Origin of the sequence: Mycobacterium asiaticum (assembly GCF_001673315.1) — a bacterium.
Taxonomy (GTDB): Bacteria; Actinomycetota; Actinomycetes; order Mycobacteriales; family Mycobacteriaceae; genus Mycobacterium; species Mycobacterium asiaticum_B.
The window spans coordinates 1-52,722 of the sequence record NZ_LZLQ01000031.1 but is presented as its reverse complement, the minus strand read 5'-3'; the positions used below and the strand labels follow the sequence as shown (position 1 = coordinate 52,722).

At 65.8% G+C, this 52,722-nt stretch carries 60 protein-coding genes and 4 tRNA genes; 30 read left to right on the top strand and 34 right to left on the bottom strand.

Translation table 11 applies throughout. From position 1 onward, the window contains the following. Positions 1-163 precede the first annotated feature (163 nt). From A5636_RS05765 to A5636_RS05730, 8 genes are all read right to left on the bottom strand, one after another. On the bottom strand, positions 164-1,198 hold the full coding sequence (locus A5636_RS05765; protein ID WP_065157740.1) for an NUDIX hydrolase: 1,035 nt from the start codon (positions 1,196-1,198) through the stop codon (positions 164-166). Then, positions 1,198-2,322, bottom strand: a complete 1,125-nt coding sequence (locus A5636_RS05760; RefSeq protein WP_065157739.1) for a glycosyltransferase family 4 protein — start codon at positions 2,320-2,322, stop codon at positions 1,198-1,200. Before A5636_RS05760 ends, A5636_RS05765 begins: the two co-directional genes overlap by 1 nt. Further along, positions 2,322-3,275 (bottom strand): phosphatidylinositol mannoside acyltransferase, encoded by a 954-nt coding sequence (locus A5636_RS05755; RefSeq protein WP_065157738.1) that lies wholly within the window; start codon positions 3,273-3,275, stop codon positions 2,322-2,324. Before A5636_RS05755 ends, A5636_RS05760 begins: the two co-directional genes overlap by 1 nt. Further along, on the bottom strand, positions 3,272-3,925 hold the full coding sequence (gene pgsA, locus A5636_RS05750) for a phosphatidylinositol phosphate synthase (RefSeq protein WP_065157737.1): 654 nt from the start codon (positions 3,923-3,925) through the stop codon (positions 3,272-3,274). The genes A5636_RS05755 and pgsA overlap by 4 nt, the downstream gene beginning before the upstream one ends. Then, a complete protein-coding gene (locus tag A5636_RS05745) occupies positions 3,922-4,476 on the bottom strand; it encodes an HIT family protein (protein ID WP_065157736.1) in 555 nt (184 codons plus the stop codon). The genes pgsA and A5636_RS05745 overlap by 4 nt, the downstream gene beginning before the upstream one ends. Next, positions 4,469-6,523, bottom strand: coding sequence for a threonine--tRNA ligase (gene thrS / locus A5636_RS05740; RefSeq protein WP_065157735.1), 2,055 nt, complete (start codon positions 6,521-6,523; stop codon positions 4,469-4,471). The genes A5636_RS05745 and thrS overlap by 8 nt, the downstream gene beginning before the upstream one ends. Positions 6,524-6,584: 61 nt before the next feature. Continuing rightward, positions 6,585-7,211, bottom strand: a complete 627-nt coding sequence (locus A5636_RS05735; protein WP_065157734.1) for a PaaI family thioesterase — start codon at positions 7,209-7,211, stop codon at positions 6,585-6,587. Positions 7,212-7,223: 12 nt separating this feature from the next. Continuing rightward, positions 7,224-8,087, bottom strand: coding sequence for an aldo/keto reductase (locus A5636_RS05730; RefSeq protein ID WP_065157733.1), 864 nt, complete (start codon positions 8,085-8,087; stop codon positions 7,224-7,226). Between the two features lie 33 nt (positions 8,088-8,120). Between A5636_RS05730 and A5636_RS05725 the strand changes: the two genes are divergently transcribed. Beyond that, positions 8,121-8,624: a DUF1990 family protein gene (locus A5636_RS05725; protein ID WP_065157732.1), complete on the top strand. Its 504-nt coding sequence runs from the start codon at positions 8,121-8,123 to the stop codon at positions 8,622-8,624. Here A5636_RS05725 and A5636_RS05720 read toward each other — a convergent pair. Further along, entirely contained in the window at positions 8,606-9,064 is a 459-nt protein-coding gene (locus A5636_RS05720) for a DoxX family membrane protein (protein ID WP_065157731.1), read from the bottom strand. The genes A5636_RS05725 and A5636_RS05720 overlap by 19 nt on opposite strands. A gap of 94 nt (positions 9,065-9,158) precedes the next feature. Here A5636_RS05720 and A5636_RS05715 point away from each other — a divergent pair, with 94 nt between their 5' ends. Beyond that, entirely contained in the window at positions 9,159-9,884 is a 726-nt protein-coding gene (locus A5636_RS05715) for a helix-turn-helix transcriptional regulator (RefSeq protein WP_065157730.1), read from the top strand. Here the strand turns inward: A5636_RS05715 and A5636_RS05710 are convergent. From A5636_RS05710 to A5636_RS05695, 4 genes are read right to left on the bottom strand one after another with little or no spacing between them, the layout of a single operon-like run. Then, the gene (locus A5636_RS05710; protein ID WP_065157729.1) at positions 9,826-10,698 is read right to left on the bottom strand and encodes an NAD(P)H-dependent flavin oxidoreductase; all 873 of its coding nucleotides are present in this window, start codon (positions 10,696-10,698) and stop codon (positions 9,826-9,828) included. The two genes, A5636_RS05715 and A5636_RS05710, sit on opposite strands and share 59 nt — an antisense overlap. 1 nt (position 10,699) lies before the next feature. Beyond that, positions 10,700-11,047 (bottom strand): cupin domain-containing protein, encoded by a 348-nt coding sequence (locus A5636_RS05705; RefSeq protein ID WP_065157728.1) that lies wholly within the window; start codon positions 11,045-11,047, stop codon positions 10,700-10,702. A 20-nt stretch (positions 11,048-11,067) separates the two neighbouring features. Continuing rightward, positions 11,068-11,493 carry a hypothetical protein gene (locus A5636_RS05700; protein WP_155763642.1) on the bottom strand — a complete coding sequence of 142 codons (426 nt, stop codon included), beginning with the start codon at positions 11,491-11,493 and terminating at the stop codon, positions 11,068-11,070. Next, the gene (locus tag A5636_RS05695; protein ID WP_065157727.1) at positions 11,490-12,149 is read right to left on the bottom strand and encodes a helix-turn-helix transcriptional regulator; all 660 of its coding nucleotides are present in this window, start codon (positions 12,147-12,149) and stop codon (positions 11,490-11,492) included. The genes A5636_RS05700 and A5636_RS05695 overlap by 4 nt, the downstream gene beginning before the upstream one ends. Before the next feature lie 102 nt (positions 12,150-12,251). On the opposite strand from A5636_RS05695, the gene A5636_RS05690 reads away from it, so the two are divergent. Then, positions 12,252-13,064 (top strand): class I SAM-dependent methyltransferase, encoded by an 813-nt coding sequence (locus A5636_RS05690; protein ID WP_065157726.1) that lies wholly within the window; start codon positions 12,252-12,254, stop codon positions 13,062-13,064. Here the strand turns inward: A5636_RS05690 and A5636_RS05685 are convergent. The 4 genes from A5636_RS05685 to pcaH all read right to left on the bottom strand — a co-directional run bounded on the left by A5636_RS05685 (position 13,045) and on the right by pcaH (position 16,983). After that, a complete protein-coding gene (locus tag A5636_RS05685) occupies positions 13,045-14,304 on the bottom strand; it encodes an alpha/beta hydrolase family protein (RefSeq protein WP_065157725.1) in 1,260 nt (419 codons plus the stop codon). The genes A5636_RS05690 and A5636_RS05685 overlap by 20 nt on opposite strands. A 98-nt stretch (positions 14,305-14,402) precedes the next feature. Then, a complete protein-coding gene (locus A5636_RS05680) occupies positions 14,403-15,644 on the bottom strand; it encodes a lyase family protein (protein ID WP_065157724.1) in 1,242 nt (413 codons plus the stop codon). Next, positions 15,641-16,216: a protocatechuate 3,4-dioxygenase subunit alpha gene (gene pcaG / locus A5636_RS05675; protein ID WP_065157723.1), complete on the bottom strand. Its 576-nt coding sequence runs from the start codon at positions 16,214-16,216 to the stop codon at positions 15,641-15,643. The genes A5636_RS05680 and pcaG overlap by 4 nt, the downstream gene beginning before the upstream one ends. 2 nt (positions 16,217-16,218) lie before the next feature. Next, positions 16,219-16,983, bottom strand: a complete 765-nt coding sequence (gene pcaH / locus A5636_RS05670; RefSeq protein WP_065157722.1) for a protocatechuate 3,4-dioxygenase subunit beta — start codon at positions 16,981-16,983, stop codon at positions 16,219-16,221. A gap of 194 nt (positions 16,984-17,177) precedes the next feature. On the opposite strand from pcaH, the gene A5636_RS05665 reads away from it, so the two are divergent. The 5 genes from A5636_RS05665 to A5636_RS05645 are packed head-to-tail and all read left to right on the top strand — an operon-like array spanning position 17,178 to position 20,739. After that, positions 17,178-18,455 carry a Rieske 2Fe-2S domain-containing protein gene (locus A5636_RS05665; protein WP_065157748.1) on the top strand — a complete coding sequence of 426 codons (1,278 nt, stop codon included), beginning with the start codon at positions 17,178-17,180 and terminating at the stop codon, positions 18,453-18,455. After that, on the top strand, positions 18,452-18,988 hold the full coding sequence (locus A5636_RS05660) for a 3-phenylpropionate/cinnamic acid dioxygenase subunit beta (RefSeq protein WP_065157721.1): 537 nt from the start codon (positions 18,452-18,454) through the stop codon (positions 18,986-18,988). The genes A5636_RS05665 and A5636_RS05660 overlap by 4 nt, the downstream gene beginning before the upstream one ends. Continuing rightward, a complete protein-coding gene (locus A5636_RS05655; RefSeq protein WP_065157720.1) occupies positions 18,985-19,236 on the top strand; it encodes a dihydrodiol dehydrogenase in 252 nt (83 codons plus the stop codon). The genes A5636_RS05660 and A5636_RS05655 overlap by 4 nt, the downstream gene beginning before the upstream one ends. Next, entirely contained in the window at positions 19,220-20,014 is a 795-nt protein-coding gene (gene hcaB, locus A5636_RS05650) for a 3-(cis-5,6-dihydroxycyclohexa-1,3-dien-1-yl)propanoate dehydrogenase (RefSeq protein ID WP_065157719.1), read from the top strand. The genes A5636_RS05655 and hcaB overlap by 17 nt, the downstream gene beginning before the upstream one ends. Then, on the top strand, positions 20,011-20,739 hold the full coding sequence (locus A5636_RS05645) for a class II aldolase/adducin family protein (RefSeq protein WP_065157718.1): 729 nt from the start codon (positions 20,011-20,013) through the stop codon (positions 20,737-20,739). The genes hcaB and A5636_RS05645 overlap by 4 nt, the downstream gene beginning before the upstream one ends. Here A5636_RS05645 and A5636_RS05640 read toward each other — a convergent pair. Further along, positions 20,730-21,536 (bottom strand): IclR family transcriptional regulator, encoded by an 807-nt coding sequence (locus A5636_RS05640; protein ID WP_065157717.1) that lies wholly within the window; start codon positions 21,534-21,536, stop codon positions 20,730-20,732. The genes A5636_RS05645 and A5636_RS05640 overlap by 10 nt on opposite strands. A gap of 313 nt (positions 21,537-21,849) precedes the next feature. Here A5636_RS05640 and A5636_RS05635 point away from each other — a divergent pair, with 313 nt between their 5' ends. Then, positions 21,850-23,673, top strand: coding sequence for a PPE family protein (locus A5636_RS05635; protein ID WP_065157716.1), 1,824 nt, complete (start codon positions 21,850-21,852; stop codon positions 23,671-23,673). Here the strand turns inward: A5636_RS05635 and A5636_RS05630 are convergent. Next, positions 23,666-25,324: an acyl-CoA synthetase gene (locus A5636_RS05630; RefSeq protein ID WP_081287619.1), complete on the bottom strand. Its 1,659-nt coding sequence runs from the start codon at positions 25,322-25,324 to the stop codon at positions 23,666-23,668. The two genes, A5636_RS05635 and A5636_RS05630, sit on opposite strands and share 8 nt — an antisense overlap. Positions 25,325-25,401: 77 nt before the next feature. Here A5636_RS05630 and A5636_RS05625 point away from each other — a divergent pair, with 77 nt between their 5' ends. Further along, positions 25,402-26,058, top strand: coding sequence for a DedA family protein (locus A5636_RS05625; protein ID WP_065157714.1), 657 nt, complete (start codon positions 25,402-25,404; stop codon positions 26,056-26,058). Position 26,059: 1 nt separating this feature from the next. On the opposite strand, the gene A5636_RS05620 is transcribed toward A5636_RS05625, so the two are convergent. After that, positions 26,060-26,680 (bottom strand): TetR/AcrR family transcriptional regulator, encoded by a 621-nt coding sequence (locus A5636_RS05620; protein WP_065157713.1) that lies wholly within the window; start codon positions 26,678-26,680, stop codon positions 26,060-26,062. Between the two features lie 153 nt (positions 26,681-26,833). Here A5636_RS05620 and A5636_RS25290 point away from each other — a divergent pair, with 153 nt between their 5' ends. After that, positions 26,834-27,268: an anti-sigma factor antagonist gene (locus tag A5636_RS25290; protein WP_081287618.1), complete on the top strand. Its 435-nt coding sequence runs from the start codon at positions 26,834-26,836 to the stop codon at positions 27,266-27,268. Here the strand turns inward: A5636_RS25290 and A5636_RS05615 are convergent. Next, the gene (locus A5636_RS05615) at positions 27,163-27,930 is read right to left on the bottom strand and encodes a TetR/AcrR family transcriptional regulator (RefSeq protein WP_065157712.1); all 768 of its coding nucleotides are present in this window, start codon (positions 27,928-27,930) and stop codon (positions 27,163-27,165) included. The genes A5636_RS25290 and A5636_RS05615 overlap by 106 nt on opposite strands. Before the next feature lie 188 nt (positions 27,931-28,118). On the opposite strand from A5636_RS05615, the gene A5636_RS05610 reads away from it, so the two are divergent. After that, positions 28,119-29,225 (top strand): glutamate--cysteine ligase, encoded by a 1,107-nt coding sequence (locus tag A5636_RS05610; protein WP_065157711.1) that lies wholly within the window; start codon positions 28,119-28,121, stop codon positions 29,223-29,225. 12 nt (positions 29,226-29,237) lie between these two features. On the opposite strand, the gene A5636_RS05605 is transcribed toward A5636_RS05610, so the two are convergent. Beyond that, the gene (locus A5636_RS05605) at positions 29,238-30,020 is read right to left on the bottom strand and encodes a sulfite exporter TauE/SafE family protein (RefSeq protein WP_155763638.1); all 783 of its coding nucleotides are present in this window, start codon (positions 30,018-30,020) and stop codon (positions 29,238-29,240) included. Between the two features lie 52 nt (positions 30,021-30,072). On the opposite strand from A5636_RS05605, the gene A5636_RS05600 reads away from it, so the two are divergent. Further along, positions 30,073-30,867 carry an alpha/beta hydrolase gene (locus A5636_RS05600; protein WP_437339805.1) on the top strand — a complete coding sequence of 265 codons (795 nt, stop codon included), beginning with the start codon at positions 30,073-30,075 and terminating at the stop codon, positions 30,865-30,867. A gap of 66 nt (positions 30,868-30,933) precedes the next feature. On the opposite strand, the gene A5636_RS05595 is transcribed toward A5636_RS05600, so the two are convergent. The 5 genes from A5636_RS05595 to A5636_RS05575 all read right to left on the bottom strand — a co-directional run bounded on the left by A5636_RS05595 (position 30,934) and on the right by A5636_RS05575 (position 33,791). After that, positions 30,934-31,815: a hypothetical protein gene (locus tag A5636_RS05595; protein ID WP_155763636.1), complete on the bottom strand. Its 882-nt coding sequence runs from the start codon at positions 31,813-31,815 to the stop codon at positions 30,934-30,936. 261 nt (positions 31,816-32,076) lie between these two features. Continuing rightward, the gene (locus A5636_RS05590; protein ID WP_065157708.1) at positions 32,077-32,367 is read right to left on the bottom strand and encodes a hypothetical protein; all 291 of its coding nucleotides are present in this window, start codon (positions 32,365-32,367) and stop codon (positions 32,077-32,079) included. A 38-nt stretch (positions 32,368-32,405) separates the two neighbouring features. Next, a complete protein-coding gene (locus A5636_RS05585; RefSeq protein WP_065157707.1) occupies positions 32,406-32,699 on the bottom strand; it encodes a putative quinol monooxygenase in 294 nt (97 codons plus the stop codon). A 69-nt stretch (positions 32,700-32,768) separates the two neighbouring features. Next, a complete protein-coding gene (locus tag A5636_RS05580; protein ID WP_065157706.1) occupies positions 32,769-33,608 on the bottom strand; it encodes a polysaccharide deacetylase family protein in 840 nt (279 codons plus the stop codon). A gap of 111 nt (positions 33,609-33,719) precedes the next feature. Next, positions 33,720-33,791 (bottom strand) — tRNA-Val (locus A5636_RS05575). 181 nt (positions 33,792-33,972) lie between these two features. Between A5636_RS05575 and A5636_RS05570 the strand changes: the two genes are divergently transcribed. The 4 genes from A5636_RS05570 to A5636_RS05555 all read left to right on the top strand — a co-directional run bounded on the left by A5636_RS05570 (position 33,973) and on the right by A5636_RS05555 (position 38,012). Then, positions 33,973-34,045: transfer RNA gene (locus A5636_RS05570), tRNA-Gly, on the top strand. A 27-nt stretch (positions 34,046-34,072) separates the two neighbouring features. Then, positions 34,073-34,146: transfer RNA gene (locus tag A5636_RS05565), tRNA-Cys, on the top strand. 15 nt (positions 34,147-34,161) lie between these two features. Next, positions 34,162-34,236: transfer RNA gene (locus A5636_RS05560), tRNA-Val, on the top strand. 1,121 nt (positions 34,237-35,357) lie between these two features. Continuing rightward, complete coding sequence (locus A5636_RS05555) at positions 35,358-38,012, top strand: ATP-binding protein (RefSeq protein ID WP_253900508.1); 2,655 nt, start codon at positions 35,358-35,360, stop codon at positions 38,010-38,012. 44 nt (positions 38,013-38,056) lie between these two features. Here A5636_RS05555 and A5636_RS05550 read toward each other — a convergent pair whose 3' ends face one another. Beyond that, positions 38,057-38,656 (bottom strand): recombinase family protein, encoded by a 600-nt coding sequence (locus tag A5636_RS05550; protein ID WP_065157745.1) that lies wholly within the window; start codon positions 38,654-38,656, stop codon positions 38,057-38,059. A 127-nt stretch (positions 38,657-38,783) separates the two neighbouring features. Here A5636_RS05550 and A5636_RS05545 point away from each other — a divergent pair, with 127 nt between their 5' ends. From A5636_RS05545 to A5636_RS05520, 6 genes are all read left to right on the top strand, one after another. Continuing rightward, positions 38,784-39,425 carry a hypothetical protein gene (locus A5636_RS05545; RefSeq protein WP_155763634.1) on the top strand — a complete coding sequence of 214 codons (642 nt, stop codon included), beginning with the start codon at positions 38,784-38,786 and terminating at the stop codon, positions 39,423-39,425. A gap of 381 nt (positions 39,426-39,806) precedes the next feature. Next, positions 39,807-40,373: a dihydrofolate reductase family protein gene (locus A5636_RS05540; RefSeq protein ID WP_065157704.1), complete on the top strand. Its 567-nt coding sequence runs from the start codon at positions 39,807-39,809 to the stop codon at positions 40,371-40,373. An 83-nt stretch (positions 40,374-40,456) separates the two neighbouring features. Further along, positions 40,457-40,669, top strand: coding sequence for a hypothetical protein (locus tag A5636_RS05535; protein ID WP_065157703.1), 213 nt, complete (start codon positions 40,457-40,459; stop codon positions 40,667-40,669). A gap of 109 nt (positions 40,670-40,778) precedes the next feature. After that, complete coding sequence (locus A5636_RS05530; protein ID WP_065157702.1) at positions 40,779-41,024, top strand: hypothetical protein; 246 nt, start codon at positions 40,779-40,781, stop codon at positions 41,022-41,024. A 120-nt stretch (positions 41,025-41,144) separates the two neighbouring features. Then, positions 41,145-41,468, top strand: a complete 324-nt coding sequence (locus A5636_RS05525) for a hypothetical protein (RefSeq protein ID WP_065157701.1) — start codon at positions 41,145-41,147, stop codon at positions 41,466-41,468. A 4-nt stretch (positions 41,469-41,472) separates the two neighbouring features. After that, a complete protein-coding gene (locus A5636_RS05520) occupies positions 41,473-41,706 on the top strand; it encodes a DUF2510 domain-containing protein (protein WP_065157700.1) in 234 nt (77 codons plus the stop codon). On the opposite strand, the gene A5636_RS05515 is transcribed toward A5636_RS05520, so the two are convergent. Then, positions 41,686-42,645: an alpha/beta fold hydrolase gene (locus tag A5636_RS05515; RefSeq protein WP_065157699.1), complete on the bottom strand. Its 960-nt coding sequence runs from the start codon at positions 42,643-42,645 to the stop codon at positions 41,686-41,688. The two genes, A5636_RS05520 and A5636_RS05515, sit on opposite strands and share 21 nt — an antisense overlap. A 10-nt stretch (positions 42,646-42,655) precedes the next feature. Next, positions 42,656-42,973: a DUF732 domain-containing protein gene (locus A5636_RS05510; RefSeq protein WP_065157698.1), complete on the bottom strand. Its 318-nt coding sequence runs from the start codon at positions 42,971-42,973 to the stop codon at positions 42,656-42,658. A gap of 100 nt (positions 42,974-43,073) precedes the next feature. Between A5636_RS05510 and A5636_RS05505 the strand changes: the two genes are divergently transcribed. From A5636_RS05505 to A5636_RS05495, 3 genes are all read left to right on the top strand, one after another. After that, positions 43,074-43,802: a Clp protease N-terminal domain-containing protein gene (locus A5636_RS05505; protein ID WP_065157697.1), complete on the top strand. Its 729-nt coding sequence runs from the start codon at positions 43,074-43,076 to the stop codon at positions 43,800-43,802. A gap of 76 nt (positions 43,803-43,878) precedes the next feature. After that, entirely contained in the window at positions 43,879-44,403 is a 525-nt protein-coding gene (locus A5636_RS05500; RefSeq protein WP_065157696.1) for a hypothetical protein, read from the top strand. A gap of 18 nt (positions 44,404-44,421) precedes the next feature. Next, positions 44,422-44,931 (top strand): N-acetyltransferase family protein, encoded by a 510-nt coding sequence (locus A5636_RS05495; protein WP_437339806.1) that lies wholly within the window; start codon positions 44,422-44,424, stop codon positions 44,929-44,931. On the opposite strand, the gene zapE is transcribed toward A5636_RS05495, so the two are convergent. Then, positions 44,909-46,012, bottom strand: coding sequence for a cell division protein ZapE (gene zapE, locus A5636_RS05490; RefSeq protein WP_155763632.1), 1,104 nt, complete (start codon positions 46,010-46,012; stop codon positions 44,909-44,911). The two genes, A5636_RS05495 and zapE, sit on opposite strands and share 23 nt — an antisense overlap. On the opposite strand from zapE, the gene A5636_RS05485 reads away from it, so the two are divergent. From A5636_RS05485 to msrB, 4 genes are read left to right on the top strand one after another with little or no spacing between them, the layout of a single operon-like run. Beyond that, positions 46,011-46,808, top strand: coding sequence for a pyrimidine reductase family protein (locus A5636_RS05485; RefSeq protein ID WP_065157694.1), 798 nt, complete (start codon positions 46,011-46,013; stop codon positions 46,806-46,808). The two genes, zapE and A5636_RS05485, sit on opposite strands and share 2 nt — an antisense overlap. A 26-nt stretch (positions 46,809-46,834) precedes the next feature. Then, entirely contained in the window at positions 46,835-48,394 is a 1,560-nt protein-coding gene (locus tag A5636_RS05480) for an alpha/beta hydrolase (protein ID WP_065157743.1), read from the top strand. 22 nt (positions 48,395-48,416) lie between these two features. Then, entirely contained in the window at positions 48,417-49,769 is a 1,353-nt protein-coding gene (gene aftC, locus A5636_RS05475; RefSeq protein WP_065157693.1) for an arabinofuranan 3-O-arabinosyltransferase, read from the top strand. Positions 49,770-49,774: 5 nt separating this feature from the next. After that, entirely contained in the window at positions 49,775-50,185 is a 411-nt protein-coding gene (gene msrB, locus A5636_RS05470; protein WP_065157742.1) for a peptide-methionine (R)-S-oxide reductase MsrB, read from the top strand. A gap of 12 nt (positions 50,186-50,197) precedes the next feature. Here the strand turns inward: msrB and A5636_RS05465 are convergent, their stop codons facing one another. From A5636_RS05465 to A5636_RS05455, 3 genes are all read right to left on the bottom strand, one after another. Then, complete coding sequence (locus tag A5636_RS05465) at positions 50,198-50,950, bottom strand: class I SAM-dependent methyltransferase (RefSeq protein ID WP_065157741.1); 753 nt, start codon at positions 50,948-50,950, stop codon at positions 50,198-50,200. A gap of 11 nt (positions 50,951-50,961) precedes the next feature. Continuing rightward, complete coding sequence (gene hemQ, locus A5636_RS05460) at positions 50,962-51,657, bottom strand: hydrogen peroxide-dependent heme synthase (RefSeq protein ID WP_065157692.1); 696 nt, start codon at positions 51,655-51,657, stop codon at positions 50,962-50,964. A 5-nt stretch (positions 51,658-51,662) separates the two neighbouring features. After that, positions 51,663-52,722 (bottom strand): FAD-dependent oxidoreductase (locus A5636_RS05455; RefSeq protein ID WP_065157691.1); only part of this gene is annotated, 1,060 nt, incomplete at its 5' end.

The window sequence follows — 52,722 nt, the reverse complement described above, 5'->3', positions numbered from 1 at the left end:
GAGCGCACCGCGATGATGCCCAAGCGCCGACGCACCCGCGCCCAAGACCGCGCCTACCGCGTCGACGCCGAACGCCGGGCGAACCGCCAAGCCCGCCAACCCGGCTACGCCAGCAACGGCGGGCCTGCGCCGCCCTGTGACGAACCCCCACCCTTCTGAACCATCAGCGAATCGACTGCGGCACAACGAAATCACGAGCCTGGTGCTTGGCCGAGTGATCCGCCTGCTCGACCGCCGCGGGCAACAACTCACCGAGTTGCCGCGGATACACCTGCTCCCCCGCAGCGGTCAGCGCGGCGATATCGCCGGGGCTGCACCAGCGGGCGCCGTGGATGTAGCTGTGCTCCAACTCGGTGCGGCCGGTGGCCGTCGGCTCGAATCGTTGGGTGCGGTGCACGAAGTAGAACTCTTCGCTGTCGAGCGTGGTGCCGTTGAACTCGAAGACCTCGTCGCGTCGCCAGATGGGCCCCACCAAGTTCGCCGGCGTGATCTGCAGCCCTGTTTCCTCGGCGAGTTCGCGCGCGGCCGCTTCGGCCAATCGTTCACCGGGCCGTACCTCGCCGCCGACCGTGAACCACCACCTGGCCGCATCGGTAATAGCGGGATCCGAGCCACACAACAGCAGCACCGCGCCGTGCTCGTCGAGCAACACCACCCGCGCCGAGGTGCGGTGGTTGAGCTCGCTATCGGTGTGCCGCTGGGCGTGCGGCCGCTCGGCGATCTCGAAATACGTTGGCAGCGGCGCTCGTCCGCCGAGCCGGAACAATCGCACCATCCGTCGCTCGGCCAGCACCAGGGTGTCGCGCACCGCGTCGTTGTGGAATCTGCGGGCCAACAGCACCCGAGCTTCGGCGTCGGCCAACTCCGCCACCAAAGCCGCCGGCACCGACGCCGGATCGACCATCGCCAGTGCCGCGGAAAGCTCGTTCTCCGCGGTCTCCCGTGCGTGGCGCGGTGCCCGCTCGGCGGCGTCAGCCAGCGCCGCCAACCGCTCGCCCTCGGGTGACCCGCCGTAAGCGTCGATCGCCACGGCACGCGCCACCACCGCCCGCCGTGCCAGCGCTGCGTCCAGCGCGTGCCAGGACAGGTCGTAGCGCACGTTCAGCCGGTCCAAGCGATTGGCGCGTTGATAGCCCCAGGCGCCAAAGGCCGCCAGCACCAAGAACAGCCCGATGACTGCGGCAACCAGCCACTCCATCAGCCGGCCACCTGCACCTTCACACCAGACCCTGCGACCGTCTCGTAGACCCGCATGATCTGGCTGGCTACCACCGACCAGTCGTAGCGGCGGACCGCCTCGGTGCCGGCTGCGACATATCGCTGCCGAAGCGCGTCGTCCTGCAGCACCGCAACCAACGCATCAGCCAACGCGTTGCCGTCCTCGACGGGCACCAGTCGCCCCACCTCGCCGTCCTGCAAGACGCGTCGGAACGCGTCCAGGTCGCTGGCCACCACCGCGGTGCAGGCGGCCATGGCCTCCACCAGAACGATGCCGAAACTCTCCCCACCGGTATTAGGTGCGCAATAGACATCGGCGCTGCGCATCGCGGACGCCTTGCCCGCATCGTCGACCTGCCCCAGAAATCGCAAGTTATCAGCGAATCCCGTTGCCTCACCGCGTAATTCGTCCTCGTCACCGCGGCCGACGATCAGCAGCTGCACGTCAGGAAAACACTCCACCACCTTGGGCATAGCTTCCAGCAGCGTCGCCATCCCCTTGCGCGGCTCGTCATACCGCCCCAGGAACAGCACCGTCTTACCCGGCCGCGGATATCCGTCGAACGGCGCCGCCGACGAAAAGAACTCGACGTCGACGCCGTTGGGAATCTCCACCGCATCGGACCCCAACGATTCCATCTGCCAGCGTCGGGCCAGGTCGGACACCGCGATCCGTCCGACGATCTTCTCGAACCTGGGCCGCAGCATGCCGCCCAGGACCGACAGCGCTACCGACTTGGTGGCCGAGGTGTGAAACGTCGCCACGATCGGGCCTTCGGCGATGTTCAGCGCTAACAGCGACAGGCTCGGGGCGCTTGGTTCGTGCACATGCAGCACGTCGAACTCGCCCTCGGCGAGCCATTTTTTGACCGCGCGGTAAGAAGCCGGGCCGAACCGCACCCGGGCCACCGAGCCGTTGTAGGGAATGGGAATGGCCTTCCCGGCGGAGACGACATAGTCGGGAAGCGAGGTGTCCTCCCCCACCGGGGCCAGCACGCTGACCTCATGCCCTCGCTCGCGCATCACCTCGGCTAGCTGCAGGACGTGCGACTGCACCCCGCCCGGCACATCGAACGAGTAGGGGCAGACCATCCCGATCCGCATCAGGCTTCCTTCAACCAGGCCTGCCGCTCGTCCGAGAGATCGGCCAGCCACTGCGGCTGCATCATGTGCCAGTCTTCGGGGTTGGCGGCGATGTTGGTCTCGAATTCCCGGGCCAGCGCCTGAGTGATCGCCTTGACGTCGCCGCTGCTGCAGTCCAGCGGTTCTTGCATCTTGCATTCCCAGCCGTCGCCGTCGAACCAGCAGTGGGACGGCAGCAGTTGCGCGCCGGTGGCGATCGCGAGTTTGGCCGGCCCGGCCGGCATCCGGGTGGTTTCACCGAAGAATTCGACCTCGACGCCAGTTCGGGTGAGGTCACGCTCGGCCATCAGCGCCACGATCTGGTTGGCCCGTAGCCGGTCGCACAGCACCTCGAACGGGGATCGATCTCCCCCCGAATGCGGAATGACTTCGAAACCCAGGCCTTCGCGGTACTCGATGAAACGTCGGTACAGCGATTCCGGTTTGAGCCGCTCGGCGACGGTGGCGAACGTGCCGTAGGTCTGCGAGAGCCAGACCCCGTTCATGTCCCAGTTACCGCTGTGCGGCAACGCCAGCACCACCCCCCGGCCGGCGGCCAGCGCCCCGTTCAGGTTGTCCTGCCCACCGGTGCAGCTGTCCAGCCGGCGGGTGAGTTCGGCCAGATCCATGGTCGGCAGGCGAAACGCCTCCCGCCAGTACCGGGCGTAGGACTCCAGGGACGCACGCATCAACGAGTCCGGCACCTGGGCGGGCCGTACCCCTATCACACGCGCCAGGTTCTTGCGGAGCTGCTCCGGTCCACCGCGCCGCGCCGCATACCGCGCGCCCGCGTCGAACGCGTTGCGCGCCGCGAACTCCGGCAGCGCCCGAACCGCCCGCCAGCCCGCCGCATACGCCCACCCGGTCGCGGTGCCGGTCAACAGTTCGCGGGGTCGTCCGGGCAGTTTCTTCAGGCCCACCGACGGAGGTATCACGGCTCACTCTTTCCTTGCAGCGCGATGCGGTCGACGGCCCCGGGTGAAGTCCGCACGGTGTACAACCGCTGCCCGCAGGTGATGATGCTGAGCACCGCCAGCAGCCACATTCCGATGGGCAGTGCCGGCGGCCAGGCAACGAACGGAAAGTCCGACACCCCGGCACCGGTCAGCACAATGATCAACCGTTCGGGCCGCTCGATGAAGCCGCCGTCACCGCGCAACCCGCTGGCTTCGGCGCGGGCCTTGATGTAGGAGATGACCTGGGAGGTCACCAGGCAGATCAGGGTCGCCACGGTCAGCAGCCGGTCGTGCAGGTGGAACGCGATCCACCACAGCAACCCGCAGAACACCGCGCCGTCACTGATGCGGTCACAGGTGGCATCCAGCACCGCACCGAACCGGGTGCCGCCGCCGCGTTCGCGGGCCATGGCGCCGTCGAGCATGTCGAACAACGTGAAGAACCACACCACGCAGCCACCGGCGAACAGGTGACCCATCGGGAAGAGAATCAACGCGCCCGCCACCGTTGCGGTGGTTCCGATGACGGTGGCGGCGTCCGGCGTCAGACCGACCCACAGGGCGGCCCGGGCCACCGGCTCGGTGATCCGGGAGAAGAACGCCCGCGACAGGAACGGCAGCTTGCTCATGACTGCCTGGTCCACTCGTCGGCCAGCAACTGGCGGGTTTCCCGCAGCAACTGCGGTATCACCTTGGATCCGCCGACGATGGTGATGAAGTTCGCGTCGCCACCCCATCGGGGTACGACGTGCACGTGGAGGTGCTCGGCCAGCGATCCGCCCGCCGAGTGCCCCAGATTGATGCCGACGTTGAAGCCGTGCGGGCGCGACACGTTCTTGATCACCCGAATTGCCTTCTGGGTGAAGGCCATCACCTCGGCGCTCTCGGCTTCGGTCAGATCTTCGAGTTCGGACACCCGCCGGTAGGGCACCACCATCAGGTGGCCCGGGTTGTACGGGTACAAGTTGAGCACGGCGTAGACGAGTTCGCCGCGGGCCACCACCAGTCCGTCCTCGTCGGACATCTGCGGGATGTCACTGAAGGGTTCGGCGCGCCCGGCGTCGTCGCGCTTCATGGGAGCTTCGGCGAGGTAGTTCATCCGGTACGGCGTCCACAGTCGTTGCAGGTGGTCGCGCTCCCCGACACCGCGGTCGAGGATCGTGTCGTCCTGCTCATTCACCGCCGATTACCTTTACTGATTCGGCTGTCGGAATGGAATTTTCACGTCGCGCGATCCAATCGGCAATCGTTGCCACCGCGACGTCGCGGGGCACGCCGTTGATCTGACTGCGGTCGGCGAACCGGAAGCTCACCGCGCCGGCCTGCACGTCGCGATCCCCGGCGAGCAGCATGAACGGCACCTTCTGGTTGGTGTGGTTCACGATCTTCTTGGCCATCCGATCGTCGCTGCTGTCCACCTCCGCCCGGATTCCGCGCGACTTCAGTTGCGTGGCAACGTCTTCCAGGTAGGCGATGTGCTCGTCGGCGACCGGGATGCCGACCGTCTGCACCGGCGCCAGCCAGGCCGGGAACGCCCCCGCGTGGTGCTCGGTGAGGATGCCGAAGAACCGCTCGATCGAGCCGAACAACGCCCGGTGGATGAGGACGGGCCGCTGGCGCGTCCCATCCGACGCGGTGTATTCGAGTTCGAAGCGGTCCGGCATGTTGAAGTCGACCTGAAGCGTCGACATCTGCCAGCTGCGGCCCAACGCGTCTTTGACCTGCACTGAAATCTTGGGACCGTAGAACGCCGCACCGCCCGGGTCCGGTACCAGGTCCAGGCCGGAGGCTTCGCCCACTTCGCGCAGGATCGCGGTGGCCTCGTCCCACACCTCGTCGGAGCCGACGTACTTCTCCGGGTCCTTGGTGGACAGCTCCAGGTAGTAGTCGTCGAGCCCGTAGTCGGCCAGCAGGTCGAGGACGAAGCGCAGCACCGAGGTGAGCTCGTCGCGCATCTGCTCGCGGGTGCAGTAGATGTGCGCGTCGTCCTGCGTCATGCCACGCACCCTGGTCAGGCCGTGGATGACGCCCGACTTCTCGTAGCGGTAGACGCTGCCGAACTCGAAGAGCCGCAGCGGCAGTTCACGGTACGACCGCCCCCGCGACCGGTAGATCAGGTGATGCATCGGGCAGTTCATCGGCTTGAGGTAGTAATCCTGCCCCGGCTTGCGCACCGTGCCGTCCGCGTTGAACTCGGCGTCGAGGTGCATCGGCGGGTACATCCCGTCGGCGTACCACTCCAGGTGGCCCGAGGTGACGTAGAGCTGCTGCTTGGTGATATGCGGGGTGTTGACGAACTGGTAGCCGGCCTGTTCGTGTTTGCGCCGCGAATACTCCTCCAGCTCCCGACGGATGATGCCACCCCTGGGGTGGAAGACGGCGAGCCCGGAGCCGATCTCGTCGGGGAAGCTGAACAGGTCCAGCTCCACGCCCAGCTTGCGGTGGTCGCGGCGCTGCGCCTCGGCGATCAGCTCGAGGTGACGCTCCATTGCCTCCTGCGACTCCCACGCGGTGCCGTAGATCCGTTGCAGGCTGGCGTTGTTCTGGTCGCCCCGCCAGTAGGCCGCGGAGCTGCGGGTCAGCTTGAACGCCGGGATGTGCTTGGTGGTCGGGATGTGCGGGCCGCGGCACAGGTCGCCCCACACCCGTTGGCGGGTTCGCGGGTTGAGGTTGTCGTAGGCGGTCAGCTCGTCTCCACCGACCTCCATGACGTCCGGGTCGCCCGACTTGTCGTCGATGAGTTCGAGCTTGAACGGCTCGTTGGCCAGCTCTTCGCGCGCCTCGTCCTTTGACTGGTAGACCCGCCGGTCGAACAGCTGGCCTTCCTTGACGATCTGGCGCATCCGCTTTTCCAGCGCTTCGAGGTTCTCCGGCGTGAAGGGCTCGATGACGTCGAAGTCGTAGTAGAAGCCGTCGACGATCGGCGGTCCAATCCCCAACTTCGCGTGCGGAAACAGGTCCTGCACGGCCTGGGCCAGCACGTGCGCGGTCGAGTGCCGGATGACGCTGCGGCCGTCGTCGGTGTTCGCCGCGACCGGGGTGACCTCGACATCCGTGTCAGGCACCCAGCTCAGATCGCGCAGCTTGCCGTCGGCGTCGCGCACTACCACGATCGCTTCCGGCGACCCGCGCCGCGGCAACCCCGCCTCCCCGACAGCGGCCGCGGCGGTAGTCCCGGCAGGCACCCGGATCGGCGTTGCCGGGACGGGCTGTGCGGGGGCGCTCATCGGGTTGGTCTCCAATACGTGAAGGTGAGGCGATCGCGGACAATGCTATCGGGGAGGTGTCTCAGGGCTGCCCCGGCTTGAGCCGTACAAACAACGCGTCGGCTTCGGTCAGCAGGGTGTCGCCGTCGGTCAACTGACCCGATACGAAGATCTTGCGTCCCTCCACGCTGTCGATCCCGCAGGAGAACTGCAACTCCTTTTCGATCGGCACGATGCTGCGGTAGGTGACCTTCAGGTATGCCGTGCGCTGCCGGCGGCTACCGGTCAGCACCGACGCGGTCAATCCCAGAATCGAGTCGAACATCAGGCCGAGAGCCCCGCCGTGCACGGCACCGTTGCGCCCCAGGTGAAATCGGGCGAAGCGGGCCTGACCTTCGATCCGGCCGTCCGCGGTCTTCTGCGCGTCCATCGGGACGGTCAGGATGTTCCCGCGGACCGGCAGATCCATCCGGCGTCCCGACGGCGACTGCCACTCGTCGGCGTCGAACGGTGCCAGCAGTGCCGAGAGCTCTTCCAGCCGGTTGGCGGCTTCGGTGATCACCGCGTCGGGCGCATCGACGGCGCGCGCATGGTCCTGCAGCTTGCGCACCGCGTCGACGAAACGGCCGTAATCCGGTCCGCCCTTTTTGGTCGGTTCAGGCGGGTTGAATCCGCCGCCAGGGTGTTGCTGATGGTCAACTACCACCAGGACACCGTATTGCTATTCGCTTTGAGCGGCACCGGCAGCCGATAGCGCCTCGAATTCCTCGTCGGTGAGGGTGATGTCGGCGGCGGCGACGTTCTCCTCCAGGTGCGCCACCCGCGACGTCCCGGGGATCGGCAGCATCACCGGCGAGCGCTTCAACAGCCAGGCCAGCGCCAGCTGCGACGGCGTCGCATGGTGGGCCGATGCGATCTTCTGCAGCGGACCGTCCGGTGCGGCCAATGGGCCCGACGCCAGCGGGAACCACGGAATGAAGCCGATGCCCTGGGCGGTCGCGGCTTCCAGCAGCGGCTCGGCGCTGCGGGTCGACAGGTTGTACATGTTCTGCACCGACACGATCGGCGCCAACTGACGGGCGGCCTCCAGTTGGTCGACGTCGATCTCGGACAGTCCGATGTGGCGGATCTTGCCTTCCGTCTGCAACGCGGTCAGCTCGCCGAGCTGGTCGGCGAGCGGGAAGTTGGCGTCGACGCGGTGCAGCTGGAACAGGTCGATGGTCTCGACGCCCAGACGCCGCAGGCTCATTTCGCATTCCTGCCGCAGGTAGCTCGGATTGCCCAGCGGGATCCAGACGTCGGGGCCGGTGCGCAGCAGGCCCGCCTTGGTGGCGATGACCAAATCGGTGTACGGGTGCAGCGCCTCGTGGATGATCTCCTCGCAGATATAGGGGCCGTAGGAGTCGGCTGTGTCGATGAAGTTCACGCCGAGTTCGACCGCGCGCCGCAGCACTCGGACGCATTCGTCGCGGTCGGCCGGCGGGCCCCAGACCCCTTTCCCGGTCAGGCGCATCGCGCCGAAGCCGAGCCGGTTGATGGACAGGTCGCCACCGAGTGCAAACGTTCCCGAATTTTCCGCAGCCATGCATCAAACCGTACGCGTGGCAAGCTGGCCTTTGTGGACCTGAATGCGCTTGCCGACCAGCAGCTGACCTATCAGGAAGTGGGCGCCACCGCCGCCGCACAGTTGCCACCTGGATACCAGCACCTCAGTGTGTCCGAGCAGATCGGCACCGGCCGGGACCGCTTCGAACAAGCCGCCGATGCCGTCATGAGTTGGGGCATGCAGCGCGGCGCCGGCTTGGGCGTGCGGGCCAGTTCGGACCGCGTCGTGGTCTCGGCCGTGGTGGTGGTCAAGACGCTGGGTGTGCTGCGTGCCCCGTGCCGGGTGGTCTACGTGATCGACGAACCCGACGCGCGCGGCTTCGCCTACGGGACGCTGCCGGGTCACCCCGAATCCGGTGAGGAACGCTTCGCGGTCCGCTACGACCCCAAGACCTCTGCGGTGTATGCGGACGTGTCGTCGTTCTCCCGGCCCGCCCGCTGGTGGAGCAAGCTGGGCGGGCCCTTCGTGGTGGTGACTCAACGCATCATCGCCCGCCGCTACCTGCGCGGCATCTGAGCGACGATGCTCCCGGTGTGCACGCCATGGGCCAGCCTGGCCAGGGCGAGCGCTCCCACCAGCAAACCGAAGTCACGCAGAGCGACGTCGTAGAAACCCGGCCCGGTAAGCAGGTCCAGGATGATTCCGGCCAGCCAGCCCGCGACCACCCACGCGCCCCAACGCGGCGCGACTGCGACCAGGATGCCGGCGACGATCTCAATCGCACCGACCAGATACATGGCCTGGTCGGCAGTGCCGGGAATGATTCCGTCGATCCAGCCCGCCAGGTACATGCTCCAGTGATGGGGATGGGTCAGCACGTTGAAGAACTTGTCGAGGCCGAACACGATGGGCGCGACGGTGAAAACCGTGCGTAGCAACAGGAAGGCGGAGTACGCGGGATCACGCAATTTGGCCTGCAGATCGGCCGGGTTTCCGGTGGCGTGGGTGGTGCTCATCGACTACTCCTCGAGTTCTAGCGGATAATAATTTATACGTTAGAACGGGTAGACTGTAGCGTCAAGTAACTTGTCCGTTAGAAGGTGCGGGAGTATGGGGCTGGAGCGGGACGCGGCCGGGATCGGCGCCTTGGCCGACCCGGTGCGCCATCAGCTTTATGACTTCGTGTGCTCCCAACCTGCAGCAGTGAGCCGCGACCAAGCGGCTGACGCCGTCGGCATTGCCCGCCATCAGGCGAAATTTCACCTCGACCGGCTTACCGACGAGGGCCTGTTGGAAAGCGACTATGCCCGCGTCGGCGGTCGGTCCGGCCCCGGCGCCGGCCGCACCTCGAAGTTGTATCGGCGGGCAGGGCGCGATATCGCCGTCAGCCTCCCGCAACGCGAGTACGAGTTGGCCGGTCGATTGATGGCCGCAGCGATCACCCGCTCGACCCGTACCGGGGAGCCGGTCGCCGAGGTGCTCAACGAAGTAGCCCGTGCCTGCGGTCGAGGCATCGGGGCCGTCAAGGACGGGCCAGCCGATCCCGCAGACGCGCTCGAGTCGGCGCTAAGCGTCTTGCGCAGGTACGGCTACGAACCCCGGCGGACCGGCGGTGAGGTGGAACTCGCCAACTGCCCGTTCCATGCGCTGGCCCAGGAGCAGACCGCTCTGGCCTGCGGAATGAATCACGCGCTGATCACCGGCGTGGCCGACGCGCTGGACCCGTACGGTCCGGACGTCAAATTGGAACCACGCCCGATGCGGTGCTGCGTAGTGCTCAGGTGCGCCCCCACCGCGCCAGCAACGTCTCCGCCCCCGAACACATCTCCCCGATGACCTCGCTGACGGTGCCCGCGTCCCGCACCATCCCGACGCCCTGACCCGCGTCGACGGGAGCACCCTGCACGTCGTCGGCCTCGCTGCCGGCCAACACCCGAGACGGGAACCGTTCCGGCCACGGCAGGCCGGCTGCAATATCGAAGTCCCGGGTAACCCGGGTGTCGGTCCCGGCCGCGTCGATCAGGGCCCGACGGCTCATTTCGCCGCTGAGCGCCTCGGGACATGCCGCCAGCCGGGTGCCTACCCACGCTCCGCTCGCACCGGCGGCCAGCACCGCGGCCAGACTTCGCGGCGAGGCGACAGCACCCCCGGCCAGCACCGGTACCGAAACGGCGTCCAGGACCGCATCCAGCAATGGCAGGGTCCCGAGGCGTACCTCACCGTGACCGCCGCCTTCGGCACCGCGCGCCACCAGGATGTCCACCCCGGCATCGGCTGCCCGCTGCGCCCCGACGGCGTCGTAAACCTGTGTGGCGGTGGCGATTCCAGCGTCACGAGCTTGTCCGACCCAGGACCAGTCGGACCCGAAGCTGACCGACAGCAGCGCTGGCCGCGCGGCCAACGCGTCCTGCAGCAGGCCGGCTTCACTGCGCATGACCCAGTCCACCAAACCGATCCCGAACCGGCCATTCACGAGCTGCAATTCGGCGGCCAGCGCATCCCGGGTCGCCGTGCTGCCCATGCCGACCATGCCTAGACCTCCGGCGGCGGTCACGGCGGCGGCGAGCCGACCACCCGCGACCCCGCCCATCGGGGCGTTGACGATCGGTACCCGCAGGCCGAAGTCCTCCGACCACGGCGTGGCGAGCACCTCAGTGCGAAGCGCCGGGCTGGGATTTCAGCACGGTCAGCATCACCACCGAGTCCTCGACCGCGTGCAGGGCGTGCCGTACCGGCGGGATGACGACGTAATCGCCGGCCTTCCCGTCCCAGGAGTCGTCGTTGGCGGTCAGCCGGACATGACCCTGCAGCACCTGCAGTGTCGCTTCGCCGGGGCTCTCGTGTTCGGACAGGTCGTGCTCAGCGAGCAACGCCAGCACGGTCTGGCGTAACTCGTGGCTGTGACCGCCATGGATCGTATGTGCGGCCCGGCCACTGTGTGAGGTGCGGGCCTCGGCCAACTTCTCGGAAGCCAGGTCGGTAAGCGAAATCGATTCCATTGGTGAATCCTTCTCCTCGGTCAGCCTCGTAACAGCAGTATCCCTGCCACCAACAACGCAACGACCTTGACCGCCTCCAACCCGACGTAGCCGTAATGGGCGCGGGAACGAGGCGCGTCCGTCCCGGCCAGAACCTGGTCGGATCGCTTGGTCAGGCGCGGGCGAACGGCGACGAGTTGCACGGCGAGCATCACGATGGCCACCGCAATCGCCGCGGCAAATCCGCCCTGCGTCGGGCCGGCCACTGCGATCGCCACGATCACCAACGCGAACACAACTTCTACGGCGTTCAGGGCACGGAAGACCAGGCGGCCGATACCCAGCCCGATCGGAAGGGTGACGCCGGGCGCCCGAAATTTCAGGGGAGCTTCGAGAAATGAGATGGCCAGCACCATCCCGAGCCAGACGAAGGTGACGGCAACCTCGATCGCGGGTCCGGCCCTCACGGTGTGGCTGTCGCCGGTGCGAGGTGGGCGACACACAGGTCCGGTTCGACGAACGCGTCCAGCCGGTCGACCGTCACAGGTGCACCCCACTGCTCCAGGGCTCCGCGCATCAGGCCCAAGTGCATCGGGCACACCACCCCGGGTTGCTTTTCGGCCAGCTCGAGGAACGGGCAATGCCGCAGGCCGAGTTGCCGTCCGCCGTCAGCGGCCCGGGCCTCGGGCTCGAAGCCCAGCTCGTCGAGGACGTCGGTCAGCCGATCGATCGATTCGTCCACGTCTGCGACTACGGCCGGCTCGGCGTCAAGGCGCCCTCCCCAGGCCCGTCCGGTGGCGATCGCGCGTGCGGACGGATCCGCATCGGTCGCGAGGCTGGTGGCCAGAATCTCGGCGAGGAGTTGGTAGTGGCGGGTGCCGCCGCGGTCCATCTGCGGCACCGCCCGGAACATCAGGGGCGGGCGCCCCGGACCGCGCCGATGGGGCTGCACGCGCTCGACTTGACCGTCGCCGATGAGACCGTCGAGGTGAAAACGCACCGTGTTGGGATGCACACCGAGCTCTTCGGCGATCGCGATGATGCTCAACGGCACCGGCGATTCCCGCAGCACACGCAGCACCGCGCGCCGCCGGCCGAGCGGCTCGTGGTCTGATACCGCCATTACTGACCCCTTTGTCGAACGAGAGCGGATGAGCTGGATTTTACACAAGTAAACTTGTGAAAACTACACGGCTGCACGGGTCTGAGAAGGGACGGGCGTGAGATGACTGGCCAGGAGTATCCGCTACCGCTGTCCGACCGGGACGACGAACATGTCCAGGGCCATTGGTTGCTGGCCCGGCTGGGCAAGCGGGTGCTGCGGCCCGGCGGTGTCGAACTCACCCGCACGCTGCTCGCCCGCGCCGGCGTCGCAGGTGCCGATGTGCTGGAACTGGCCCCCGGTCTGGGCCGGACCGCCGCAGAGATCGTGGCACGCGGCCCGCGCTCCTACGTCGGAGCCGAAGCCGACCCGGACGCGGCCAACATGGTCCGCGGCGTCGTCTCCGGGTATTCGTCGCTGGCTCACGCCGAAGTCAAGGTCGTCGACGCCGCCGACACCGGTCTACCCGATGCCAGCGCGGACGTCGTCATCGGCGAGGCGATGTTGACCATGCAGGGCGACGCGGCCAAACACGCGATCGTCGCCGAGGCCGCGCGGGTGCTGCGACCCCAGGGCCGCTACGCCATCCACGAGCTTGCGCTGACACCCGACGACCTGCCCGCGGAGGTCACCACCGATGTACGTCAAGCACTGGCGCGTGCCATCAAGGTCAACGCGCGACCGTTGACCGTCGCGGAATGGTCGCAGTTGTTAGCGGGTCATGGACTGCTCGTCGAGCAAGTGGTTACCGCACCGATGGCCCTGCTGCAACCCCGTCGGGTGCTGGCCGACGAAGGCCTTTTCGGCGCCCTGCGGTTCGCCCGGAATGTGCTGACCCAGCCCGACGCGCGCAAGCGAGTCTTGCTGATGCGCAACACATTTCGTCGGCACCGGGACCGGCTGACCGCCGTGGCGATTATCGCCCAGAAGCCGTGATGCCGGGCTGCTGATCCAGCAGGCCGGACTCCCGCAACGAATCCTGAATGAACCGTTGCACCGGCCGCGACCGAATGAATCCGGCATGGCCGCCGCGGTACCAGATCATCTGGGGTTTGCCCCAGTGCTCCCAGAGCCTGGTCACCTGCTCCCGCGGGTGCACGACCTGGTCGGCAATGCCCGCGTAGACGAAACGACCCTGCATCGGCACCCGCGGGCGCAGCGACAAGGGCGACACCATCTTTCCGATGGGCTCGGCCAATGTCATCGTGTCCCGGCGCGGGTCATCACGGCGCAGGCCGGAGTGCCGGCCCAGTAGCTCGACCAGATTGGCCACCGGAACGCCGAGAATCGCGCAGGTCAGGTCGCTTTCCAAGCTGGCGACCAAAGCCGCGATGTATCCGCCCAGCGACATGCCGTTCAGCCCGATCGGTGAGTCCGGTTCCTGCGACCGGATCCAGGACAGCAACCGCCGGATGTCCCACACCGCTTGCGCGGTGGCGTGGACGTCGTCGAGAACGTCTTCTCCCGGGAACACCGCACCTTTGGGCAGGTCGCGCGCCCGGGGACCGTGCATCGGCAGGACGGGCAGCACCACGTTCAGACCCAGCTCGTCATGCAACTTCCAGGCCCGGAAGATCCTGAGATCGATTGCAGACCGGCCCATTTCGGTACCGTGCACGCAGATCAGCCACGGCCGCGGTTCCGGGTGCCGCAGCAACACCGCATGCACTTGTTGCACGGAGGTGTAGCCCAGCCACCTCTCGCAGCCGGGTTCGTCCGGATGCGGGCGGTATCCACTCTCGAAAGACAATTGCTGGTAGGACCGCCGCACTTTGTTGACATGCCGCAGCGTCACATCCGACAACGGCGGCGGCGGTGCGAAGAAGCCTTCGGGCTCGTCCAGCCAGCCGCGGCTGCCGTAAAAGTCCAGAGCGGCCACCACCTCGTCGTTGATGCGCTGGAAGGCCCGCGGTTTGCTCACCGGGCGCCGCATCTTGAGACCGGCCAGCACGACCTCGTCCCGAAAAGCCTGCGCCGCCAACGCCAATGTGGGGCGCGCGATCGGCAACTCGTCGGCGTGGTCGCCGCGGTAGTCGCGCCAGGACCGGGCGAAGTAGCGGCCGGTGCGCGCGAACGGCCGCACCGTGTTGGTCACTGTGTCGGCCACTGGACCGGCAAGGATACGGCGCGTGGTCGTGGACCGGGGCCGTTCGCCGTCTTTGGCGGGTGCTGCCATGTTTCCGACGCTAACACCCTGGCAGATGACGTTTTAGAGGCGTGGGAGGGGATGTGGGAGGGATGATTGTCACTCCCGGCGCCGCAGTATTGCGCGGCTCACACCCTGCCGTTTCGCGCCTTGTCATCGAGGAGCCGTTGCGCGCAGCGGACGCTGTCGTCGATCAGCTGGTCGACCGCACCGAGGTACGTTGGCGACGGGGACTGGTCGACGAGGGCCGCGATGGCGCGCTGCTCGCCCAGCACGTCGGTGGCGCCGAGATTTCTCGCCATGTTCGCGGTGTCGACTTCCAGTCCGGCCAACAGTTCGGTGCACTGCGAGCCTGCGATGACGGTTCGCCGCCCCAGCGTGCGCAGGGTGTCCCATTCGGCATGCCACGAGCCATCCGGTCGCTCGTCATTGGCGAGTGCGGCGGCGGTGTGCAGCGTCGCCGCCATCGGAGGTCCCGCGATGGCGGCCCGCCGGATCAGCACCGACAACACCGGGTTGCGCTTGTGCGGCATCGAGGACGATTCACCGCGCGCACCGCTGCTCGGCTCGCTCAGTTCGGCGATCTCCGGCCGGGACAGTGTCAGCACATCTGCGGCGATGCGGCCCCAACAATCGCTGCACCCCACCAGCGCGTTGGCGGCCGCAGTGACCGGCCCCCGGGTGGTGTGCCATGGCCGCCGGTAACTCAGACCCAAAGAGGTTGCCGCACTACGTGTCACGTGAGTGGCCGCCGTTACCGGGTCGGCCTGGCCGGTCAGTGCCGCCAATTCCACAGTGGCCGAACAGTTCCCGACGGCACCGCCGAACTGGGCGGGGATGTCCAAGGCCGTCAATCGCTGATAGGCGTCGGCCACGCCGTCGAGCCAGCCGGCGACTTTGGCGCCGAACGTGCTGGGCGCGCCGTGCTGGGTCAGAGTACGGGCCACCATCGGTGTGGCCCGGTGCTTGACAGCGAGCGCACACAGTACCGAAATCTGCTCGGCCAGTTGGCTTTCAAGATGTTTCACCACGTCATGCAACGCCAGCATCAGGGCGGTGTCCACGACGTCCTGACTGGTCAGTCCCCGGTGAATCCACGGCGCGACGGTAGGCGTGGCACGCTGGCGCAGCAACGTGACCAAACCGATCACCGGGTTCCCGCCGTCCTCGGCCGCGTCGGCGAGCATGTCGCAGTCACGCCCGTCCACCAGATGGTGCAAGGCGGTGTCGGGCTTCGCGACTGGGACCAGGCCGGCACCGGCCAGTGCATCCAGCCAGGCCGACTCCACTGCGACCATCGACTGCAGCAGTGCCCGGTCCGTCATCAAAGCGCCGGCACGCTGATCTCCCGGCCAGAGCAGGTTGGTCATCGCCGATGGTCCTCATACGTCAAGAAGACCGATTCGTTCGGGCCCTGCAGGTGCACGTCGAACCGGTATCGCGCCCGGTCGGAGCCGTGATCGGCGGAACACAACAAGGTACCCCTGCGGCCTGGGTCCACAGCCGACAACAGCGGATCGCCACCGACGTCGGCGCCCGGCAGGTAAGCGCGGGTGAACAGGCCCCGCAGCAGACCGCGGGCGAAAACGGTCACCGCGAAATATGGTGCGCGGCCGGGGCACACCGGGCCCGGCGCCATCGTGGTGAAGCGATACCGGCCGTCCGCGTCCGTCGCCGCTCTCCCCCACCCGGTAAACGTCGAGCGCTCGCGCCGCAACGAACCCACAGTCCGCGGAACCCGACCCTCCGAGTCGGGCTGCCAGATCTCCACCAGGGCGTCTGGGACCACCGCCCCGGCACCGTCGTAAATGGTGCCGTGCAACTCGACCGCACACGGGACGTCTGCCCGCACCAATTCGCTGTCGCCGGTGAACTGCAATCCCAGGCTGAAGAACGGACCCACCGTTTGAGCTGGCGTACAAGCGAATTCAGGATGGCGCATCGTCAGGGTCCGTCCAGCTCAGTTCCGTTGGGGCCGGGCAACACGATGTCCCACCGGTACCCGGTCGCATACTCCGGCTCGGTGATCGCATGGTCATACTCGGCGACGAGTAGTTGGCGCGCAACGGGATCGACGATCGAGTTGAAGATCGGGTCCAAACCGAACAACGGATCGCCGGGAAAATACATCTGGGTCACCAGGCGCTGGGTGAACGCAGTTCCGAACAGCGAGAAGTGGATGTGCGCGGGTCGCCAGGCGTTGCGGTGGTTGCGCCACGGGTATGGGCCGGGCTTGATGGTCGTGAAGCGGTACGACCCGTCGGGTCCGGTCAGACACCGACCGGCGCCGTAAAAGTTCGGATCGAGTGGGGCGGGGTGCTGGTCACCGTCATGGCGATAGCGGCCGCTGGCATTGGCCTGCCAGATCTCCACCAGTTGGCCCACCACCGGCCGGCCCGATTGGTCGATGACCCGACCGGTCACGATGATGCGCTCCCCGATCGGCTCGCCGGGATGGCCAGCCGTCAGGTCAGCGTCCATCGGGTCGACGTCCTGGGGACCGAAGCATGGCGCGCAGCGTTCGATCTCGTCCGGGTCGACGGTGAGATACAGGTTCTTGGGGTGGCGCAGTGCACTGCTGCGATACGGGGGGTAATCCAGCCGCGGGTGGACTTCCCGGTCGCCGCCGGGTTCGTAGTGCGCGGCGATCGCGTCGATCTCGGCCGTGATCTCGCGCTGCGTCGCGATGCGCTGCGGTGCGGCCTCCACAAATTGCGAGGCTACTCGCGCCACCCCGAACCGGCGGCATAACGCGGCCCAGGCATTCAGGCCGCTCTCACGGCACTGGGTGCCGGGCCAAGGCAAAGACTGGTTTCTCTGCTCAATAGAGATATTCTCTGTAGAGCAGATAGATTGCGAGGCCCCCATTGACCAGTCAGATTTTCGACGACGTGCGCCGCGGCATGATCCCGGCACATATCTACAACGACGGTGAGCTGTTTTCCCTGGAGAAGGAACGCCTGTTCAACAGGGCGTGGATGTTCGTGGCGCACGAATCGGAGATTTCCCAGGACGGCGACTATGTCGTGCGCCGGGTGCTCGACGACTCGTTCATCATCACCCGCGATTCGGATGGCGCCGTGCGGGCCTTGTTCAATATGTGCCTGCACCGCGGCATGCAGGTGTGCCGTGCGGAGATGGGCAACGCCTCGAACTTCCGCTGCCCCTACCACGGCTGGACCTACCGCAACGACGGTCGGCTGACCGGTTTGCCGTTTCACCGCGAAGCTTACGGCGGCGACGCAGGCTTTGCGAAAGGCCAAAGTTTGCTGCCCGCACCGAATTTGGCGATCTACAACGGCCTCATCTTCATCAACCTCGACCCGCAGGCGCCGCCTTTATTGGAATTTCTCGGTGATTTCGCGTTCTATCTGGACTACTACACCAAGCAAAGCGAGCAGGGTCTGCAGGTGCGGGGACCGCAACGGTGGCGGATCAAAGCGAACTGGAAGATCGGCGCCGAGAACTTCTCCGGCGACATGTACCACACCCCGCACACGCACGCCTCGATCGTCGACATCGGCTTGTTCCGGGAACCGAAGGCGCAGAAGCGCAAGGACGGTGCCACGTATTGGGCACACCGCGGCGGCGGGACCACCTACAAGTTGCCCCCGGGCGACTTCGACGAGCGCATGCGCTACGTGGGCTACCCCGACGAAATGGTCGGTCGCATCAAAGGCGTGTGGACGCCCCGCCAACAGCAGGTGGTGGGCGAGGACGGCTTCATGTTTTCCGCTGCCACCTGCTTTCCCAACCTGAGTTTTGTGCACAACTGGCCGAAACTGCCCGGCGGCGATCAGGTGTTGCCGTTCATCTCGATCCGGCAGTGGCAGCCGATCAGCGAGAACGAAACCGAGGTGTGTTCGTGGTTCGCCGTCGATTCCGCCGCACCCGAACAGTTCAAGAGGGACTCCTACAAGGCGTATCTGATGTGCTTCGGGTCCACCGGCATGTTCGAACAGGACGACGTGGAGAACTGGGTATCGCTCACCACCACTGCGGGCGGTTCGATGGCGCGGCGCCTGCTTTTGAACAGCCGCATGGGACTGCTCGCCGATGACCGTCCGGTGATCGAGGCGCTGCCTGCGGAGTCCTTCCACGGTCCGGGGCGCGCCCAGGTCGGTTATAACGAGTACAACCAGCGCGAGTTGCTCAAGTTGTGGGCGGAGCACCTGGTATGAGAAAGTCGCTCCCCTTCAACGACATTCGTCATCTGCAGGCCCATCAATTCCTGGTGGACGAGGCCTACCTGCTGGATGCGCAGCAGTATGAGGCGTGGCTGGACACCATGACCGACGACATTCGTTACGTGATGCCGGTGCGCGTGACGACTGCCCGCGGCGCGAACGTCGACCGGTCACTGTTTCCCAAGCCGGGCATGGATCATTTCGACGAGGACAAATACTCGCTGAGCCAGCGGGTGGCCAGGATGGGCACCGAGCATGTCTGGGCAGAGGATCCGCCGTCGCGACTGCGGCATTTCATCACCAACGTGCGGACTTTCGAAAGTGACGAGCCGGGCCACTTGATCGTCGAGTCGGCTGAACTACTGTTCCGTAGCCGCGGTGACGTCAACGAGAGTGCGCTGTTGTCGTGCGGTCGTGAAGACGTGTTGCGGTGGGACGGCGGCACCGACTCCTGGAAGTTGGCTCGCCGCAGCATCTTTGTCGACGAGTCGGTATTGCGGATGCAGAACCTGGCGGTGTTCCTGTGAACCCCGTCGGTGAGCCCGTCACCGTCGCAAACGAATTCACCGAGGTCACGCTGCAGCGGGTGGATACCGGCAACGGGTCGCGTCTGCTGATCACCGCTCCCAGGACGGGGCAGTGGATCACTTTGGATGCTTTGGAAGTCGAGGCACTTACCCGGCAGAACGCCCGTACGCTGGCTGCCATGGTCGGCAACTCCCATGGTCCGCTGCTGCCCGACGAGCCGGAAGCCGGCGATGACCGGCTGGCTTGACGGCAAGCGCGCCCTGGTGGTGGGCGCCGGATCGGGAATCGGCCGCGCGGTTGTCGACGCCTTTCGTGACGAGAATGCGAAAGTGGCCGTGCTGGAACGTGATCCGGACAAGTGCCGGCGGCTCCGCGACGAGCTTCCCGACGTTCCCGTGGTGACCGGTGACGCCACCACGCGTGCGGCGAACGAGGATGCGGTAGCCGTGGCGGTGGACCGGCTCGGCGGCCTGGACACGCTGGTCAACTGCGTAGGGGTATTCGACTTTTACCAGGGGATGGACGACATCGGCGCCGACGACTTGTCTGCGGCGTTCGACGAGATGTTTCGCACCAACGTACTCAGCCACCTGCAGTCGGTGAAGGCGGCGATCCCCGCGCTGCGCGCCGCCGATGGGCCCTCGATCGTGCTGACGGAGTCCACGTCGGCCTACTATCCCGGACGCGGCGGAGTGTTGTACGTGCCCTCGAAATTCGCGGTACGCGGCCTGGTCACAGCGCTGGCCTACGACCTGGCCCCACAGATCCGGGTCAATGGGGTAGCCCCGGGCGGCACGCTGAACACCGATCTACGGGGGTTGGCGAGCCTGGGGCTGGCCGAGGTGCGCCTCGGCGACGCGCCGGACCGGGCCACCGATCTGGCCGCCCGCAGCCCGCTCAACGTCGCCCTCTCCGGTGCCGACCACGCGTGGAGCTATGTATTCCTGGCTTCGGACCGTTCGCGTGGCATCACCGGTGAGACCATTCACCCCGACGGCGGATTCCGCCTGAATACCGGAAAATGAACCTCCAACCCGAACGCGCATTGGTGGCCCAGGCCTGCCGGGTGGCTGCCGCACGCGGTCTGGTCGACGGCATCCTGGGCCATCTGAGCCTGCGCGTCGACGACGATCGGCTGCTCATCCGCTGCCGCAGCGACAGCGATACCGGGGTGGCATTCACCCGGCCAGAAGACATCCGGCTGATCGATTTCCACGGTTCCCCGGGCGCGTCAGGCGAACTCGACGGCTACCGGCTGCCCAACGAACTGCCGATCCACCTCGAGACGATGCGGGCTGCCCCCCAACAACGTCAGGCTGTCGCGCATTTGCATCCACCGGACGTCGTCGCCGCGGACCTGGCCGGCATCACCATCCGGCCGATCTATGGGGCCTATGACATCCCCGGCGCCTGGCTGGCACGCGCTGGTGTGCCGGTGTATCAGCGTGCGGTGCTGATCCGAACCCCCGAGCTGGCCAAGGATATGGTGGCGGCGATGGGTAGCGCACCAGTGGTGATCTGCCGCGGGCACGGCATCACCAGTGCCGCCGGCACTGTCCAGCAAGCGGTATTGCAGGCGATCAGTCTGAACGAGTTGGCGCGCATGTCATTACGAGTGCATTGGACCGGGGCTACGCCTGCGGAGATCGACGACGCCGACTGGAACGACCTACCGGATCTGGGATCGGCGTTCAACGTCCAATCGGCCTGGCGCCATGAAGTCGCCCGGCTGAACGAAGGTCAAAGTTGATCGCCAATCTCCTTGGCCGCCTCCATAAGTGCGGCCGCCACCGCAGAATACTTTGACGTCGGCATCCGGTTCTGCGGTGCCGCCGCGTTGAGTGCGAGACGCATCCCGGGCACGCGAGTGGGTATCGGTACCGCGACCGATGCGACACCCGCTTCGCTTTCTTCGCGGTTGGTGGCGTAGCCGCGATCGCGGATGCGGACCAACTCAGACTCGAGTTTGGCGCGACTGACGACCGAGCGGTCAGTGATCGCGTCCAGCTGCTCGCGCGGAAGAAGTTGGCGCAGTTCAGCTTCCGGTAACTGAGCAAGCAGTGCCTTGCCGGTCGAGGTGCAATGCGCCGGCATGGTGCGTCCCAACCGGGAAGCCACCCGCACCGCCGCTGGCCCCTCGACCGCAGCGATGAACCTTACCCCTGCCCCCTCCAGCGTGCCGACATGGATTGTCTCGCCGAGGTTTTCACTAACCCGACGCATGACCGGCAGTGCCGCGCCCTGAATGTCGATGCGCCCGAAGACCGCAAACGCCACACTGGTGAGAGCCGGACCGGGCAGGTATGCCTTGGAAGCCGGGTCCTGACGGACGAAACCCCGGTAGGCGAGCATGGCCAGCAGTCGGTGTGCGGTGGACGACGCCACCCCGAGATACCGGGTCGCCTCGCTCAACCGGATCTGGGGTTGTTCGGCCAACAGCAGCAACAATTTCAGCGCGTTGTCAACCGACTCGATCGGGTACTGCGGTGCCAGCGAATCGGTGCGCGCGGCCGTATCCTGAGCGACCCGTGTGTCTTTCAACGGCATGCCAGTACGGTACGCCGACCCCGTCTGAAAGATAACGCCTGCTGCACCTCCGGCCTGATACATCCGAAACTTCCAAGACAGCAAGGACTTCCAGGTTACGCCACCGGAACGATCGCTCCACCCCATGCGGGCCGGCGGCAATCGTTACAGGCCTCGAACGTTCTGGCTGAAAACGCCATGCGACAGTGCAAACGGTTATACGGTTTCCTACGCGTCGCGTTGCTCAGTGGTCGGGGAAGCGTGGCTGGTAGGCAACGCGGCGCGCCATTCGCTTGAGTATCCAGGCGGGTGGTGACCGTGAAAGGACCGCGCCATGAGCTTCTTCGCTTTGCCTCCAGAGATTAACTCGGTGCGGATGTTCATAGGGGCGGGTTCGGCTCCAATGCTGGAAGCCGCTGCGGCGTGGTCGAGCTTGGCCGACGAATTGGGGGCGGCCGCCGAGTCCTTCTCGTCTATCACCTCCGGGCTCGCTCAACAGGCTTGGCAGGGTGCCGCGGCGCGAGCCATGGCGTCTGCCGCTCAGCCGTATTCGGCGTGGTTGAGCACAGCGTCGGCGCGGGCAGCCGGGGCAGCCGGCCAGACCCGGGCGGTGGCGAGCGCATTCGAGGCGGCGCGCGCTGCCACGGTCCACCCGCTGGCGGTCGCCGCCAATCGCAACGCATTCGTGCGTCTGGTGACCTCCAACCTATTCGGGCAGAACGCGCCCGCAATAGCTGCCGCAGAGAGCATTTACGAAGAGTTCTGGGCGGCCGATGTGGCCGCACTGGTCGCCTACCACGGTGGCGCATCGACGGCGGCTTCGCAGCTGGCGTCTTGGCAGGAGGCGCTCGGGGGCCTCGGCACCTTGAACACCAGCATCGCCAACAACGGCGCTTGGAACCTAGGCATCGGGAACACCGGGAACAAAAATTTCGGCAGTGGAAATCTCGGCGAGGCCAACCTGGGCAGCGGTAACCAAGGCAATGCGAACCTGGGCAGCGGGAATTTGGGCAACGCCAACCTCGGCAGCGGAAACTGGGGCAACGCCAACTTCGGCAGCGGGAACGCCGGCTACACGAATTTCGGCAACGGCAATGTTGGCAACCTCAATCTCGGTGGCGGAAACCAAGGTAATGGCAACCTCGCGAGCGGAAACCTCGGGGACGGCAACCGCGGCGGCGGGAATTTCGGCAGCACCAACTTCGGCAGCGGCAATATCGGTTCGTTCAACCTAGGCAGCGGAAACATCGGTTCCAACAACCTTGGCTTCGGCAACAACGGCAGCTACAACTTGGGTTTTGGCAACCACGGCAGCAACAATGTGGGATTCGGCCTGACTGGGGACAACCAGGTGGGAATCGGAGCATTGAACGCCGGCATCGGAAACTTTGGCTTCGGAAACACCGGCAACAACAACATTGGTTTCTTCAACTCGGGCGACAACAATGTCGGTTTCTTCAACTCCGGAAACCACAACGTCGGCTTCGGGAACGCCGGCAGCACCAACACGGGATTCTGGAACGCGGGCTCGGTGAATACGGGCTTCGGCAACGGAGGGGACTACAACACCGGTAACGACAACGCCGGTATCGGCAACGTGGGTGCCGGGAACGCATTTTTCAACAATGTGGGCTTCGGTAACGCGAGTTCCGGAAACACCGGTATAGGAAATTCCGGCTACTTCGCTGATCTCTACCCCTACGACGCCGGGTACGGAACCAACACCGGTTTCTTCAACTCGGGCTACTTCAATACTGGGATGTTCAACTCGGGCAGTGTCAACACCGGCCTGTTCAACTCGGGCAACTTCAACACCGGCTTTGGCAGCTCGGACTCCCCACTCGGCGTAGTCAACTCGGGATACAACAACGTCGGCACGTATGTGTCCGGCTTCAACAACACCGGCAGCAACATGTCCGGTTTCGACAACGTGACGTCGGACTTCTTCGGCATGACATCGGGTGTGCACAACGAGGGCTATCCCGGCAACGTCGGGTTCTACAACACCGGTTTCGCTAACGCGGGCTTCTTCAATTCGGGCGATCACACGTCGGGGTTCTCCAACTCCGGCATCTACAGCTCGGGCATGAATAACACTGGCAGCGGTAGCTCCGGAGGATTCAACACCGGTGACGATCAGTCCGGTTTCTTCAATTAGCCTGCGTGGCTCGGGCTTTCGCCCATCGATAGTCCGCTTTGCCCGACGGCGACCGTTGCACTCTGGGACAGAAGATCACATCTTTGGGCAGTTTGTAGCGCGCGATGTGACGGGCCGCCTCGGCGATGATGTCGGCGCCGTCGGCCTCCGCACCCGGCACCAGCTGGACCAGTGCGACAACTTCATTTCCCCACCGCTCACTGGGCCGGCCGGTCACGACTACGTCGTATACGGCGGGGTGTTCGTGGATCGCGGCTTCGACCTCCTCGGCGAAGATCTTCTCGCCGCCGGAGTTGATGGTCACCGAGTCCCGGCCCAGCAGTTCGATCTGACCATCGACATGCCAGCGCGCCCGATCACCGGGCACGGAGTGCCGGATCCCGCCGATGACCGGGAACGTTCGCGCGGTCTTGGCGGCGTCACCGAGGTAGCCCAACGGGATGTGCCCCTGCTGGGCCAGCCAGCCGACCTCGTCCTCGCCCGGCGACAGGATCCTGGTCATGTCCTCGCTGACCACCACGGCGCCCGGGTTCGGGGCGAACCGGCCTGATGCGCTCTGCAGCCGGCTGGAGACCTGGCCCATTTGATTTCCGGATTCCGACGAACCACCCGCGTCCAGGATCGTCACATGCGGCAGCAGTTCGACGAACCGCTGCTTGAGCGGCGCGCTGAGCGCGGCACCGCCGGTCACGATGATGAACAACCCGGACAGGTCGTAGTCGCCGGACTCGAGTTCGTCGACCAGCGGCCGTCCGAACGCATCCCCGACGAACGATAGGGAGATCACGCGTTCCCGGCTGGCCAGGGCCCAGGTTTCGGCGGGATCGAAGTGGGTGGTGGTCGGCGCCATCACGAAAGGCCGCCCACTGCACAGGTTGATGAATGCCGCCCATTGCGCCGCGCCGTGCATCAGGGGCGCCGCAGTCATCGATCCCGGTCCTTCGGGCCGTGACCGCTCGACGATGTCGTCCAGGCTGGTCACCACGTCACCGCCGAAGGGTGGTCGGCCGCCCATCGCGTTCATGTAGATGTCGTGCTGACGCCAGAGCACTGCCTTGGGCATGCCGGTGGTGCCACCGGTGTAGAGCATGTAAAGGTCGTCCGGCGACGGCACGTCCAGTGGTCCAGCCAGTGGTTCATCCAGTGGTTCATCAGAGGTCGATTCGAGCAATTCGTCGTAGCGCACCGCCCCGGGCAGTGGCTCGTTTCCCGATTCGTCGTCGACATGGATCAACCGGATTTCGCGGGGCACTCTGGCCAGCGCCTCGGCCAGCGTCGGCGCGAATCGCGCCTGGTAGACGATGGCATCCGCGTCAGCGTTGTCGATCAGGTACACCAGTTCGTCGGCGACGTAGCGGTAGTTGACGTTGAACGGGGCGACCCGGGCTTTGTACGCGCCGATCATCGCCTCGAGGAATTCGTTGCAGTTGGCCAGGTACAGCCCGAGGTGACTCTGACCGGACTCGTGCGGTGCCAGCGCGGCCCTTTCCCGCTGGGCCCCGTACCCCCACTGGTGCAGTGCCCGGGCGAAGCGGCGGGCGCGCTCGTCGGTCTCGGCGAAGGTGAGCCGCCGGTCACCGAAGACGACGGCGTCCCGGTGGGGATTCGCGGCAGCCACCGCTGAGAAAACCTGGGCGAGATTGAATTCCACTAACGCTCCTGTCGTCTGCTCGACAGTATCGAGCCCGATCGGGCGCATATCCAGGATGCGTCAGGCATCCTTTACCCATGGATGTGGAGGCCCTGCTGCAGACGATCCCGCCGCTTGCCGTTTATCTGCTGGTCGGCGGCGTCGTAGGCCTCGAAAGCCTCGGCATCCCGCTGCCCGGAGAGATCGTGTTGGTCAGCGCGGCGTTGATGTCCTCGCATCACGAGCTGGCGGTCAATCCGGTGGGCGTGGGTGCGGCCGCGGTCATCGGTGCCGTGGTGGGTGACTCAATCGGCTATTCGATCGGGCGGAAGTTCGGGATGCCTTTGTTCGACCGCCTCGGGCGCCGGTTTCCCAAGCACTTCGGCCCTGGGCACGTCGCGCTCGCCGAACGAACCTTCAACCGCTGGGGTGTCCGGGCGGTGTTTTTCGGACGCTTCATCGCGCTGCTACGTATCTTCGCCGGCCCGCTGGCCGGCGCACTCAAGATGCCCTACCCGCGGTTCCTGGTGGCCAACGTATGCGGCGGCATCTGCTGGGCCGGCGGCACCACCGCGCTGGTCTACTTCGCCGGCGTCGCCGCCGAACGCTGGTTGTCGCGGTTCTCCTGGGTGGCGCTGGTCATCGCGATCATTTGCGGTATCACTGCCGCGATACTGCTGCGCGAACGGACCTCCCGCGCCATCGCCGAACTCGAGGCAGAGCACGCGCACAAGTCCGACACCGCTGCGGCCTGACCTATCCGACCGCCTCGCCCAGTTGGTGACTGTCCTCGGGACGGTGCTGCTCGATGAGGCGGCGACCCATCGACTGCGCCCGCAACGCCGCGTCCTGCTCGCCGACCGCCGCCATGATGATGGCGCCCTTCATCAGGATGTGCCAGGACGTCGCGAAAGCCTCAACGTCGAGCAGGCCCGCAGCCACCGCGCGCGCCCGCACGATTTGCCGGACGGTGTCGATGTGCGCGATGCTGGCCTGGCCGACGGGGTGGTCGGCACCGAGCTCCAACAGCACGTTGATGAACGAGCAGCCCTCGTAACCGTCGCGGTTCTGGAACCACTCGTGCATGACGTCGAAAATCGCCAGCAGCTTTTCTTCGGGAGTCCCGCCGCGGGCGGCGGACTGCTCCTCGATCATGCCGTGCGTCCAGAGCTGCTCGCGACGGTCCAGCACGGCCAGGACCAAGTCGTTCTTGGTCGCAAAGTGACGGTAGAGGGTGGCCCTGGCCACCCCGGCGCGCTCGATCACTTCGTCGGTGCCCACCGCGCGTATGCCGCGGCGGCTGAACAGCTCGTACGCGGCCTTCAGTAACCGTTCCCGGGCCGGCAGGTGCGGCCCCGCGCTATCGGGCGATGACATAGCGCGATTCACCATACTCTGACCGTCGGCGTGTAGACAGACCGCCCTGTCTTGTTATAGAACTGAGACTTAACAAGGCGAGTCTGTCTGTCTTCAGATCAGAAGGATGGGCATCCATCGCGGCGCTTAGCGCCTGTCGATTAGGAGTGCACAATGAGCCTGCTCATCTCGGAATCTTTTTCCCCACATGTCACCCTTAGCCCGCGACTGGTCTACGAACTCGGGGACCCGCGCAGCACCTTGCGTGCCATAACCGACCGCAGCGGCGATGCCGTGATCATTCACGCCGGCGGCGAGATCGACGGCTGCAACGAGCACACCTGGCGCCGACTGGTGACCGAGGCCGCCGCCATGGCCACCCTGCGGGGCTCGCTGGTCATAGATGTGTCCGACGTCGACTTCATGGGTTGCTGCGCGTTCACCGCGTTGGCCGAGACGGCCCAGGAGTGCCGAGAACGCGGCGTCGAACTGCGACTGGTGACTCAGACGCCGATCGTCGGCCGGATAGTGGAAGCCTGCGGGTTGAGGGTGCTGCTGCCGATATACCCGACCGTGGACCACGCGCTGGCCGTGATGCCCACCAGGTGAGCCCACCGACTTTCCAACGCACCGTTCGCGGTCGTCTGGTGGGTTACCACTCCCAGCGGCGGGGGCCCCACTTCCAGTACGGAACGCACGGCGGCCCGCAGGTAGTTGCGCAAGGTGGACGGGCTGTAGCCCTGCCCACGTAGGGCGATCCACTTCGGCAGGTCCACAATGCATGTCGCAATCAGGTTGACAGCACCTGCGTCGCTGCGGCTCCAGAGGCCTTCGGCCAACTGGGCCATCACTGCGGAGAGTTCGCGATCGAGTTCCCGCAGCTGGTCGGAGATCTCGCGCGGCATCGGTTGGTTCACCACGTCGTGGCGGCGCACCGTCATCAGGCAGGCCGACGATTCCGGATACATCTCCGGATACAGCAGTGACGTCTCGGCTGCGGCGTACACCGCATCCAGGGGTTCGCTCCCCGCGCGCGCCTTCGCCTCATCGATCAAACTCGTGAGCTGGTCCAGGAAACGGCGCTCCGCGCGGATCCAGACGCGGCCCAGCAAGCCTCCGCGCGACTCGAAGGTGCGATAGATGGCGCCGTTGGACACCCCGGTGACCTTGGTGAGCGCGCGGATCGTCACCGCCTCGATGCCCTCCTGGGCAACCAGGCCCTCGATGGAATCGAGAACGTAGTCGTGCTCTTGCAACCCAACACTCGACACTGCTGATCACTCCTTCATCAGTCGTGCATCGAGACCATTGTCCCGAACTGAACGCTTTCCCACAGGGAAATGGCTGACATAGAGCCAGCAAAAGGTTCGCTTGGTATCGGTTCCGCAGGTCAGGCTTGAGTTTCAACGCAGGTTCGCGGTGGCATTGCGCGGTGGCGAAGCGGGGTAGCGTTGCCAACATGAGCACGGTGTGCTCGGAGAGCGGCCTTCCGACTGTCGGCGTGGAAGAGGAATTCCTGCTCGTCTACCCGGACTCCGGGGAGCCGGCGCCCCGCAACAGCGAAGTCGCTGCCGAGGCCGAACGGCGGGGCGGCAACCTGCAGGTGGAACTGAGCAGTTGCCAGGTGGAAACTACCTCGGGCGTGGTGTCCTCCTCCCGCCAACTCAGCACGGAACTCAGTGCGCTGCGGCGCACCGCGGCCCGGGCCGCCGAGGCGGTCGGTGTGCGGCTGCTGGCGTTGGGACTGCCACCCGTGACGCCCATAGAGTTTCCGGTCACCGACACCCCGCGTTACCGCAAGATCGGCGAACAGTTCGGGATGGTGGCGCACGAACAGGGCATCTGCGGGTGTCATGTGCACGTGCAGGTGCCCGACCGCGCCGCTGCCATCCAGGCGAGCAACTGGCTGCGTCCGTGGTTGCCGAGCTTGCTTGCGCTGTCGGCGAATTCCGCGGTGTACCGCAATTCCGACTCGGGTTACGCCAGCTGGCGCAGCGTGCTGTGGCGGCGTTGGCCGGTGGCGGGCGCACCGCCGTATTTCACCTCACTCGACGAGTACGACAGCACGGTGCAAATGCTGATCGACACCGGCGTGATCCTGGATAACGGGATGGTTTATTGGGACGTACGTCCTTCCGCCGAGTTCCCGACGGTCGAGGTCCGGGTGGCCGACGTGCCGGCCACGGTCGCGGACACCGTGCTGCTGGCCACCCTGATCCGGGCCGCTGTTATGACCGCGGTCGACGAGGGTCCCGACGGGGCGGACCGGCTACCCCCGGCGGCATTGCGTGCCGCCTATTGGAAAGCCGCGCATGACGGCTTGGCCGGAGACACGCTTGATCTGGTCCACGGTCGCGGTGCGGTGCCCGCCCGCGAACAGCTGAGTTCCCTTGTGCAGCGCGTGCGCCCAGCGCTGGATGCGTTGGGCGAATATCACCACGTCGTCGATGAACTCGACCGCGTCACCACGCTGGGCAATGGCGCGATGCGGCAGCTGCGGGCGTTCCGGAAACGCGGCGACGCAATGGACGTGATCGAGGCGGCAGCCGAGGCGACGCTCAGCTGAAGTTCGACACCCTCACGCGGCGAGCAGCCGGTACAACCCGATCAGACCGACCACTACGATGGTCGCGCGCAACGCATTCGGCGACAGCCGACGTCCATACCGCGCCCCCAACACTCCCCCGATCAATGAGCCAACCGCGATCGCTCCGGCCACCGACCAGCTGATGCGCTCCCAAGCGGCCAACGTATAACCAACGGCAGCAACGAGATTCACCAACAAGGTGAGTAGATTCTTGGCCGCGTTCATGCGCTGCACCGATTCGGGCAGTAGAGCACCCATCAAGCCGACCAGCAGGATGCCTTGGGCGGCGGTGAAGTATCCGCCGTAGACGCCGACGGCGAAGGTACCCAGGACCAGCGCCGTCATCCGCGTCGGCGTGACGTGTTCGGCCGACCGCCCTTGTTCCTCAGCGCGTCGACGCGCCCACGACTGCGTCCACGGCCCGATCAGCACCAGGATGAGGGCCAGGACCAACAGCACCGGCACGATCTTGATGAACACCTTCTCGGGCAGGTGCAGCAGCAGATAGGCGCCAAGCGCGGCGCCGGCCAGCGATGCCGGAACCTGCCATCGCAACCGATTCCACTGCCCGCGCAATTCCCTGCGATAGCCCCAGGTGCTGGACACGCCTCCGGCCACCAGGCCGACCGCGTTGGACATCGTGGCCGTGACCGGTGGGTAGCCGAGCGTCACCAACGTCGGAAAGGTGATCAGGGTGCCGGATCCGACGAGCGCGTTGACCGCACCGGCGCCCAGACCAGCCAGTCCAATCAACAACATCTGGGAAATAGGCACTGCTGCACCCTAGTCGCCGTTGCCCACTCCCGGCTGTGGGGAAGCTGGCACCATGATGGCTGTGCTTGAGCTGATCGAAAAAGGCACCGCCGATCGGACGCATCCCGCACCGCTGCTGTTCGTGCACGGCGGGTGCCTCTCGGCGTGGTGCTGGGACGAACACTTCCTCGATTACTTCGCCGAGAGAGGGTTCCGCGCAATGGCCGTGAGCTGGCGTGGCCACGGCGCCAGCAGTTCGCCTACGCCGGTGAGCAAGTGCTCGATCGCGGACTATCTTCACGACGTGCGTTGGGCGGCCGACCAATTGGGCGGACGGCCGGTACTCATCGGCCATTCCACCGGCGGCTTCATCACGCAGAAGTACCTCGAACACCGGGACGCGCCGGCAGCGGTGCTGCTAGCCTCCACGCCGACCCGGGGCATCCTGCCCTCCGCGCTGCGGGTGTGGCGCAAGGAACCATGGATTTCAGTGCGGGCCAACGGCATTGGACAAGCACACGGCATATTCAACACACCGCGACTGGCACGGCAGTTCCTGTTCAGCCCGACAACTCCGGAGCCCATCGTCGAGGAGGGTGCGGTGCGGGTCGAACCGGACAGCCTGCGCGCCGTCTTCTTCGACCAGGCATTCCGGTTGCCGCGGCCGCGCCGCGTGAGGACGCCGATGTTGGTGCTCGGCGGCGAACACGACGGACTGATCAGCAACGCGGAGGTGCGCGCTACCGCACGCGCCTACCGGACGCAGGCCGAGATTTTCCCGGGCATGGGGCACATGCTCATGCTCGAACCCGGCTGGGCTCAGGTGGCCGAGCGGATCCATCACTGGCTGGGCGATCAGGGACTTTGACCCAGCCGCCAGCAGCAATCGGCGGGTGCCCGGGCTGATCCACCCGAGCACCCGCCGATTCGACTACTAGCTACCCGTGTACGGAATGTTCGGAACGTTGGGCAGGTTCGGCAGGTTGGACAACGACGGCATCGGACCACCCTGCTGGAACAGCTGAACCGCTGCGTCCTGCCCGTTGGCATTGGCTACCCAGTCACGAACCATGAAGTACAGGTCGGTGCTGGCGCGGGTCGCCAGTTGCGCGGCCAGGTCGTACTTGTTCATGTTGGTTCCCGGGATGGGCTGGCTGCCACGCGGGGTGTGTGGGCCGTCTTTGTTCAGCACACTGTGGCATTCCTGGAACCCGGGGGGCGGGCCGCCGGCAGGGCAACCCTCGAGCGGGAACTGCTGCGCGAAGTCGATGCTGTAATAGCCGGTGTGCAGGTCAGCCGGGAAATCCGCCGGGTTGCAGTTCGGGAAGATCGGTGGGGCTAGGCGGTCCAGCTGGCCGATGGCGATGTTGTCGTCGACCCAGTTGGAGTGGGCGTAGAAGTCCTGCTGGGTGTGCAGCAGGGCGCCGAATGCGGCGCGGGCACCGGGCCCGTCGGCTTCGACATTGCCGTTGAGCACCGAACCGCTCAGCACGATGGGTGAAAAGACGTCCCATGCCTGACGCGCCCGGTTGCAGATGTCGACCGGGTTGATCGAGTTGTCGAGGTGACGGAACTCGTCGGTGGCGAAGACATCACTACCCATGGCTCCTCCGCCGGGCGGCGGCCCCACCAGGATCTGGTTGACCGCCAGCTGACTGACCTGGTCTGCCGGTAGAGCGTTGCGCGTGATCGTCTCGTGGTACTTGACATAGAAGGCATGAGCCCGCGGTGCGAACACGACGAGAGATGTGACAGCGGCAAGGCTGGCCACAACCACGGCGAGGACGCCCAGCGGGTGCCTGCGGGATAGCGTCATGAGAGCTCCGTGCTAGTAGGGACGTGGGGTGGTGCGCTTTCGTATGAACGTTTCCTTATAGCCCTTACGAAATCAATAAAAACTCAGCGATATCAACATGGGTGAATACGGCCGGCGGCTACTCCACAAATGCTGAATAACACAGGGCGGGAGCGCCGGCACGTACGCGGTGACTATGGGCACGAGCGAAATCTGTTGCGGCGCTTACTATCCGGCGTTGATGCATTTGTGTTTTATGTGAATGGCCGACGTATCGCGACCCTAAAGGTAGGGCAGCGTGACCGTTCCGTACGTCTGGGCGACGTCGGCGATCAATTCGGCGAACTTCGCCTGCAGCGTGGCCGTGGCGTCACCCACCGGCCTGTCGCAGAACCGGCAGTGGGCGGTGAACTGTGCCTGCTCGCCGTCCGCGGGCCAGAACCGGCGCGGCCCGACCGCGGCACCAGGGTCGTACTGGACCGACTGATGCGCAGCTTCCCGCAGGATCCTGCCCACGGGATGTGCCTGCGGACATTCGAGTTTCAGGGTGCCGATGCCCTCGGAGAAGCTCATGCAGACCGACGCTATGCCAGGCCGGCCGGAAGCGCTCGCTAAACGTCGGTGGTGGTGTATCTGGTCTTGACCGGTGGCGCGGCCAGCAGCGGCGGAAGCTGCGTGAGCTTTCCTTCGCCGGCGCGGAAGCGGCGGTAGGCCTCATCGGAGTCCACCGACTCCCACAGTTCGTAGATCAGCCAGTGCGCTTCGTCGTCCTCGTCGACGAGCACGTCGGTGCGCAGATTGCCGTCGAAAGCGCGGGTGTCTTGGAGTGCGCGGCCCATCAACTCGCGTCCCGCAGCCACTTCTTCGGGCTTGAATCTGAGCTCAAGGATTACTGTGACCGCCATCGTCCGTCTTTCCTTCCGCCGCGTGCCAGTTACAGCGAGATTCAGCGAGATACTAGCCCAGGCAGTTTTCTAGCCGGCGAAACCGCCTGGGCGCTGCGGGATCTGCGGTTGCACGAAGACGTCGTTGAGAGTGACGGTGCGTAGCCTGCGGGCCCGGATGATGTCGAGCAGTTGCCCGTAGACACGGGTGACGGGCGGGTGATTGAGGTGGCCGATCACAATCTGCTGCGGGGCGAAGAACTGGTATGCGTTCCGGACTATCTGGGCCTCGGCGATCAGCGCGGAATCCCGCAGGTCGCCCGACCACAGCGTGGGAACTTGGTAGCCCAGGTCAGCGGCCACCGCGTCGACTGATGCGTTGCGACGGCCGTAGGGCGGCCGGTAATACGGCGCGGCGTCCACCCCGTAGGTATTGCGCAGGAACGCGTCAGTGGTCCGCAACTCAGCGGCGACCTGGGCGGGTGACAGCTTGGTCAGGTCCGGGTGCGTCCAGGTGTGGTTGGCCAGCTGAATCTGCCCGGAGTCGACCAGTGGGCGCAGCAACGGGGCGTTGTCGGTCCACGAGCGGAATGAGGCGGTGACGAAGTAGGTCAATCGCACACCACTGTCCTTGGCGAACTGGGTGTAGAGGCGCAGCACGTCGGTGCTGACACCGTCGTCGACCGTCCAGGCCAGCAGGTCACCCTGACCCGGCAGGGTCTTCAGGACACCACCGCCAGGTAGCTGCACCCGCGCTGCCCGGTCCGGGGGCGGCAACAACGGCGGCAGTCCCGGGGTGGGCGCCGAGCCGGGAACATCTGCGCGCGCCACCGACTCCGGACGGCCGCCGCTCGAAGACCACGAGATCCCCGTGACTGCGACGGTGGCTGCGACGGCGACCAGAAATCGTCGACGGTCGAGTTCGCGCACGGGACACTCCTATTACGGATGGACCCGGCCAGGTTAGATAACTCGCTGGTGAGACGCGCGACGCGTCATGGGGTGTCGGCCTCTTGGTATGGAGCCGTGATCTTTCTGAGGTGGTCCCGGCTGGGATCGAACCAGCGACCTTCCGCGTGTGAAGCGGACGCTCTCCCACTGAGCCACGGGACCGGCGCCGAGAGGCGAACGACGTCGAACACTAGCACGCTCGAGGCGGGCGTGATGCGGGCCAGGTGGGGGTGGAAACGTCGCGAGGTAGGGTTGACGCGACCCGTACCAAGGGATTTGTGTGGGCCGGTTCACTTGGACTATCGTCGTGCTTCGCACCGGGCGACGATCTCGTCCGTTGCGCGCGGATGTAGCGCAGTTGGTAGCGCATCACCTTGCCAAGGTGAGGGTCGCGGGTTCGAATCCCGTCATCCGCTCGAAGGTGCAAGAGGCATCAATCCAGCGGTGGAGTGGCCGAGTGGTGAGGCAACGGCCTGCAAAGCCGTGCACACGGGTTCGATTCCCGTCTCCACCTCCAAGATTCGATCTCCAAGCGCGATTAGCTCAGCGGGAGAGCGCTTCCCTGACACGGAAGAGGTCACTGGTTCAATCCCAGTATCGCGCACCAGAGTTATTGCAGTTCAAGCGCAACATAACATTCGCGGTCTTGGTCTAAACGTGGGCTATCGCGCAATAACGGCGCCGGTCAAACCGCACGCTGATCAGGTGGGCTTGCGCGAGACGCTTCCTTCAAAACCCGTGTAATGACGCCATCAGGCCGACAGATCGCCGGGCATCTCAAGGGATCTGCCGTTCCGAGTACTACCACCTTCGCAGGCGTGCCCCCCAGCGAACGGGCACCAGGCCGTCGTGGACCGCGCGGACCAAGTAGGCGCACGGCGTTCCGAGAACTCCGAGGGATGTCCCTCCCTTAACGGAGTGGTTCAGCTCCCATCGAACTCGCGGAGTATCACTGTGCCCCCAAGTACCGCAACAACGCCCGTCATCACCCCACGCCGACGCTCGGTTTCGTCGTGTTGTCGCGGTCACCCGACACCACCTCCGAACGGCTTCCATCGCGGCGTCAATCTCGTTGAGGTCTAGGCGGGGTGGTCGACGTCGAAGACCCCCGCGCCGGACCGACCGCAGTGCAAGGCGATTCCGTGGTCGGTGCCCGCGAACCATGCTGTGAAGCCTCAAGAGATTCGGGCAGGCGCTCGACGCTCGCGGCCACCAGGTCGAGCGCACCAGAATCGGTAGCTTGCGATGCGGAATTGCCCTGCGAGACGAAGGCGGTGAGAACGAATGACGGCGAAGCGTGACCGATGTGGCACATCCAAAGGTTCGCCTACGCGCGCGCACATAATCCCGTTAATACTTTGATCTGTCACATCTGTCACGCGTCGGCCTGATGTGCGGTTTTGCCGTTCGCGTTGGTCGGCAGACTGAAACGTGCGCCCGGAGTGTGCACGTCCGGGCGTCGAGAGTGACGGAGACCTCCCGTTTGGAGCCTACCGGCAACGAGGCGTCAACCCGCGCTGCGACGAGCTTGGGGGGAGGGGGCATCCCCCCACCCGCCGGCGGCCAGCACGGTGTCAGCGGACCTGGCATCAATATCGGCCCGGAGTCAGGTCTCCTGACCAGCTATCCGGATGACCGAACTGAGGTCGGCCGCGGGACCAGGTTTCGGCGATGTGCATGGTGTGAGCGCGTGTGTCGTGAGATTCTGCTGGGGTGTCCGCTGCTGCGGTGGCTGCTCCTTCGGGCGTGGTGACGTTTCTGTTCACCGATGTGGAGGGCTCGACCCGTCGGTGGGAGTCCGACGCCGATGAGATGCGGGCCGCACTGGCCGCGCACGACAAGGTGTTGCGTAAGGCGATTGAGGCGCATGGCGGCTTCATGTTCAAGCACACCGGCGACGGTGTGTGTGCGGCGTTCTCGTCGCCGAGGGCCGCGGTCGATGCTGCGGTGGCTGCGCAGCGGGCGCTGGAGTTGCCAGTGCGGATGGGCCTGGCCACCGGCGAAGCCGAGCTGCGTGAGGGTGATTACTTCGGGACGGTTCTGAATCGAGCTGCACGCCTGATGGCCGCCGGTCATGGCGGCCAGATCCTGCTGGCCGAGTCGACGGCGGTTCTGCTCAGCGGGGTGGATCTGCTGGATTTGGGGCCGCGACGGCTGCGGGATGTCCCGATGCCTGTCGGGCTGTTTCAGGTACGGGCAGCGGGACTTCGCACGGAGTTTCCGCCGCTGCGGGCGCTGGACACTAGTCCGGGAAATCTCAGACCTGCGACCACCAGCTTTATTGGGCGTGAGTCGGAGCTCACCGAGATCGAAGCGGCGGTGGAGGCTCATCGGCTGGTGACGTTGACCGGGGTGGGTGGGGTCGGTAAGACACGTCTTGCGATAGAGGTTGCCGCGCGACTCGCCGACGAGTTCCCTGACGGGGTATGGGTTTTCGAACTGGCGGCGGTCACTGATCCAGCGGCGGTGCCCGACGCGGTCGCGGCGGTGCTGGGCATCACCCAGCAACCGGGCAAGACAGTGACCGAGTCGGTGGCCTCCGCTCTGGAGGGCAGAGTCCGGTTGTTGGTGTTCGACAATTGCGAGCACGTTCTTGATGCCTCAGCCGACCTGGTCGATGAGATCCTGGCGGCATCGGTGACGGTGAAGGTCCTGGCCACCAGCCGCGAAGGACTGGGGACCGCCGACGAGCAGTTGTGGCCGGTGTCCTCACTCGGTGTCGGCACAGGAATCGATTCCTCGGCGGTAGCTCTGTTTGTCGAACGGGCGCAAGCCGTTTCGCCGCGCTTCTCGGTCGCCGACGCCGAACAGGCGGATGTGGTGATAGAGGTCTGCCGCAGACTCGATGGAATCCCGTTAGCCATCGAGTTGGCTGCGTCGCGGATGGCGTCGATGACGGCGATCGAGGTGCGTGATCGTCTGGATCAGCGGTTCCGGTTGCTGGTCGGCTCGCGGCGCGGCCTGTCGCGCCACCAAACCCTGCGCCAGGCGGTGGCGTGGTCCTATGACCACCTCGATGACGCGGAGAAGGCGCTGCTGGATCGGTGTTCGGTGTTCGCCGGAGGATTCGATCTCGAAAGCGCCTGCGCGGTCACGGGTTCCGATGATGACTTCGCCACCCTGGGTCTGCTCGACGCCCTAGTGCGTAAGTCGCTGCTGGTGGCCGACCGATCTTCGGGGCGGACCCGGTTTTCGATGCTGGAAACGATCCGTCAGTTCGCCGAGGAACAACTGGTCGCCAGCGGGGCAGCGACCGAAGCCCGCACAGCGCATGCCCGCTACTTTTCTGGACGCGAAACCGACATCATGGCCCTGTGGGATAGCCCCCGCCAACGTGCTGCCTACGACTGGTTCGCGATCGAGCTGCCCAATCTGCGCACCGCGTTTCGGTGGGCCGCCGACCACGGAGACCTCGATGTCGCCGCCACCATCGCCACCTATGCGGGGATGCTCGGCGCTGGGGTCCAAACCTATGAGCCAATAGCCTGGGCTGAAGAGCTGATCGAGCCTGCTCGCGTCGTCGAGCACCCCCGGCTGGCGTTCCTGTATGTGATCGCGTCGCTGTGCTACACCACCGGACGGATTGAGGCGGCTGTCGGCTATGCCGATGCTGGCCAGATCGTTCTGGGCAGGAGCCGCGAGGGGCTGCCGTATGGCGTGGAAGCCTGGCTTGGAGTTGTGTACGTATTCATTGGGCAGCCCGAGCGGTTAGCCGAGTGGTGCCGCGCCCAGCTCGCACGCCGCCGCGACACCCACGTCCACATCCGGGGATGGCTGGTTGTCGCCCTTGCATTGGCCGGTTCCGGTGGGGAGGCGATGGATTCCGCGGGTGGCCTCATCGAGGCTGCGGAGGCAACAGGCAACCCGATAGCGCTTGCGTGGGCGCTCTTTGCCTGCGGTGTGGCTTTCCGAGACGCCGACCCCGTCGGGGCACTTAACGCCATGAGCCAGGGTCTGGTGATCGCTCAAGACAGCGGCGCCCGCAACCAAGCGTCATCCCTGGCGCACGGTCTAGCCCTACTCGAGGCCGAACACGGCGACACGGTGTCCGCGTTCGATCACCTCACGCTGGCGATCCGCAACTGGCACAATGCAGGCGACGCCACGGTGATCCGCGGCCCGCTGGCCCTCCTCGCCGTTCTTTTCGACCGGCTCGGACGCTACGAACCGGCGGCCACCATCGTCGGGTTCGCCCTCAGTCCCATCGCCGCCACGGGCGTCCCCGAAATCACCACCGCGATCGCCCACCTACGCGACGTGCTCGGCGACCCGGCCTACGAATCGCTCGCCCGCAAGGGCGAGACGATGACCACCGCCGCCGTGGTGACCTACGCCTATGACCAAATCGACCAGGCCCGAGCAGAACTGGAACGCCTTGGTTGAGTTTCGCGCATCGCGTATCCAATGCGGGGCGGCGCAGCGTGTTCTCAGTCGCCTTCAGCAGTCTGTTCGGCCAGGACGCGGTACACCGTCGCCCGACTCACGCCGAGAGTGTCGGCGATCGTGCTCGCCGATTCGCCGCTTGCGTGCATCCGCATCGCCAAAGCGGCCTTCTTGTCGAGCGCCCTGGGTCGTCCGATGTGCTGCCCGCGTGCCCGACGCGCCTCCCGTGCGGCCATCCGGCGCTCCCGGCCTAGTTCCAGTTCCAGCTCCGCCAGGCTGGCAAGGACGCCTGCCACCATCCGACCCGTGGCGTTAGAAGTGTCGATGCCTTCCCGGAGCGAGCGCAGCACGATGTCACGGTCACGCAGCTCGCGGATCGTGGTCATGACTTCGGCGGCATTGCGGCCCAATCGATCTATTCCGACCACGACGATCGCGTCACCGGCTCGTGCGTAGTCAAGCAATGCGGCTAGGCCGGGCCGCTGCTCACGTGTCGAGATGCCGGACAGCTTGTCGCGATAGATCCGGTCAGGGTCGACATCCGGCGCAATGAGGGCGTCCAGTTGTTGGTCGAGGGACTGGTGGCCGGTGGAGACGCGGGCGTATCCGATTTGAACACCCCTGGGGGCGGTAGCGGTGGACATGCCTTTCAGTACGACGTGGGCTTTGTTCTGCGCCAGTAGGGCCTGCGCGGCCTGTCTCACAACTAAAGTTCCGAGACATGTGGTTGCCGCCAACCATTACCCCTGGATGCGGTCATATCCTGTGCGGATGCAGGGCTGGGGGCCAATAATCGCGGCCGTTATAACTTCCTCGGTGGTGGCGGCACTAGTTGCTGGTTTCTTTGGCGACCGAAACGAGCGAAAAAAGCAACTCCGAGATCAGCGGATCGCCCTGGCAGGCGAGTTCGCTGGAGGTGCGATGGCAGCTCTGGCGTCTCTGCGGGACTATAAGCCCACTACACGCGTTGGACACAGGAACGAGAAGCTTCACCACGACGCCAAGATCCGCGAAGAACGTGGAGCGAAAGTAAAGGATGCGGTCGACCGGCTCCGGCCCTTGAGGGGCAGGGTGTGGATTCTGTTCCCGGGACGGAGCCCAGCCGGGACCGAGAGGCCGCTGACGGCGGCAGACTGGGCCGAACACGTCGTCGGCCGACTGCGCGCTGTTGAGGACATCTGCAATGCATTCTGGACCGCATGCGGTGAGTTGGCGGGCGATGACAACCGCGATCGCGCAAATCTAGAGGCCGAGTACCAAGCAAAGTATGACGGACTCAGGCGGTGGACTTGGCTAGCGGTCAGTTCCTTCACGGAAGCGGTTGCTATACGGGTGGAGGCGACCGACCGCGTGTGGGCCACAGCCCGGTGGATTCCTACTGCGGTGCGACAGCGGATGCTTGCAAGACGCTAGCGACGCAGGCGGCGAGAGCCGACAGCCGATCTGCTAATGCGGATTGCATTAGCACGACGCGTAGCTAGAGCAGGCCTGGCTCTGAGCAATGAGACACGTTGCATTACAACTCATTTCCGGACTCCCAAGAAGGTTAACTGAAATTCGATTGGGCCCGCTGTTCGAGTCAGTTAGCCGACCTTTTGGCGGAGCTCAATTGTTTAGCGGTGAAACTCTCGATACTCAACTGCGACCTCGTTTCGCGGATGAGTAACGCGCCAACGACGCGGTGATAACTCGCTTATCGCCGGTGCCCAGGACATGTCGGCCCAAGCATCAAGCCGAACCTCTTACTCGCGTGGCGTCGCGATCAGTTTTGCCTCCCACGGCAGTCTGATCTGCATGGGCAAACTCATCTATGGCTTCAACGTGTCGGTGGACGGCTACATCGCCGACGCGCAAGGCAACATCGACTGGTCCGAGCCGAGCGACGAACTGCACCAGTACTGGAACGACTTCGAGCGGGACACTGCCCTGTCGTTCTACGGACGCCGACTCTACGAACTGATGTCCGCATACTGGCCAACCGCCGACAAGGCCCCGGATGCCACCCCGCTAATCGTCGACTTCGCCCGCATCTGGCGCGACATGCCCAAGGTCGTGTTCTCGCGCACCCTGGGATCCGTCGACTGGAATTCCAGGCTGGAACGCGGCGACCCGGTCGAGGTGGTGCGGAAGCTGAAAGCAGAAACCGACGGCCACCTGGAGGTGGCCGGCGCGACGCTGGCCACACCGATCGTGCAGGCCGGTCTGGTGGACGAGTACCGGATCGTGGTCGCGCCTACCGCGGTGGGCGGCGGTACGCCGTTCTTCCCGACGCTGCCGTCGTGGATCTCGCTGCGACTCGTGGAGAACCGCACCTTCCCGGGTGGCGTGGTCCTACTGCGCTACGAGGTCAAACACGACTGATCATGCAGACAGAGCCACCGCGACCCACGCGAATGGCTATTGGCGCTACCGATGCCGTGTAGCGCCCCAGCTAAGTTCTAGGAGTGGGCTGGACACGCTACGAAGGCAGAGCGCTCGCGAATCCGACCCTGCACGGCGATGCGCTACTGGCCGCGCTCCAGGACCACATCCTGCTGTACAACACGCATTTCACTGACGTTCGCCTCGATCGAGCCACGGCTACCGACGAATACGACACGTCCGTTCGCCCGCCCCGGCGGTGGTACGTGGTCAGCTATGTTGCGGAAGGCGCGTAGCGGCGCCCGGGCAGAACGACCAAATCCAGAGTTTCACCAGTTCAAACCACTTTTCGCGGTCGGTCGGCGGAGTTACGATCAGGCTATCGTCTACAGATTCGAGTGAGCCATGAATCGCATCCGACGTATATCGGCCGTAGCCGCGTTGACCCTGGCAATCGGCGCCGGCGGGTTCGCCAGCCTGGGCATCGCTTCAGCGGATCCCAATGTGTGTGGTGGCCCGGACACGCCGCCCTGTGCGGGACCGGGACCGTTGACCCCCGAACAGCAGTGCGCCCTGATCGCGTGGCGTACCTGGACGCCCTGCAATTGGTTGGGCGTGCAGGTTCCGGCAGGCACGCCTGGCACCATGTGACCGCCTTCGCAGGTCGAATAGGTCCGCACGAATCTTGGGATCGGTAGCCACCCGATCCCCATCTACTTGTCTACACGACCACGAGCCGCCAACAATGGGCGTGCAGACAAGGAGCAAACAATGAAGCGAATCGTTGCCGGCGCACTGATGTCCGGCGCACTGGGTCTGGCCAGCTTGGGAGTCGGTGCGGGCACCGCGCAAGCCGATCCCTCGACGGGCATTTGCAACCAGCTGGGGATGTGCAGCTATGTCTGGTGCCCCGGCAGCCAGCTGCCGATGCCGGATGTGGTGTGGGACATGAACGTCTGCCACCACTACTACGGCGGCAGCCTCGGCCACGCCGGCACCGAGGGCGGCATTCCGGTCGGCGCACACATCCTCGAGGGCGACCCGTCGCCGGCGAACACGTGCATGGGGTCGCCGATCTGCTTGCCCGGCCTGTAATCGCGTGGCCACGCTATTGGTTCTGCTGGTGTTCGGCCTGCTGGCGGTCGGTGTCGTCGCGGGGATCATCGTGATACTGGTCCGACTGGCCGACTCACCCAAGACAGAGTCCTACGTTCCGCATGCGTGGCCCGTCTCAGCCGCGATGGCGCCGGGCTGGTATCCCGACAACGCCGATCCAGCGCTGCTGCGCTATTTCGACGGCCGGCAGTGGACCTCAGCCACCCAGCGCAAGTGATTCGATCACTTTCACCAACTCGTGGGGTGCCTCCCAGTTCAAGGCGTGCCCGGCGCCCGGCACGGTGACGAGCCGGGCACCGGGAATGCCTTCCGCCAGGCGGCGAGAGTGGTTAGGCGGCGTGGTGCGATCCGCGGAGCCGACCATGACCACCGCCGGCACGGTGATCTCGCCCAGCCGCGGGTAGCGGTCTTCGCGCGAGAAGGCCCGCACGATCGGAATCAGCGGCCCGTGCTCGTCGATGTGCTGCTGGAATCCCTCGGTGAACACCGAGACCATCGCCGGTGACGGACGCGTCCCGCACTGTGCGGCACCGAACAAGACCGCGACCGTCTTGTTCCGCATCAGCCGTTGCAGGATGCCGAGTTCCAGCAGCGGGATTTGCACCTTGTTCTGCGGCGCTCCGTCCAGGACCCGGCCGGCCCAGGTGGCGAACAGCACCACTCCGCGCAACCGCGACGCGAAGTCGGGGTGGTCAAGCAGGGCACGGATCGTGACGAACCCACCCATCGAGTGTCCGACCAGGACGGCGTCGCGGACATCGAAGTGCTCCAGCACCGCGGCGACGTCCGCCGCCATCGGCTCCGATCCAATCCCGTCCGAGCCGAGCGTGGAACGGCCATGACCGCGCTGGTCGAAGGCTATGACCCGAAACCCCTTGGCCAACAGACTGTCCCAGACGACGTTCCATTCCGCGAGGGTGACCGAGTAGCCGTGGACGAGGACCACTGTCGGCCCCTGGCCCGCCGCCATCGCGCGCAGGACGGTCCCGTCCGGACGCGTGATGCTGACCTCCTCGCCTTTCGGTTCGGCGAGAAGTTGTTCGCGGGTATAGGGATCCGGGTTGCTCTCGATCCACTTGACCAGTGCACGCGCGCTGGCCCAGCTCACCAGCCCGGTGGTCGCCAACGCCCCACCCATGGCCGACGCCAGTCTCATATGTCGAGTTCTACTCGCTGCCTTTTGCGGGCAATTTCGCGGGGCAGTAGACGCCCGCGGCGATCGCGGTGAACCTCGCGGCGTTCACCTGCGACAAACCGGGGTTTCCGTCCTGCAGGACTTGCACCACTTCGATCCCGGATTTGCCCCCATCAGCCAACTCGCAGACCTTCTTCGCGGCCGACACAGCGCTGTCCGGACTCTGGTAGGTGATGCCGGCCGCATCAAGCGCGACCAGAAACGCCTGATCCTGATTGGCATCCGCCCGCGCCGGCGCGGCCACTCCGAGCGCTGTTACGGCGCTGATCACGACGAGCAAGCGCTTCATATCTCATAAATGGTCGCAGAGTGGCGCAGAGCCCGCATCTCGAAGACATCCGTCAACCGGCGGTTGACAATTCCGCCTGCGTCAACCTAGCGTTGACGGTATGGTTCAACCTACGCCGATCGCCTATCCCGTCCGCCTCGACGATCTGATCAACGCCATCAAGCAAGTGCACAGCAACGCCCTGGACCAGCTTGCCGACGCCGTCCTGACAGCCGAAAGTCTCGGCGAGGTCGCGGATCACCTGATCGGGCACTTCGTCGATCAAGCGCGCCGCTCCGGGGCCTCCTGGACGGACATCGGTACGGCCATGGGAGTCAGCAAGCAGGCCGCGCAGAAGCGTTTCGTCCCGAAGGCCGATCCCGTCACGCTCGACCCGGAGCAGGGGTTCGCCCGGTTCACTCCGCGCGCCCGCAACGCCGTGGTGGCAGCGCAGAATGCCGCCCACGATGCGGGCAACAACCAGATCACCCCCGACCATCTGCTTCTCGGCGTGCTCTGCGACCCCGCGGCACTCGCGACGGTTTTGCTGCACCTGCAGAAGATCGACACCGAAGCCCTGCGTCAGGCCGTCGAACTGCCGCCCGCCGCACCCGAAGTTCCGGCGCTGATTCCGTTCAGCGGACCGGCCCGCAAGGTACTGGAGTTGACGTTCCGCGAGGCACTTCGCCTGGGCCACAACTACATTGGCACCGAACACCTGCTGCTCGCCTTGCTTGAACTCGAAGACGGCGCCGGGCCCCTGCACACGGCCGGTGTGGCCAAGGAACGCACCGAGTCCGACCTGCGATCCGCGCTCGAATCAGTTACCAACCCGACGAACGAGACCTGAGACGGTCAACCCCTCCCCTTCCCATAGCCGCATGTGAAATCATGCGAAGGTCCCTCGGCGGCCTCAGGAGGCGAAGATGCACCGCTGGCTGATCGTCCTTCTCACGTTCCTCGTCAGCGCGGCAGGCCTGCTGTCGGTCGACGCCGCCGTTCCGCGTGCCCGGGCCAGCGAAACACCGATCGGCCACCTCGGCGACACCCTGCGCGTCGACACCGGCAAGTACGTCGCTGACGTCACCGTCACCAGCGTGGTGCCCGTAGACCCGCCACCAGGATTCGGCTACACGCGCAGCGGCGTTCCGGTCAAGAGTTTTCCCGACAGCTCGGTAGCGCGAGCAGATGTCGTGGTCCGCGCCGTTCGGGTGCCCAATTCGTACATCATGGCGACCAACTTCAGCTTCGACGGTGTCACCCCCTTCGCTGACGCCTACAAGCCCCGGCCGTGCGATGCGCCCGACTGGCTGGACGCCGCACTGGGAAATGCACCGCAGGGATCTGTCGTTCGCGGCGGGGTGTACTGGGACGCCTACCGCGATCCGGTCACGGTAGTCGTCCTGCTGGACAAAAGGTCCGGCGAACACCTCGCACAGTGGAATCTGTGACCTATCTCTTACCTGGGAATCTCTGACCTGCACGTAAGAGTCGCGGATCCGGCCGATGCCGCTGCACTGTCGATCGTTGCCGCACAGACGTTTCCATTAGCCTGCCCGCCCTCGGCGCCCACGCAGGACATCGCGTCGTTCGTCAAGGCCAACCTGTCCACTGACCGCTTCGAGGAATACCTGACCGACCCGCACCGAGCGATCTTGAAGGCTGACCACGACGGGCGAATCATCGGCTACGCCATGGCAATTCGTGAAGTAGCCGATCCCGGGTTCAGTGTCGAGCTGTCAAAGCTCTACGTAGTGCCCGACTTCCACGGCCAGGGCGTGGCCGCGATGTTGATGGATGCCGTGCTAGCGCTCACGCTGGACTGGGGCGCGCCGCGAGTATGGCTGGGTGTAAATCAGCACAATGTTCGGGCGCAACGGTTCTACACCAAGAGCGGCTTTGTGGTCAGCGGCACCAGGACATTTCAGCTGGGCACCCACCTGGAGCACGATTACGTCATGACCCGGAAGACCGGGTAGTCAGCGCCAGCAACCGCGAGGTGGCTCGCAGGTATTTCTTCCGGTACCCCCCAGCCAGCATCTCCTCACTGAAGATGGTGTCCAGCTTCGTGCCCGACGCCACCACCGGAATGCCGGCGTCATACAGACGGTCGGTCAGCGCCACCAATCGCAGCGCGACGCTCTGGTCTTCGATGCGGTGCACACCAGTCAGGAACACAGCGGAGACACCCTCGACCAAGGTCAGGTAGCGCGACGGATGCATGCTGGCCAGGTGTGCGCACAACGCGTCGAAGTCGTCCAGCGTCGCGCCGGGCACCGCCGCTGCACGGGTAGCGACGTCGTCGTCGGACAGCGGTGGCGGCGCGGGTGGTAGATCGCGGTGCCGGTAGTCGGGCCCTTCGATCCGCACGGTGGTGAAAATCACTGCCAGCGTGTTGATTTCGCGGAGAAAATCCTGGGCGGCGAATCGCCCCTCGCCGAGTTGCTCTGGCAGCGTGTTGGAGGTGGCGGCCACCGAAACACCACGCTCGACGAGCGAGGACAGCATGCGGGAGATTAGCGTGGTGTTCCCCGGGTCGTCCAGCTCGAATTCGTCGATGCACACTGCGGTGTAGCCGGCCAGCATCTCGATGCACTCGGCGAAGCCGAACACCCCGGCCAGCTGGGTCAGCTCGGCAAAGGTCGCGAATGCCTTCGGATGCTCGCCTGCCCCGGGCCCGTCGCCGGGCAACTGATAGTAAGCGGACGCCAGCAGGTGGGTCTTGCCCACTCCGAAGCCGCCGTCCAGGTACAGGCCGACTCCGGGCAGCACCTCCCGTCGCCCGAACAGCTTCTTGCGCCCCGCCCGTCGCTGCGCGGCCTCCCGGGCGAACTCCTGGCAGGACACCACGGCGGCCGCCTGAGACGGCTCCGCCGGGTCTGGCCGGTAGGTGGAAAAGCTGACATCGGCGAACGTCGGCGGCGGATGCAATTGAGCGATCAAACGTTCCGGTGACACTGACGGGTGCCGATCTACCAGGCGAGAAACCGCTGCCGAGCCGCCCGACGAGGTAGACCCGTGCATGGTGGCACTGTAGCGACGTGCTGCAATCGACCCCATGCCCGACTTCGAGGCCGACATCGCGGCCGGCCAGCACGCCGAGACGTCCTTGAAGCTGCTCGGCGCTGAGCGCGAACTCGGCCACGACGAACTCCCCCAGCTCTACGGCTATCCGGCCGGGCTGACCGGCAGCTGGGTGCGGGCGAACTTCATCACCAGCCTGGACGGCGGCGCCACCGTCGAAGGTCTCAGCGGCGGCCTGGCCGGGCCGGGCGACCGGACGGTGTTCGTCGTGTTGCGCGAGCTGGCCGACGTCATCGTCGTCGGTGCCGGAACGGTGCGGTCGGAGAACTATTCGGGTGCGCAGTTGAGTGGCGCTCAGCGCCAACACCGACAGCCCCGGGAGCAGAGCGAGATTCCACCCCTTGCGATCGTCACCAAGAGCTGCGACCTGGATCGCGATCTCCCGATCTTCATCCACACCGAGGTGCCCCCGCTGATTCTCACCTGCAGCTCGGCCGTCGACACGGCCCGTCGTCACCTGGACGGGCTGGCCGCCGAGGTGATCGACTGTTCGGGCAACGATCCCGACGAGGTCGAGGTGTCGGCCATCGTGACCAAATTGCAGACGCGCGGTCTGCGCCGCGTACTGACCGAAGGCGGCCCGATGCTGCTCGGCGCGTTCATCGAGGCCGGCCTGCTCGACGAGCTGTGCCTGACGATCGCGCCCCTGCTCGTCGGCGGGTCGTCCAGCCGCATCGCATCGGGACTGGGCCAGCTGCAGACCCGGATGCGCTGCGCCCACGTCCTCACCGATGCCTCCGGTTACCTCTACACGCGTTACGTCAAGGGCTGACCGGGCGTCCCGCTACTGTGGTCGGCATGAATCGGCGCATCAGGTCTGCCACCATTTTCCTGGCGGCGACCGTGGTGCTGACCGGTTGCGTTCCGGTCTTCGGCGCCGACCCCCGCTTCGCCACCAACTCCGGAGCCCGGCCGCAGGGTGTGTCCACACCGAAACCACCGCCGGCCGGACCAGCGCCGATCGCGGCGCCGAAGAACGATCTGTCCTGGCGCGACTGCACCTCCAAAGTCAATGCCGACGCCGGCGTCCCCGGCGCGCCGGGCATCAAGCTGGAGTGCGCCAGCTTCGACGCCGACCTCGACCCGTTCAACGGCGGATCGGGCTCGGTGAGCATCGGCGTCGTCCGCGCACGCTCGGCCAAGACTCCGAAGGACGCGGGACCCCTGGTCTTCACCACCGGTTCCGACATCGCGTCCTCGACGCAGCTGCCAGTCTGGTTGTCCCGCGCCGGCGGTGACGTGCTCGACGGGCATCCGATCGTGTCGATCGATCGGCGCGGCATGGGCATGTCCAGCCCGATCGACTGCCGCGACCGACTGGACCGCGAAGAGATGCGCGACCAAGCCCAGTTCCAGACCGGCGACGACCCGGTGGCCAACCTCTCCGATGTCGCCAACACTGCCACCACCAACTGCACCGACACCATCGCGCCCGGCGATTCCGCCTACGACAACACTCACGCAGCCAACGACATCGAACGGCTGCGCAACATCTGGGACGTCCCCTCGGTGGCGCTGATCGGGATCGGCAACGGCGCGCAGGTCGCGTTGTCCTACGCCGGATCGCGCCCGGACAAGGTGGCCAGGCTGATCCTGGATTCGCCGGTCGCGCTGGGTGCCAGCGCCGAAGCCGCCGCCGAGCAGCGGGTGAAGGGCCAACAGGCCGCGCTCGACGCGTTCGCGGCACAGTGCATCGCCGTCTCGTGCGCTCTCGGTGCCGATCCGAAGGGCGCGGTCAGCGAGTTGTTGACCACCGCGCGCGGCAGTCAGGGTCTGAACCAGGCCTCGGTCGCATCCGTCGTCGGGGCTATCACCACCGCCCTGGGCTTCCCCAGCGGCGACCGCGTCAGCAACACCACGAACCTGGCCAACGCCCTGGCGGCCGCCCGCTCCGGCGACATGAACCAACTGAACAACTTGATCAACCGCGCCGAAGCGACCCGCGACAGCGACGGACAATTCGTCAACACCTGCAGCGATGCCCTCAACCGGCCCACCCCCGACCGGGTCCGCGAGCTGGTGGTCGCCTGGGGCAAGCTCTACCCGCAGTTCGGCACCGTGGCCGCACTCAACTTGGTCAAGTGCGTGCACTGGCCCTCCGGTGCCACGCCGCAGGCGCCGAAAGAACTCAAGGTCGACGTGCTGTTGATGGGCGTCCAGAACGACCCGATCGCCGGCAACGAAGGCGTTGCCGCGACGGCGGCCACCGTGATCAACGCCACCGCAGCCAGCAAGCGGGTGATGTGGCAGGGCATCGGCCACGGGGCCAGTGTCTACTCGGCGTGCGCCGTTCCGCCGCTGGTCGGTTACCTGGACAGCGGCAAGCTGCCGGGCACCGACACGTACTGTCCTGCCTGATCCCGGGCCGCGGGGCCGCCCGGTGTACGGTGCGCTGGTGACGGCAGCTGACTCGACCAGAACCGGCCTCCGCGAATCCATGCAGGGCGCGTTCCGTCCCGGCCCACACAGCACCGGATCCGTCTTGCGGGCGGTGCTTTGGCCCGCGGCGATCCTCTCGGTATTGCACCGCGCCATCGTGCTCACCACCAACGGCAACATCACCGACGACTTCAAACCGGTCTACCGTGCGGTGCTGAATTTCCGGCATGGCTGGGACATCTACAACGAGCACTTCGACTACGTAGACCCGCACTATCTCTATCCGCCGGGCGGCACGCTGCTGATGGCGCCGTTCGGCTATCTGCCGTTCGCGCCGTCGCGTTACCTCTTCGTCTCGCTCAATACCGTTGCCATCCTGGTCGCCGCGTACCTGCTGCTGCGGATGTTCAATTTCACCCTGTCGTCGGCTGCCGCCCCAGCGCTGGTGCTGGCCATGTTCTGTACCGAGACGGTGACCAACACCCTGGTGTTCACCAACATCAACGGCTGCATCCTGCTGTTGGAGGTGCTGTTCCTGAAGTGGCTGCTGGACGGTCGGAGCAGCCGCGAATGGTGGGCCGGACTGGCCATCGGACTGACGCTGGTGCTCAAACCACTGCTGGGTCCGCTGTTGTTGCTGCCGCTCTTGAACCGGCAGTGGCGGGCGCTGGCGGCAGCGCTGGTGGTCCCGGCAGTGATCAACCTGGCCGCGCTGCCACTGGTGCCCGACCCGATGAACTTCTTCACCCGCACCCTGCCTTACATCCTGGGCACTCGCGATTACTTCAACAGCTCCATCCAGGGCAACGGCGTGTACTTCGGCCTGCCCACCTGGCTGATCGTGGGGTTGCGGCTGCTGTTCACGGTGATCGCCATCGGCGCCTTGTGGCTGCTCTACCGCTACTACCGCACCCGCGACCCACGGTTCTGGTTCACCACGTCCTCGGGAGTGCTGCTGCTGTGGTCGTGGCTGGTGCTGTCACTGGCCCAGGGCTACTACTCGATGATGCTGTTCCCGTTCCTGATGACCGTCGTGCTGCCCAACTCGGTAATCCGCAATTGGCCTGCGTGGCTGGGGATCTACGGCTTCATGACGCTGGACCGCTGGTTGCTTTTCCACTGGATGCGCTGGGGACGGGCCATGGAATACCTGAAGATCACCTACGGTTGGTCACTACTACTGATCGTGACGTTCACGGTGCTCTACTTCCGCTACTTGGACGCCAAGGCGGAGAACAGATTGGAAGACGGTATCGATCCGGCGTGGCTGCCCGCGGGGCGGGATCGCGCTAGCTTGGAAACAGGATCCGTAACGTCACCCACACCAGACCTGGGAAGGAGCGGCGCAACGTGACTGACATCGCCCGTCCGAAATTGCAGCTATCCGACGATGAGTGGCGTAAGCGGCTCAACCCGCAGGAATTCGACGTGTTACGGCGCGCGGGCACCGAGCGGCCCTTCACCGGCCAGTACACCGACACCAAGACCCAGGGCATCTACCAGTGCCGGGCCTGCGGCGCCGAATTGTTCCGCAGCACAGAGAAGTTCGAATCGCACTGCGGTTGGCCGTCGTTTTACGATCCGTCGAGTTCCGACGCGGTGATCCTGCGTCCCGACCACTCGTTCGGCACGGTGCGCACCGAGGTGCTCTGCGCGAATTGCCACAGCCATCTGGGCCATGTCTTCGCCGGCGAGGGCTACCCGACGCCGACCGACCAGCGCTACTGCATCAACTCGATCTCGCTGAGCCTGGTGCCGGACAACGCATAGCCCGTCGGTGGGCTAGTCCAACCGGGTGGCGTGCACTTCCCAGAACGGGGCGTGTACCCGCCCGTCGACCAGCCATGGCTCCATCGCGCGGAAACGGTCCAGCACCACCTGCACCGGCTCTGCCAGGTCGGGGTTCCGCGCGGCCATCGCCTCGATGGTTTGGGCGTTCAAGTTGATCTGGTACGTGGTGGGGCCGAGGTAGGTGATCTCCCAGCCCGCGCCGGGCAGCACCTCGCGAAAGTCCTCCTCGGACAAGGACCGCACCATCCGGAAGCCGTTGACGTCGTGTTCGCCGAACTCGTACATGAACAGCCGCGCACCCGGCTTGGTGGCCCGGTGCAGCGCCGCCGCGTAAGACTTCTGCATATCCATTTCGGTGCTGAACGTGTGGTAGAAGGCACAATCCACGACGGTGTCGAACCGGCCATCCAGCCCGTCCAGCTTCGTGGCGTCGGCCAACTGGAAATCGACCGACACTCCGGCCCGGCGGGCATTCTCCCGCGCCCGGTCCAGAGCGGCCACTGAACCGTCGATGCCGGTCGCCGAAAGCCCTTGCGAGGCATAGTAAATCGCGTGGTGACCGGGGCCAGTACCCGGATCGAGCACCTCACCTCTGATCGCACCGAGGGCGACCAGCTGTTGGACCACCGGCTGCGGGCCGCCGATGTCCCACGGAGTGGCGGCGGGCAAGCCGTGCGCGATGCGCTCGTCGCGATAATCGTCTTCGAACCGGGCGGGATCTCTCGGGTCGCGGGGGCCGGGCATCTTGGCCGGGCTCACGGGAGCGCCGTGACCAGTTGCTCGACGGAGCGCCGCGGACCGGTGAAGAACGGCGTCTCCTCACGGGTGTGCCGTCGGGCGTCGGTAGCGCGCAGTTCTCGCATCAGGTCCACGATGCGGTGCAACTCGGGCGCTTCGAAAGCCAGCAGCCACTCGTAGTCGCCCAGCGCGAACGCCGGCACCGTGTTGGCCCGGACGTCCTTGTATTCGCGCGCGGCCATCCCATGCTCGGCGAGCATGCGACGGCGTTCCTCGTCGGGCAGCAGGTACCACTCGTAGGAGCGCACGAACGGATACACGCAGATGTAGTTTCCGGCTTCCTCACCGGCCAAGAAGGCCGGGATGTGACTCTTGTTGAACTCGGCCGGTCGGTGCAACGCCACACTGCTCCACACCGGCGAGCTGGCCCGGCCCAACGCGGTGGTGCGCCGGAAATCGGCGTAGGTCGCCTGCAGAGCCTCGATGTTGTCGGCGTGGGTCCAGATCATGAAGTCGGCGTCCGCGCGCAGCCCCGCGACGTCGTACAACCCGCGGACCACAACGCCGCGCTCTTCCTGCTGCTTGAGGAAGGTGGCCGTCTCGTCGATCAGCTCAGACCGCTGATCGCCGAGTTCGCCGGGACGCACCGAAAACACCGAGAACATCAGGTATCGGATCGTTGCATTGAGGGCGTCGAAGTCAAGGCGTGCCATGGCACCTATCGTGCCACTTGCCCCCGCACGGCCTCCACGACGCTGGTGACCGCCTTAACCGCGGCCGACACACACGCCGGCACGCCGATTCCGTCGAGGTAGCTGCCGGCCACCGCCAACGTGGGCGGCAAACCCTGCCGCACTGCGGCCACCAGATCGGCGTGCCCCGGACCGTACTGCGGCATCGCGTCGATCCACCGCTGCACGCGCGCGTCGAGCAGTTCGACACCCAGGTCGAACACGTCCACCAGGTCGCTCAACGCCCAGCCCAGCAGCTCGTCGTCGGAAGCGCGCGCAGCCAGATCGTCACCGAAACGGCCGAACGAAAGGCGCAGCAATTGGACGTTTCCCTGCATGCCCCACTTGCGCGACGACAGCGTAATCGCCTTGGCGCGCAACGGTTCACCGCTGGCCACCAGCACACCCGAGCACTGCGGGAACGCAGTGTCGGCCGGTACCGCCAACGCTGCCACCGCCGATGACGCGCTGGTCACCCGGCCGGCGGCGGCCGCCGATCGCGGGGCGATGTCGCCGAGCAACCGCGCCGCCTGGTGCGCCGGGATGGCCAGGATCACCGCGTCGGCGCGCCAGCGGGCGCCGGTGTCGTCGTGCACTTCCCAGCCCGGTTCGAGCTTGGTCACCCCGGCCCGCACCCACTGCAGTCGACTGCGAGCGACGAGTTCGTCGATGAGGACCTGATAGCCGCCCTGCAGCGCGCCGAACACCGGAGCACCGGTTGACGGTGGCAGTCCTTGCCGCACCGCTTCGGTCAGACTCCCGGCGCCGCGGTCGAGCGCTGCGGCCACGCTGGGCGCCGCTGCCCGCAGTCCGATGGTGGCGGCGGACCCGGCATAGACCCCGCTGAGCAGCGGATCGACCGACCGGGTCACCACCTGTTCGCCGAACCGGTCTGCCACCAGCTCGGCGGCGGACGGATCGGCACCGGGTTGCCAGCGCAATGGCCGGCCGGCTTCGGCACCGATGCGGTCCAGCGTGGCCTCGTCGACCAGCCCTGCCAGCGACGCCGCCGACGACGGGATACCGACCACCGTCTCGACCGGGAAC

Bases quoted from the DNA above. Each gene is read 5' to 3' on its own strand.
- A5636_RS05765 (WP_065157740.1), bottom strand. From the start codon at position 1,198: ATGGAGTGGCTGGTTGCCGCAGTCATCGGGCTGTTCTTGGTGCTGGCG.
- A5636_RS05760 (WP_065157739.1), bottom strand. From the start codon at position 2,322: ATGCGGATCGGGATGGTCTGCCCCTACTCGTTCGATGTGCCGGGCGGG.
- pgsA (WP_065157737.1), bottom strand. From the start codon at position 3,925: ATGAGCAAGCTGCCGTTCCTGTCGCGGGCGTTCTTCTCCCGGATCACC.
- thrS (WP_065157735.1), bottom strand. From the start codon at position 6,523: ATGAGCGCCCCCGCACAGCCCGTCCCGGCAACGCCGATCCGGGTGCCT.
- A5636_RS05730 (WP_065157733.1), bottom strand. From the start codon at position 8,087: ATGGCTGCGGAAAATTCGGGAACGTTTGCACTCGGTGGCGACCTGTCC.
- A5636_RS05720 (WP_065157731.1), bottom strand. From the start codon at position 9,064: ATGAGCACCACCCACGCCACCGGAAACCCGGCCGATCTGCAGGCCAAA.
- A5636_RS05715 (WP_065157730.1), top strand. From the start codon at position 9,159: ATGGGGCTGGAGCGGGACGCGGCCGGGATCGGCGCCTTGGCCGACCCG.
- A5636_RS05705 (WP_065157728.1), bottom strand. From the start codon at position 11,047: ATGGAATCGATTTCGCTTACCGACCTGGCTTCCGAGAAGTTGGCCGAG.
- A5636_RS05695 (WP_065157727.1), bottom strand. From the start codon at position 12,149: ATGGCGGTATCAGACCACGAGCCGCTCGGCCGGCGGCGCGCGGTGCTG.
- A5636_RS05690 (WP_065157726.1), top strand. From the start codon at position 12,252: ATGACTGGCCAGGAGTATCCGCTACCGCTGTCCGACCGGGACGACGAA.
- A5636_RS05685 (WP_065157725.1), bottom strand. From the start codon at position 14,304: ATGGCAGCACCCGCCAAAGACGGCGAACGGCCCCGGTCCACGACCACG.
- A5636_RS05680 (WP_065157724.1), bottom strand. From the start codon at position 15,644: ATGACCAACCTGCTCTGGCCGGGAGATCAGCGTGCCGGCGCTTTGATG.
- pcaG (WP_065157723.1), bottom strand. From the start codon at position 16,216: ATGCGCCATCCTGAATTCGCTTGTACGCCAGCTCAAACGGTGGGTCCG.
- A5636_RS05665 (WP_065157748.1), top strand. From the start codon at position 17,178: ATGATCCCGGCACATATCTACAACGACGGTGAGCTGTTTTCCCTGGAG.
- A5636_RS05660 (WP_065157721.1), top strand. From the start codon at position 18,452: ATGAGAAAGTCGCTCCCCTTCAACGACATTCGTCATCTGCAGGCCCAT.
- hcaB (WP_065157719.1), top strand. From the start codon at position 19,220: ATGACCGGCTGGCTTGACGGCAAGCGCGCCCTGGTGGTGGGCGCCGGA.
- A5636_RS05645 (WP_065157718.1), top strand. From the start codon at position 20,011: ATGAACCTCCAACCCGAACGCGCATTGGTGGCCCAGGCCTGCCGGGTG.
- A5636_RS05640 (WP_065157717.1), bottom strand. From the start codon at position 21,536: ATGCCGTTGAAAGACACACGGGTCGCTCAGGATACGGCCGCGCGCACC.
- A5636_RS05635 (WP_065157716.1), top strand. From the start codon at position 21,850: ATGAGCTTCTTCGCTTTGCCTCCAGAGATTAACTCGGTGCGGATGTTC.
- A5636_RS05625 (WP_065157714.1), top strand. From the start codon at position 25,402: ATGGATGTGGAGGCCCTGCTGCAGACGATCCCGCCGCTTGCCGTTTAT.
- A5636_RS05620 (WP_065157713.1), bottom strand. From the start codon at position 26,680: ATGTCATCGCCCGATAGCGCGGGGCCGCACCTGCCGGCCCGGGAACGG.
- A5636_RS25290 (WP_081287618.1), top strand. From the start codon at position 26,834: ATGAGCCTGCTCATCTCGGAATCTTTTTCCCCACATGTCACCCTTAGC.
- A5636_RS05610 (WP_065157711.1), top strand. From the start codon at position 28,119: ATGAGCACGGTGTGCTCGGAGAGCGGCCTTCCGACTGTCGGCGTGGAA.
- A5636_RS05600 (WP_437339805.1), top strand. From the start codon at position 30,073: ATGATGGCTGTGCTTGAGCTGATCGAAAAAGGCACCGCCGATCGGACG.
- A5636_RS05595 (WP_155763636.1), bottom strand. From the start codon at position 31,815: ATGACGCTATCCCGCAGGCACCCGCTGGGCGTCCTCGCCGTGGTTGTG.
- A5636_RS05590 (WP_065157708.1), bottom strand. From the start codon at position 32,367: ATGAGCTTCTCCGAGGGCATCGGCACCCTGAAACTCGAATGTCCGCAG.
- A5636_RS05585 (WP_065157707.1), bottom strand. From the start codon at position 32,699: ATGGCGGTCACAGTAATCCTTGAGCTCAGATTCAAGCCCGAAGAAGTG.
- A5636_RS05550 (WP_065157745.1), bottom strand. From the start codon at position 38,656: ATGTCCACCGCTACCGCCCCCAGGGGTGTTCAAATCGGATACGCCCGC.
- A5636_RS05545 (WP_155763634.1), top strand. From the start codon at position 38,784: ATGCAGGGCTGGGGGCCAATAATCGCGGCCGTTATAACTTCCTCGGTG.
- A5636_RS05540 (WP_065157704.1), top strand. From the start codon at position 39,807: ATGGGCAAACTCATCTATGGCTTCAACGTGTCGGTGGACGGCTACATC.
- A5636_RS05530 (WP_065157702.1), top strand. From the start codon at position 40,779: ATGAATCGCATCCGACGTATATCGGCCGTAGCCGCGTTGACCCTGGCA.
- A5636_RS05525 (WP_065157701.1), top strand. From the start codon at position 41,145: ATGAAGCGAATCGTTGCCGGCGCACTGATGTCCGGCGCACTGGGTCTG.
- A5636_RS05515 (WP_065157699.1), bottom strand. From the start codon at position 42,645: ATGAGACTGGCGTCGGCCATGGGTGGGGCGTTGGCGACCACCGGGCTG.
- A5636_RS05510 (WP_065157698.1), bottom strand. From the start codon at position 42,973: ATGAAGCGCTTGCTCGTCGTGATCAGCGCCGTAACAGCGCTCGGAGTG.
- A5636_RS05505 (WP_065157697.1), top strand. From the start codon at position 43,074: ATGGTTCAACCTACGCCGATCGCCTATCCCGTCCGCCTCGACGATCTG.
- A5636_RS05500 (WP_065157696.1), top strand. From the start codon at position 43,879: ATGCACCGCTGGCTGATCGTCCTTCTCACGTTCCTCGTCAGCGCGGCA.
- A5636_RS05485 (WP_065157694.1), top strand. From the start codon at position 46,011: ATGCCCGACTTCGAGGCCGACATCGCGGCCGGCCAGCACGCCGAGACG.
- zapE (WP_155763632.1), bottom strand. From the start codon at position 46,012: ATGGGGTCGATTGCAGCACGTCGCTACAGTGCCACCATGCACGGGTCT.
- A5636_RS05480 (WP_065157743.1), top strand. From the start codon at position 46,835: ATGAATCGGCGCATCAGGTCTGCCACCATTTTCCTGGCGGCGACCGTG.
- A5636_RS05465 (WP_065157741.1), bottom strand. From the start codon at position 50,950: ATGCCCGGCCCCCGCGACCCGAGAGATCCCGCCCGGTTCGAAGACGAT.
- hemQ (WP_065157692.1), bottom strand. From the start codon at position 51,657: ATGGCACGCCTTGACTTCGACGCCCTCAATGCAACGATCCGATACCTG.